The organism is Variovorax sp. CCNWLW235, from assembly GCF_037204085.1.
Classification (GTDB): Bacteria; Pseudomonadota; Gammaproteobacteria; order Burkholderiales; family Burkholderiaceae_C; genus Variovorax.
Window position 1 is genome coordinate 110126 of record NZ_JBBCBW010000009.1, and the last position, 55536, is coordinate 165661.

Below are 55536 nucleotides of genomic sequence, written 5' to 3' on the forward strand. Positions count from 1 at the left end.
GAATTCCGCAATAAGACGGAATTTGATATGAATCTGCACCAATTCAAGTTTGTTCAGGAGGCCGTGCGGCGCAACCTGAACCTCACGGAGGCGGCCAAGGCGCTCCACACCTCGCAGCCCGGGGTGTCGAAAGCCATCATCGAGCTAGAAGAAGAACTCGGCGTCGAAATCTTCGCCCGTCACGGCAAGCGCCTCAAGCGGGTCACCGAGCCCGGCCAGCACGTCATTGCCAGCATCGAACTGATCATGCGGGAAGTTGGCAACCTCAAACGCATCGGCGAGCAGTTCAGCGCGCAAGACAGCGGCACCCTCTCCATTGCCACCACCCACACCCAGGCGCGCTACGTGCTGCCGGTGCCGGTAGCCAAGCTTCGCGAGGCTTACCCCAAGGTGAACGTGAGCCTGCACCAGGGCTCGCCTGACCAGGTGGCGCGCATGGTGATCGACGAAATCGCCGAGGTGGGCATTGCGACCGAATCGCTCGCGGACTACACCGAGCTCGTAACCCTGCCCTGCTACGAATGGCAGCACGTGCTGGTGCTCCCCAAAGACCATCCGCTGGCCGCCAAGGAGCGCATCTCGCTCGAAGACCTGGCGCACGAGCCCATCATTACCTACCACCCGTCGTTCACCGGCCGCACGCGTATCGACCACGCCTTTGCGCAGAAGAAACTCACGCCGCGCATCGCGCTCGAAGCCATCGATTCCGACGTGATCAAGACCTATGTGCGGCTTGGCCTGGGCGTTGGCATCGTGGCCGAGATGGCGGTGCGCGACGAGTCGAACGCCGACCTCGTGGTGCGCCCAATGGGCCATGTGTTTGGCCAGAACATTGCCCGCGTGGCGTTCAAGCGCAGCGCCTACCTTCGCAACTTCGTCTTCAAGTTTGCCGAGCTGCTGTCCGACCGGCTCGACCGCAACCTGATTGCCAAGGCCCTGAGCGGCCACCAGCAAGACTACGATCTTTGATATTCAGCAGCCCCAGCTTCCGACCACGACCATGAGCACTGTTCTTTCCGCCCCACGCACGCCGGAGATCACCACCAAGCTGCCCGCCGTCGGCACCACCATCTTCACCGTGATGTCCGCGCTGGCAACCGAGAAGAACGCGGTCAACCTCGGCCAGGGCTTCCCCGACTTCAACTGCGACCCGAAGCTGCTCGAAGACGTGACGGCCGCCATGGCTGCAGGCCACAACCAGTACCCACCGATGCCTGGCATTCCGGCGCTGCGCGAAGCCATTGCCGGCAAGATCGCCGCGCTCTACGGCCACAGCTACAACGCGGCCACCGAGATCACGGTAACCGCGGGCGCCACGCAGGCGATCATCACGGCCATTCTTGCCGTGGTGCGCGCGGGCGACGAAGTGGTTGTTCTGGAGCCCTGCTACGACAGCTACGTGCCCAACATCGAACTCGCAGGCGGCAGCGTGGTGCGCGTTCCGCTCACGCCAGGCACCTTCCGGCCCGACTTCGACAAGATTGCCGCGGCGCTCTCGCCGCGCACGCGCGCCATCATCGTCAACACGCCGCACAACCCGAGCGCCACCATCTGGACCGCGGCCGAAATGCGCAAGCTCGAAGAGCTGCTCGCGCCGACCGACGTGTTCGTGATTGCCGACGAGGTGTACGAGCACATGATCTACGACGGTGCGCAGCACGAAAGCGTGGCACGCTTCCCGGGCCTTGCGGCGCGCAGCTTCATCGTGAGCAGCTTCGGCAAGACCTATCACGTCACCGGCTGGAAGGTCGGCTACGTGGCAGCGCCGGCGCCGCTCATGGCGGAATTCCGCAAGGTGCACCAGTTCAACGTGTTCACGGTGAACACACCCATGCAGCATGCGCTCGCGCAGTACATGGCCGACCCGAAGCCCTACCTCGAGCTTCCGGCCTTCTACCAGCACAAGCGCGACCTTTTTGCCGCTGGGCTCGCCGAGAAGACCCGCTTCAAGCTGCTGCGCAGCGAAGGCAGCTATTTCCAGTGCGTCGACATCTCGGCGGTCAGCGACCTGTCCGAAGCCGACTTCTGCCTTTGGCTCACCGGCGAGATCGGCGTGGCGGCCATTCCGCTGTCGGCGTTCTACGGTAACGGCTTCGACCAGCGCGTGGTCCGTTTCTGCTTCGCCAAGAAGGACGAGACGCTGATCTCCGCGCTCGACCGTCTCGCCCGCCTTTGAGTGCGCAGAGGCGGCTCCCAGGCCGACGCCGACGGTAGGACAGTCCTGACCGCCGAAGGAGCGGCTTTCCGGCGTGTGTTGCGCCCCGGGACACCGAGCATCGATGCTCGTAACAACAACGTCCAGGAGAAAAGCATGTCCCTCTCGTTCATTCTGCTGATCATTCTGATCTTGCTGCTGATCGGCGCGCTGCCGAGCTGGGGTTACAGCCGGAGTTGGGGCTACGGGCCAAGCGGTGGCTTGGGCCTTGTCCTGGTGATCGTGATCATCCTGGTGCTCATGGGACGCATATAGCGCTCCCGCGTATTTCTCGCACCTGAAAGAAGCCCGCGCAAGCGGGCTTCTTTTTTGCCGCCCTACCGCTCAGGCCTGCAGCTGGGCCCAGGCCTTGTCCAGCCGCTTGATGCTCACTGGCTGCGGCGTGCGCAGTTCCTGTGCGAAAAAGCTCACTCGAAGCTCTTCGAGCAACCAGCGGAATTCGAGCATGCGATCGTCCACCACGCCCTTGCGCTCCGCCACCAGCCGCCAGTAGCGCTGCTCCTGCGGGCGCAGTTCGGCCAGCTTGGCAGCATCGCGCGCCGGGTCGGCACGCAGCTTGTCGAGCCGCAGCACGATCGCCTTGAGGTACCGCGCGAAATGCTGCAGCTGTGTCCACGGCGCATCGGCAATGAACCGCTTGCCCACCAGGCGCTGCAACTGCTGCGCGGCGTCCTGCACGGCCTCCGGTTGGATCTTGGTGTCCTTGATCTTGCGCGCGGCAGCCGCGTATTCGACCAGGATGGTCGATGCCAGCCGCGCCACCTCGTTCGCAATCAGCGTGAGCCGGCCCCGGCCCTCTTCGAGCCGCCGCTTGAAGGCAAACTCGTCGGTGGGCAGCGGCTCCTGCAGAAACGCGCGGTCGATCGCCACATCGATGATCTGCGTGCGCAGCTCTTCCGATGTGCCGAGCGGCATGTAAGCCACCGCCATCTTCTGCAGATCGGGGATGTTCTTCTCGAGGTACTTGAGCGCGTCTTTCAGCTGCAGCGCAAACAGCCTGCGCAGGCCGGCGCGGTGCTTTGCGGCGGCCACGGCGGGTTCGTCGAACACTTCGATGGTGACGGCGTCACCCTCGTCGCGCAGCGCCGGAAATCCGATGAGCGACTGCGATCCGCGGCGCACTTCCATCAGTTCGGGCAACTCGCCGAAGCTCCAGCTCGTGTAGCGCTGGCCCGCGGGCAAGCTCGGCGCGGTCGGTGCCGGCGCGGCGGCGTTGCCCTTGGCTTGCGCGCGCCCATCGCTGCCGTCCCCCGGCTTTCGCTCCGCGGAGGCCTTGACGTTGAGGCCCGCCAGCGCCTGGAAGGCGCCGCGAGCCTGCGCACCCAGTTCGGCCTTGAGTGCGCCCAGGTTGCGTCCCATGCCAAGCTGTCGCCCGTGCTCATCCACGATGCGCAGGTTCATGAACAGGTGCGGCGGCAGCATGTCGAGCTTGAAGTCGGCGCGCTTCACGTCGATGCTCGTGGCATCGCGCACGCGCTTGAGCAGCACGTCGGTCAGCGAGCCGTGGCCGAACACTTCGGGCGCCGAAAGTTCTTCCGCCAGCTTTGCCGCCGAATCGGGCAGCGGCACCAACCTGGAGCGCGGACGCTGCGGCAGGCTCTTGAGCAGCGCCTGGATCTTGTCCTTGAGCATGCCTGTCACCAGCCATTCGCAGCGCTCTTCGCTCACCTGGTTGAGCACGAAAAGCGGCACGCTCACCGTGAGGCCGTCCTTCGCGTCGCCCGGCTCGTGCAGATAGCTGGCGGCGCAATCGACGCCGCCGAGCCGCAGCGTGGGGGGAAACGACTGCGTGGTGATGCCTGCCGCCTGGTGGCGCATCAGCTCTTCGCGCGTCAGGTACAGCAGGCGCGGCTGCTCCTTCGAGGCATGGCGGTACCAGTTCTCGAAGGTGATGCCGCTCGCCACGTCGGCGGGCAGTTGCGCGTCGTAGAAGGCGAAGATCAGCTCTTCATCGACCAGCACGTCTTGCCGGCGCGCCTTGTGCTCGAGGCCCTCGACCTCGCGAACCAGCTTGCGGTTGGCCGCCAGGAATGGAAACTTGCTTTCCCACTGCCCGCCGACCAGCGCCTCGCGAATGAAGATCTCGCGCGCCGCCACAGGGTCAACCTTGGTGAAATCGACGCGGCGCCCGCTGTAGACCACCAACCCATAGAGCGTTGCGCGCTCGAGCGCCGAAACCTGTGCGCCCTTCTTCTCCCAGTGCGGATCGAGCAGCTGCTTCTTCAGCAGATGGCCGGCCACCTGTTCGAGCCACTGCGGCTCGATGTTGGCAATGCCTCGGCCGAAGAGCCGGGTGGTCTCGACCAGTTCGGCCGCAACGATCCAGCGGCCGGGCTTTTTCTTCAGGTGCGCGCCCGGATGGCGGTAGAACTTGATGCCGCGGGCACCAAGATATGCCTCGTCGTCCTCGAGCTTCCAGCCCACGTTGCCCAGCAGGCCCGCGAGCATCGACAGGTGCAGCGGTTCGTAGCCCGCGGGCTCCGCGTTGATGCGCCACTTGTGCTCGGTGACCACCGTGAGCAGCTGCGAGTGGATGTCGCGCCATTCGCGCACGCGGCGGATGTTGATGAAGTTCTGGCGCAGCAGCTGCTCGTACTGGCGGTTGCTCAGCTTGTGCGTATCGCCATGTCCGCCGCGCGCATCGGCGATCCATTTCCACAACCGCAGGTAGCCGCTGAACTCGCTCTTCTCGTCGTCGAATTTCGAATGCGCCTGGTCGGCCTGCTGCTGCGCATCCATCGGGCGGTCGCGCACGTCCTGCACGCTGAGGGCCGATGCGATGACCAGCACCTCTTCTAACGCGCCACGCGTGCGCGCCTCCAGGATCATCCGTCCTACGCGCGGATCGAGCGGCAGCTTGGCCAGCTCGGCGCCCGTGGCCGTGAGCTCGTTGGCATCGTCGACCGCGCCCAGTTCATTCAGCAGCTGATAGCCGTCGGCAATCGCACGCGGCGAAGGTGCTTCGAGAAACGGAAAACGCGCCACGTCGCCCAGGCGCAGCGACTTCATGCGCAAGATGACGCCGGCGAGCGAAGAACGCAGGATCTCGGGATCGGTAAAGCGCGGCCGGCCTTCGAAATCTTTTTCGTCGTACAGCCGGATGCAGATGCCGTTCGCCACGCGGCCACAACGACCCGCGCGCTGGTTGGCCGCGGCCTGGCTGATCGGCTCCACCAGCAATTGCTCGACCTTGCTGCGGAAGCTGTAGCGCTTGACGCGCGCCGTGCCGGTGTCGATCACGTAGCGGATGCCAGGCACGGTAAGCGAGGTTTCGGCCACGTTGGTGGCGAGCACAATGCGCCGCCCCGTGTGGCCGTCGAAGATGCGGTCCTGCTCGGGGCCCGAAAGCCGAGCGAACAGCGGCAGCACCTCGGCATTGCGCAGCAGCGGCTGGTGGCTCAAGTGCCGGCGCAGGTGGTCGGCCGCCTCCCGGATCTCACGCTCGCCGGGCAGAAAGACCAGGATGTCGCCCGCGTTGTGCGGATCGCGCCAGAGCTCGTCGACGCCATCGGCAATGGCGTCGTTCAGGTCATGCTCGCGCGACTCCTCGAACGGCCGATAACGCTGCTCGACTGGGAAAGTACGGCCCGACACGTAGATGATCGGCGCAGGTCCCTTGCCTGACGCAAAGTGCTGCGCAAAGCGATCGGCGTCGATGGTGGCCGAGGTCACGATCACCTTCAGGTCGGGCCGGCGCGGAAGAATCTCGCGCAAGTAACCAAGCAGAAAGTCGATGTTCAGCGAGCGCTCGTGCGCCTCATCGATGATCAACGTGTCGTAGGCTTTCAGCAGCGGATCGGTCTGCGTCTCGGCCAGCAAGATGCCGTCCGTCATGAGCTTGACCGAGGCGTCGCGGCTCAGCCGGTCCTGAAAGCGCACCTTGAAACCGACCACGTCGCCCAGCGGCGTTTTCAGCTCTTCGGCAATGCGCTTGGCCACCGAGCTCGCTGCGATGCGGCGCGGCTGCGTGTGGCCGATGAGCCGGCCCTTGCCCGGCGGCGCATTGAGCTTGCCGCGGCCGAGCGCCAGCGCGATCTTCGGAAGCTGGGTGGTCTTGCCCGAGCCCGTTTCGCCGCAGACGATCACCACCTGGTGCGCCTCGATGGCGGCCATGATTTCATCGCGCCGGCCGGAGACCGGGAGCGATTCGGGAAAGTCGATGCGCAAGGGAGCGGAAGGTGTCGTGGTCGTCAAGGGAAAAGCTGTTCGCGAGGCGCGCCGGGCAAACCGTCGATTATCGGCGCGCACCGCCGCTGTTGCACGGCTTCCACAATGCGCGGCCATTGCGCAACATGCAAAAGTAAATAGTCTTTACTCCATCGCGGCTCGCCGCTACGATCGCGCCCATGACCTCCTTCCTCGTACCCCCCACTTTGCGCAGCCGCCGCGCAAGCCATGCCTCGGTGCATGGCGGGGTCGAGCTGCCGCGTCCGGCCTGAAGAAGAAGCCCGCGCGTCCGTTGTACCGGACGCCCTGCGCGCTTCCACGGCCGAAGCGCAGCAACCGACCCCTTTCACAGCGTCTGCATTGCCGCCTCCTCGCCCGCGAGGGAGCGGCGGCTTCTTCATTTCCGTTTTATTTTCAAGAATTCCATGTCCAACGACATTCATCCAGACCTGCATGCGGTGCTCTACGAGCGAACGCGCCATCTGCAGGCAGTTGCCCAGGCGCTCAAGACCGAGCTCTTCGGCATCGACGACATCATCGACCGCGTGATCGATTCACTGCGGGCGTGGTACGTGTTTCCGCAACTCATCAGCCGCCCGGTCATCGTGTGCCTGTGGGGCCTCACGGGCACCGGCAAGACGCAGCTGGTGCGCAGGCTCGCGCAGCACCTGGGCTTTTACGACCGCTTCATCGAAGTGCAGATGGACGGCTTCAGCCATGGCTCGGGCTACAGCAACCGGGGTTCGATTTCGGCCATGCTGGCCGAATCGGGCATCGACGAAGGCACGCCGGGCATCCTGGTGCTGGATGAGTTCCAGCGCTTTCGCACGCTCGAGAGCAACGGCAACGACGCCAAGGTCGAGCGCTACCAGGACGTGTGGGCGCTGCTGTCCGACGGCCGGCTGCCGCCGGCGCTCTCGATGCTCGGCGAAATCGAGGCCTCGCTCGCCCAGGCCGAATATGAGCAAGACCGCGACGGTCCGCCCGACAAGAAGAAGGCGAAAAAGCGAAAGCTCCACCTAGCGCCCTGGGAAGCGCAAGAGATCAAGCGCTGCCTGAAGCTCCCCGAAACGCTGCTGCAGATCATGGCCTGGACGCCTTCCGAGGTGCATGCGCGGCTGCGCGCTTTCCGCGACACGCAGCAAAGCTGGGAAACCGACTACAGCAAGCTGCTGGTGTTCGTCTCGGGCAACCTCGACGAGATGTATGCCGAAACGGCGCGGCGCGTGGAAGACTGCGACACCGACGCCGACATCTTCCATGCGCTGACCAGGAAGCTCTCTCTCATCGACGTGAAGAAGGCGCTGTCCGAACGCTTCAAGCCCGAGCAGGTGGCACGGCTGGGCAACAACCACGTCATCTATCCGTCGTTCAGCCGGGCCACCTATGTGCAGCTGATTCTTTCGATCTGCGACCGCTATGTGGAAGAGATCCGCGAAAGCTCGGGCGTGCGCTTCATGCTCGAGTCGAGCGTGTACGAGCAGATTTACGCCAACGCCGTTTTCCCGGCACAGGGCACGCGCCCGCTGTTCTCCTCGATCCACGCAATCCTGAGCGCGACGCTGGTCAACGCGGCACTTTGGGCGCTGGAGCAAGGCGCGGGCGGTGCAGAGCCGGTGTGGCTGTCGCTGGAAACCACGGGAGACAAGGCCTGCATCGTGGCGCGGTATAGAGAAGGCAAGCGCGAGGCACGCCGCAGCTTTGCGGTCACGCTCGAGCTCAACCGGCTCAAGCAGCGCTCGAACGAAGACTTTCGAGCCCTGCTGGCCGTGCACGAAGCGGGCCACGGCGTGGCCTACGGCCTGCTGTTCGGCCGCGCGCCGCAGGAAATCAAAATCAACGTCGCGTCTTTCGAGGGCGGCTACAACAGCTACGAAGACCGCAAGGCATGGTCGCGGCAGAACCTGCGCGACCGCATCTGCGTCGGTCTGGCGGGCCGGGCCGCGGAGCAACTGGTGTTCGGCGAACAGGCCTGCACCTCGGGTGCGTCGCAAGACTTCCGCCAGGCCACCGCTTTCGCCGCGCAGTACGTGCGCCACTACGCCTTCGGCACGCGGCTGAGCCGCACCGACGTTGCCAACGACGCAGAGGACAACCTCAACACCGACCTGAAGGCCACCAACCCGGAGATCGAAGCGCTGCTGGCGCAGGAGCACGCACGCGCGCTGGCACTGCTCGAGGCGCACACGCCGGCCTTCATGGCCGTGGTCGATGCGCTGATGCGCGAAGGCTCCGTGGCGCCGTCGCAACTGGCCGAAATGCTCGACCTGCCCGCCGACGCGGGCGAATCGACCGACGCCTATGCCGCGCTGCTGGCCACCTTCAGGGCGCGCAAGCTGCCCGGCTCGGAGCCGGCCGAGGCGCCGGGCGGCCCCGGTGCCGCCCGGCTGCTGCGCGCGTTGGCCTGAGCTGCGCGAACCTTCGTTCAAGAATGCACAATCACGCTCCATGTCCACCGTTTTCAACTTCACCTTCGTGCCCTGGTTCCGCTCGGTCGCGCCCTACATCCACACGCACCGCGGTAAGACTTTCGTGGTCGCCCTGGCGGGTGAGGCAATTGCGGCGGGCAAGCTGCAGAACATTGCGCAAGACCTGGCGCTGATCCAGAGCATGGGCGTCAAGATCGTGCTGGTGCACGGCTTTCGCCCGCAGGTCAACGAGCAGCTCGCCGCCAAGGGGCACGAGGCGCGCTATTCGCACGGCATCCGCATTACCGACGAGGTGGCGCTCGATTCCGCGCAGGAAGCCGCCGGGCAGTTGCGCTACGAGATCGAAGCTGCATTCAGCCAGGGGCTGCCGAACACGCCGATGGCCGGCTCTACGGTGCGCGTGATCTCAGGCAACTTCATCACCGCCCGGCCCATCGGCGTGGTCGACGGCGTGGACTTCAAGCATTCGGGCCTGGTGCGCAAGGTCGATGCGGTCGGCATCCGCCGCACGCTCGATTTCGGCGCCATGGTGCTGATGTCGCCCTTCGGCTTCTCGCCCACGGGCGAGGCCTTCAACCTGACGATGGAAGAAGTCGCCACCAGCGTGGCCATTTCGATCCAGGCGGACAAGCTGATCTTCCTGACCGAAATTCCGGGCATCCGCATCGACAGCGAACTGCCCGAGAGCGAAGGCAACCCCATCGACACCGAGCTGCCGCTCGCCGCGGCCGAGAAGCTGCTGGCGTCGCTGCCGCCGCCGCAAAAACCCACCGACACCGCGTTTTACCTGCAGCACTGCGTGAAGGCCTGCAAGGCCGGCGTGGAGCGCAACCACATCCTGCCGTTTGCGCTCGACGGTTCGCTGCTGCTCGAGGTGTATGTGCACGACGGCGTCGGCACCATGGTCATCGACGAGAAGCTCGAAAGCCTGCGCGAAGCCACGGTGGACGACATCGGCGGCATCCTGCAGCTGATCGAGCCCTTCGAGCGCGACGGCACCCTGGTGAAGCGCGACCGCACCGAAATCGAGCGCGACGTGGGCCACTACACCGTCATCGAGCACGACGGCGTGATCTTCGGCTGCGCGGCGCTTTACCCCTACCCCGAGGCGCGCACGGCCGAGATGGCGGCGCTGACCGTTTCTCCCCAGTCGCAATCGCAAGGCGACGGCGAGCGCATCCTCAAGCGCATCGAGCACCGCGCCAAGGCCATGGGCCTGGAAAGCATCTTCGTGCTCACCACGCGCACCATGCACTGGTTTTTGAAGCGCGGCTTCCAGCAGGTCAACCCCGACTGGCTGCCCGAAGCCCGCAAGCGGAAGTACAACTGGGACCGCAAGAGCCAGGTGCTGGTCAAGAAAATCTGAACCCATAAAGGAAGCCCGCCGCCATGACGCTCGCCACCGCCCTGCTGTTCTCCATCGTGGCGCTGGCCGCCATTGCCACGCCCGGCCCGACCGTGCTGCTGGCGCTGAGCAATGGCTCCAGGCGCGGCGTGCGCGGCGCGCTGCCGGGCATTCTGGGCGCCGTGCTGTCCGACTTCGTCCTGGTCGGCGCCGTGGCGCTGGGCCTGGGCGCGCTGCTGGCAGCCTCGGAGTTCTGGTTCTCCATGCTCAAGTGGGTGGGGGCCGTGTACCTTGCCTGGCTGGGCATTCGCATGCTGCGCTCCAAGGGTGGCAGCTTCGACGCGCCTCGGGCCACTGCGGGCGAGTCGGCAACGGGCGTGCCCAAAGAAGGCCGCAAGGTCTTTCTCAAGTCGTTCCTGGTGGCAGTCACCAACCCGAAGGGCTACCTGTTCTGCTCGGCGCTGATGCCGCAGTTCATCGACCCGGCGGCTGCGCAGGGCATGCAGTACGCCATCATCGCCGTGCTGTTCGCCTCGCTCGATGCCGCGGTCATGCTGGTCTACGCGTTCGTGGGCGCGCGGGCGATGCGGCTGCTCACGGCCGCAGCGGCCCGCTGGATCGATCGCACCTGCGGCGCGATGCTGCTGGCGCTGGCCGGCTCGCTGGCGTTCTACCGGCGCAGCGGCACCTGAGGGGGCCGGAGCGGCCGGCGACCCGTCGCCGATAATCGCTCTCCATGAATCCCCTGCTTTCCAAGCTCCAGCCCTACCCCTTCGAGCGGCTGCGGCTGCTGTTCGAGGGCGTCAAGCCCAACGCCGATTACGCGCCTGTGAGTCTGGGCATCGGCGAGCCCAAGCACGCCACGCCCGAGTTCATCAAGGAAGCGCTGGCCGCCAGCATGTCGACACTGGCGGCCTATCCCGCCACTGCCGGCAACCTGAAGCTGCGCACCGCTTTTACCGACTGGCTGAAGCGCCGCTACGCCCTGCAACTCGACCCGGCCGCACAGGTGCTGCCGGTGAACGGTTCGCGCGAGGCGCTGTTTTCGCTGGCGCAAACGGTGGTCGACGCCGGCAAATCCCCCACGCCAGTGGTGGTTTCGCCTAATCCGTTCTATCAAATCTATGAAGGCGCCGCCCTGCTCGCCGGCGCCGAGCCGTACTACGTTCCGAGCGTGCCGTTGCGCAATTTCGCGGTCGACTGGGACAGCGTTCCCGAGGCGATCTGGGAGCGCACCCAGTTGGTGTTCGTCTGCTCGCCCGGCAACCCCACCGGCGCCGTGATGCCGCTGGACGAATGGAAGAAGCTTTTCGCGCTTTCCGATCGCTTCGGTTTCGTGATTGCCGCCGACGAGTGCTACAGCGAAATCTACTTTCGCGACGAGCCCCCGCTCAGTGGCCTTGAAGCCGCCGCCAAGCTCGGACGGAGCGACTTCAAAAACCTGATTGCGCTGACCTCGCTGTCCAAGCGCAGCAACGTGCCGGGCCTTCGCAGCGGCTTTGTGGCCGGCGATGCCGCCATCATCAAGAGCTTCTTGCTCTACCGCACCTACCACGGCAGCGCCATGAGCGGCACCGTGGCAGCGGCCAGCATTGCGGCCTGGGGCGACGAAGCCCACGTGGTCGAAAACCGCGCCAAATACCGCGCCAAGTTTGCCGCCGTCACGCCCCTGCTCGAGCCGGTGCTCGATGTGCGCTTGCCCGATGCCAGCTTCTACCTCTGGGCGGGGGTGCCCGAAGTGTGGGCTGGCGACGACGAATCCTTCGCCCGCGCGCTCTACGCTCAATACAATGTTACGGTTCTGCCGGGGAGCTATCTGGCGCGCGACACGGCGCACGGCCCCAACCCCGGCCGCGGCCGCATCCGCATGGCTCTGGTCGCCGAAACCGCCGAATGCGTGGAAGCCGCCGAGCGCATCGTCCGCTTCGTCCAGTCCGGGGCGCAAGGCCAGCGCTGAACCGCTGCTTTCCCGGTCCCCATTTTTTACCTGAGACTCTCTCATGACCCAGCAACTGCAACAAATCATCGACGCCGCGTGGGAAGACCGCGCCAATGTCTCGCCCACCGCCGCCTCCGCTGAAGTGCGCGACGCCGTCGAGCACGTGATCTCCGAACTCAACAACGGCAAGCTGCGCGTTGCCACGCGCGAAGGCGTGGGCAAGTGGACGGTGCACCAGTGGATCAAGAAGGCCGTGCTGCTGTCGTTCCGCCTGAAGGACAACGAGCAGATGCAGGCCGGCTCGCTCGGCTTTTATGACAAGGTGCCGACCAAGTTCTCGCACCTGTCGGCCGGCGAGCTGAAGGAATCGGGCGTTCGCATCGTGCCGCCGGCTGTCGCTCGCCGCGGCAGCTACATCGCCAAGGGCGCGATCCTGATGCCTTCTTACGTGAACATCGGCGCCTACGTGGGCGAAGGCACCATGGTCGACACCTGGGCCACCGTGGGCTCGTGCGCGCAGATCGGTGCCAACGTGCACCTGTCGGGCGGCGTCGGCATCGGCGGCGTGCTCGAGCCGCTGCAGGCCGGCCCGACCATCATCGAAGACAACTGCTTCATCGGCGCCCGCTCCGAAGTGGTCGAAGGCGTGGTCATCGAAGAGAACTCCGTGCTCGGCATGGGCGTGTACATCGGCCAGAGCACCCCCATCTTCAACCGCGACACCGGAGAAACCTTCTTCGGCCGCGTGCCGTCCGGCAGCGTGGTCATCAGCGGCAACCTGCCCAAGAAGACCAAGTCGGGCCAGGACTACAGCACCTACGCGGCAATCATCGTCAAGACGGTCGATGCGCAAACGCGCTCCAAGACCAGCCTGAACGACCTGCTGCGCGACTGATCGACAGGCTCCCGCCTTTGTCCCGCTAGAAAACAACAGCACCCGAGGAGAAAGACCGATGAACATGATGGAGCGAATTCTTCGTTTGATGGCCGAGCGCAAGGCCTCCGACATCTACCTCTCGGCCCACTCCCCGGTGCTGATTCGCATGAACGGCACCTGCGTGCCGATCAATGCGCAGGTGCTGCCCGCCACCGCGCCGCTCGCGCTGCTGGCCGAAGTGGTGCCCGAAGCCCGCATCCAGGAGCTCGAAAGAACCGGCGAGCTCAACATGGCCGTAATGCTCGAGGGCGCCGGCAACTACCGCATCAGCGCCATGCGCCAGCGCGGCAGCTATGCAGTGGTGGTGCGGCACATTGCCTCGACCATTCCCAGCTTTGCCGACCTGAACCTGCCCGACATTCTCAAGACGCTGATCATGGAGAAGCGCGGGCTGATCCTGATGGTCGGCGCCACCGGCGCGGGCAAGACCACCACGCTGGCCTCCATGCTCGACTACCGCAACGAGCACGCCACGGGCCACATCCTCACGGTGGAAGAACCCATCGAGTTCACCTACACCAACAAGAAGTCGCTGGTGAACCAGCGCGACGTGGGCAGCGACACCGAGTCGCTGCAGGTGGCGCTCAAGAACGCATTGCGCCAGGCACCCGACGTGATCCAGATCGGCGAAATCCGCGACCGCGAAACCATGACGGCGGCCATTGCCTACGCGCAGTCGGGCCACCTGTGCGTGGCCACGCTGCATGCCAACAACAGCTACCGTGCGCTCAACCGCATCCTGAGCTTCTTCCCGGTCGAGGTGCGGCCCACGCTGCTGGGCGACCTGGGCTCGGCCCTGCGCGCCATCGTGTCGCAGCGGCTGCTGCGCACGCCCACCGGCGGCCGCGTGCCGGCGCTGGAGGTCATGCTCAACACGGCCCTGGTGGCCGAGCTGATCGAAAAAGGCGACTTCTCGGCCGTCAAGGAGGCCATGGAACAGTCGATGGCCGAAGGCTCGCAAACCTTCGAGGAAGACATTGCCCGCCTCATTACCGAAGAGCGCGTAACGCGCGAAGAAGGCCTGGCCCAGTCCGACTCGCCCACCAACCTGATGTGGCGCCTGCAGAACCGCGCCGCGCCCAAGCCGAAGACCGAAGACCGCCACCTGACGGACCAGGTCGACGAACCCACCTTTACCGACATCACGCTGGACGTGAAGTTCTGACCGACCCAGCCCCCTGGTTTTTTTCCGATGTCCCGTACGCTCCAGCTCGCCGAACAGCTCATCTCGCGCCCCTCCGTCACCCCCGAGGATGCGGGCTGCCAACAGATCATCGGCGAACGGCTGGCGCCTCTGGGCTTCACGCTTGAAACCATCGAGAGCGGCCCGGCCGACTTTCGCGTGACCAACCTGTGGGCGGTGCGCCGCCCCGCCGGCGCTGCGGCGACGAAGACGCTGGTGTTCGCCGGCCATACCGACGTGGTGCCCACCGGCCCGCTCGAGCAATGGACCAGCCACCCCTTCACGCCCACCCATCGCGGCGGCAAGCTCTACGGCCGCGGCGCCTGCGACATGAAGACCTCGGTCGCCGCCTTCGTGGTGTCGATCGAAGAGTTCCTTAAAGCCACGCCTGACCCGAAGCTCACGCTCGCGCTGCTGCTCACCAGCGATGAAGAAGGCCCCGGCGTCGACGGCACCGTCGTCGTGTGCAACGCCCTGGCCGCGCGCGGCGAAACCATCGACTACTGCATCGTCGGCGAGCCCACCGCCGTCCAGCGCTGCGGCGACATGATCAAGAACGGCCGCCGCGGCACCATGAGCGGCAAGCTCACGGTGAACGGAGTGCAGGGGCACATCGCGTATCCGCACCTGGCAAAAAACCCGGTGCACGCCCTGGCGCCTGCGCTCGCCGAACTGGTGGCCATCAACGCGGCCGGCGGTTGGGACGCCGGCAATGCCTGGTTCCAGCCCACCAGCTGGCAGATCAGCAATTTCCACTCGGGCACCGGCGCGAGCAACGTGATTCCGGGCAGCGCAGTCATCGACTTCAACTTTCGCTTTTCGACCGAGTCGACACCCGAATCGCTGCAGAAGCGCGTGCACGCGGTGCTCGATGCCCACGGCGTCGACTACACGCTCGCGTGGACCGTGGGCGGCCTGCCGTTTCTCACCACGCCGGGCGAACTGGTGGCGTCGGTGCAAGCGGCAATCGCCGATGAAACCGGCATCCAGACCGAGCTCTCGACCAGCGGCGGCACCAGCGATGCCCGCTTCATCGCCAAGATCTGCAAGCAGGTGGTCGAGCTGGGCCCGGTCAACGCCAGCATCCACAAGATCGACGAGCACATCGACGTGGCCGAGATCGAGACGCTGAAGAACATCTACAAGCGCACGCTGGAGCGGCTCGAAGCGTCGTTGGCTCAATGATCACCGTCATCGAGCTGATCGAAGCCGGCGCCAAGCAGCTGGAAGAGGCCGGCGTCGCCTTCGGCCACGGCACCGCCAACGCCTTCGACGAAGCCGCCTGGCTTGTGCTGTGGCGCCTGAAGCTGCCGCTGGACGACTTGGACGCGGTGGCCGACACACCCGTGTCCCCCGCCGATGCCGGCAAGGTGCAGGCGCTCATCGAAGAGCGCATTGCCACGCGCAAGCCCGCCGCCTATCTCACGAAGGAAGCCTGGTTGCAGGGCGTGCCCTTCTATGTGGACGAGCGCGCCATCGTGCCGCGCAGCTTCATTGCGGAATTGATTGCAGACGGCAGCATCGACTACTGGCTGGGCGAGCACACACAGCGCGTGCTCGACCTGTGCACCGGCAACGGCAGCCTGGCCGTGCTCGCGGCGCTGACCTATCCGGACGTGACGGTGGATGCCGCCGACCTGTCGGTGGAGGCGCTCGAAGTGGCCGCCATCAACGTGACCCGGCACCAACTCGATGCGCGCGTGACCCTGATCGAATCAGACGGCCTGAAGAAGCTGGCCGGCCCCTACGACCTGGTGCTGTGCAACCCGCCCTACGTGAACAGCGCGAGCATGGCCGCCCTGCCCGCCGAATACCGTGCCGAGCCTGAATTGGCTCTTGCCGGCGGCACCGACGGCATGGACTTTGTGCGCCAGCTGTTCGCCGACGCGCCTTCGCGCATGAGCGAGCAGGCGGTGCTGGTGCTTGAAATCGGCAACGAGCGCGACTACTTCGAGGCAGCGTTTCCGCAACTCGAGGTGGTGTGGCTCGAAACGTCGGCGGGCGAGGACCAGGTCTTGCTGGTTACCCGCGCCGCTTTGCTGGCCGGCGCCGGCGCGCGTTAGCTGCGCCAGGCCAAGCCCTCCACCGCTTTCCGCAGCCTGCGCTGCGGCCCCTTGATCGGGCGCTGTTCGCCCCTATGCCCCTTTGCGCCAAGCCGCCCGGGGCTGGGCGGGATAATCGCCCCTACGGTTCCTATTTCATGATTACTCTCAAAAACGTCATTCTTCGCCGCAGCGCCAAGGTTCTGCTCGACGGCGCCACCGTCACCCTCAACCCCGGTGAAAAGGTCGGCCTGGTGGGCCGCAACGGCGCGGGCAAGTCGACGCTGTTTGCGCTGCTCAACGGCACGCTGCACGAAGACGGCGGCGACTTTTCGGTGCCCAAGCACTGGCGCATGGCACAGGTGGCGCAAAACATGCCCGAAACCGACGAATCGGCCACCGAATTCGTCGTGGGCGGCGACACCCGCCTGACCGAACTGCGTGAAAAACTGGCCGCCATCGAGGCCGCATACGAAGCCAACCCCGACGACGGCGACATCGGCATGGAGCTGGCCCACGCCTACACCGACCTGGCCGACGCCGGCGAGCACGACGCGGTGCCGCGCGCACAGGCGCTGATTCTTGGCCTGGGCTTCAAGTCGCACGAGCTCGACGAGCCGGTGAACAGCTTTTCAGGCGGCTGGCGCATGCGCCTGCAGCTGGCCCGCGCGCTCATGTGCCCAAGCGACCTGCTTCTGCTCGACGAACCCACCAACCACCTGGACCTGGACGCCCTCGTCTGGCTCGAAGCCTGGCTGCAGAAGTACGCCGGCACCATGATCGTCATCAGCCACGACCGCGAGTTTCTCGATGCCGTGACCGACGTGACCCTGCACATTGCCAACGCCCAGCTCACGCGCTACGGCGGCAACTACAGCAAGTTCGAGGACATGCGCGCGCTGCAGATGGAGCAGCAGCAAGTCGCCTTCAGCAAGCAGCAGGACAAGATCGCCCACCTGCAGAAGTTCATCGACCGCTTCAAGGCCAAGGCCAGCAAGGCCAAGCAGGCGCAAAGCCGCGTCAAGGCACTGGAGCGCATGGAAAGGGTTGCACCGCTGCTGGCCGAAGCCGACTTCACCTTCGAGTTCAAGGAGCCGGGCAACATTCCGAACCCGATGCTCTCCATCAGCAATGCGAGCTTCGGCTATGAAATTGAAGGCGAAGAGCCCAAGACCATTCTGCGCGGCGTCAGCCGCTCGGTGCTGGCGGGCCAGCGTATCGGCATTCTGGGCGCCAACGGCCAGGGCAAGTCGACCCTGGTGAAGACCATTGCGCGCGAAATGGGCGCGCTGGCCGGCCAGGTGACCGAAGGCAAGGGCCTGAACATCGGCTACTTTGCGCAGCAGGAACTCGACGTGCTGCGCCCGCAGGACACGCCGCTGGAACACATGGTGCGCATGGCGCGCGAGCTCGGCAGCAGCGTGAAAGAAGCCACCGGCGAGCAGGCCCTGCGCGGCTTCCTGGGCAGCTTCAATTTCAGCGGCGACATGGTGAAGCAGCCTGTCGGCACCATGAGCGGCGGCGAAAAAGCGCGCCTGGTGCTCGCGATGATGGTGTGGCAGCGCCCCAACCTGCTGCTGCTGGACGAACCCACCAACCACCTGGACCTTGCCACCCGCGAGGCCCTGGCCGTGGCCCTGAACGAGTTCGAAGGCACGCTGATGCTCGTGAGCCACGACCGTGCGCTGCTGCGCTCGGTATGCGACGAATTCTGGCTCGTGGGCCGCGGCGTGGTCACCGATTTCGACGGCGACCTCGACGACTACCAGCGCTACCTGCTCGACGAAGCCAAGCGGCTGCGCGAAGAGGCCAAGGTGGCCGTGCGCGAGGCTGCAAGCGCCGCTGCCCCCGCCGTGGCCGCGCCCGTGCCGGTTGCCGCAGAGAGCGAATCCGCGGTCGCCGCCAAGAACCCGCAGCAGCGCAAGCAAGACGCCCAGGGCCGCCAGCAACGCAGCGACCAGGCCAAGCCGATCAAGCGCGAAATTGCGCAGATCGACGAGCGCCTGGCCGCGGCGGGCACCGAACGCACCGCGCTCGAGGCCCGCCTGGCGCAGCCGCTGCCGTCAGCCGAAATTGCCGAAGCAGGCAAGCGGCTGAAAGCCCTCAACGAAGAAATTGGCCGCCTCGAAGAGCGCTGGCTGGCCCTGTCGGACCAGCTCGAGGCGCTGGCGGCCTGACCTGAACCTGCAAAGGAGACATACGCCATGCCGTCCGCCATCGAACTGGCCCGGGGTGACGAAAAGCTCATTGCCGCGGTCCACCGCAGCCGCCGGCTGATCGGCCGCAAGGCCCTGATGGCAGCTGCCGCCAGCGCCATTCCGGTGCCCGGCGTCGACTGGGCGGCCGATGCCGCCCTGCTCTCGCGGCTCGTGCCGCAAATCAGCGCCGAGTTCGGCCTTTCGGTCACCCAGGTCGAAAAGCTCGCGCCGCACCAGCGCGAGCGCATCCAGAAGGCGGCGACCACCGTCGGGGCCTTGCTGGTGGGCCGGCTGGTTACGCGCGACCTGCTGATCAAGCTGGCCCGGCATGCCGGCGTGAAGCTCACGGCCAAGCAGGCCGCCAAGTACGTGCCGATTGCCGGGCAGATCGTCTCGGCCGCGCTCGGCTATGCCGCCCTGAGGGCCCTGGGCGAGCAGCACATCAAGGACTGCGTGCGCGTCAGCTCGACCCTCGCCTTATCGCCTCCCGAACCGCACGCGCCCGCCTGAAGGCGCAGTCGTCGAAAAGCGCAGGGCCGACGCACACCGCGGCGACCAGGCCCGAAATGGCCAGCCCGCCCATGCCGTAGTCGCGCAGGCGAAATCCATAGAACAGCGCTATGGCAGACAGCAACGCCAATAGCGCGCAAAGCGCGCGGTCGAGCCGAAGGCCCGGTGTCGATGGCCTTTGCATGGCTCAGCCCGCGCGGTGAGCCCAGCGGCGACGCGGCCTTGCGCCGCCCGTCGGTTTTTCGATCTGCTTTTGCGTTGGCCTTGCAGCCTTCAGCGCCAGCACCAACTTGCGTGGTTTCATGGCAAATACTCCCTTTCAACTATTCTAGAGTCCAAGTTGAATATTCGCCTGCGCTTAAATCTGCGCCCATGGAGACTATTGCAGCGCGTGCACTGGCAGCACGCAAATTTGCGAAGATGACCCAGAAGCAGGCTGAAGCCGCTTCGGGCGTCAAGCAGTCGAACATTTCGAAAATCGAGCGCGGCGATACCGGCCGCTCGATGGGCCTGCTCGCCTTGGCACGGGCTTATCGGGTCGACCCCAACTGGCTCGACACGGGCGACGGTCCGGCTCCATGGGACACAGTGCAGCAGCGTCCGGCCCGCGACAACGCCAACGAACCCCCTGGGCCCTACCGGGTTACGCGCACTCCGCCTCCCATCCCTTCGTTCAGCCCAGGCACCCCTGGCACGGTGCCGCTCATTGCATGGGCGGATGCCACCTCCTGGAGCAAGGGCGGGCGGGCTCCGCTGGAGGCCGAGCGGTGGATTCCCTGCGTTGCGCATCACAGCGCCGGCAACACCTATGCGCTGCGCGTGCGCGGCGACAGCATGACCGCCCCGAGCGGCAGCATGAAGAGCTACCCCGCGGAGTCGATCATCTTCGTCGACACATTGCGAACAGCGCCCCAAGACGGCGAGCGCATCATTGCCAAGCTCGAGTCGAGCAACGAAATCACCTTCAAGGTCTTCAAGGAAGAAGACGGTCGCCGCTGGCTCTTGCCGCTCAACCCCAAGCACGAGCCCATTCGCATGGAATTCACCGTGCTCGGCACCGTCATCGGCAAGTGGGAAGACGAGGACTGACGCACGCGTGCGGTCAGGTTGCGTGCAGGTTCGGCGGGCACAGTAGGGGCTCTTTCTCCCCGTGGCCTGCATCCTCTCTGATCCTCCCTCCTCCAGCAGGTCACCTTCCAGCCCGCCCTCGTGCGGGCTGTTTTTTTTTGGCAAACAAAAAAGCCTGCTATCTCTCGACAGCAGGCTTCAATATTCACGCGATTCGGGTGGTAGGACGTACTGGATTCGAACCAGTGACCAACGGATTAAAAGTCCGCTGCTCTACCAACTGAGCTAACGTCCCGGAACCATTTTCTTTTTCGCTTCTTTGCCAGAGTTGAATCCGGCAAAGCCAAAGATTATAGCGCGACGTTGCTCGCGATTTTGTCGAGAACCCAACCTGCCGCACATTGGCCGAAAGTGGCCGTCACGCTCACCACCGAACCATAGCCATGGCAGTTGAGCGAACCGTCGCCTTCGATGGCGCAGGAGGCATCGGGCGGCGCAACGCTTTCGCGGCTGAAAACGCAGGCCACGCCGATCTTGCGGCCTTCGCGCGGTGCGCCGTGTTCCTTGCGCAGGCGCTGGCGCAGCTGGGCAAGCAGCGGGTCGTGCGTGACGAGCGAAAGGTCGTCGATGTCGACCTTGTGCGCCTGCCGCTTGCCGCCGGCCGCACCCACGGTGACGAAGGCGGCGCGCGATGCGCGTGCCCATGCCGCCATCGCGAGCTTGGCCTTCACCTGGTCGCATGCATCGATGACGGCGGTTGCGGGCCCGTTCTCGGCCTGCGCCGCATCGAGCAGCGCCGTCCAGTTGCCGGGTTCGACGAATTCGTCGATGGCGAACACCTTGCACTCGGGGTTGATCTGCGCAATGCGATCGCGCATGGCCTCGACCTTGGCTTGCCCCACGGTCGAATCGAGCGCGTGGATCTGGCGGTTGATGTTCGACTCCGAGACATGGTCGAGGTCGATCAGCGTCAGCCGCCCCACTCCGCTGCGCGCCAGAGCTTCGACGGCCCAGGAGCCGACGCCGCCGATGCCGACGACGAGCACATGCGCGTTGCGGATGCGCGCGGCACCCGCCACGCCATAGAGGCGCTCGAGGCCGCCGAAGCGGCGCGCAAAGTCAGGCGCCGCGGTGTCGGTGACGACAGCCGCGGCGGCGATCAATGCTTCCGGAAGGGTTGCATTCAAGCGGAGTGCTCCGCCGGCGTCAACGCAGGCGCGAGAGACGCTCGCGGCCGGCCTGAGCGGCTTCGGATTGCGGATAGGCCTTGGTCAGGTCTTCCAGCGTGCGACGCGCGGCGCGCGTGTCCTTCAGCTCGATCTGGCAGTTGGCGATCGACAGCACGGCCTCGGGAGCCTTGGCGTGGTCGGGCGCGAGCGACAGCATGGAGCGGAAGTTCGCAATGGCCTCGTTGTAGTTGCGCGTGGCGTACTGCGCATTTCCGAGCCAGAACAACGCAGAGGCGTTGTAGCCGCTTTGCGGGTAGCGCTTGACGAACTCCGCGAAGGCGGTTTGCGCCTGCGCGAACTGGCCCGCACGGAAGATGCCGAGCGCTGCGTCGAAATCGGCTTTTTCCTTGGGGTCGGCGGTGAACTCGCGTCCGTCCACCGAAACCTTTGTGGGTTCGTTCTGCTTCAGCCGGTCGTCGATGGTGCTCTGGCGGGACTGCATTTCGCTCAGCGTGCGCTGCAGCTGCTCGTTCTGGCCTGTCATGCGCGCAAGATCGCCCCGCATCTGCTCGATCTGGTTCTGCAGGTCGAGCAGGCTGCGGCGCAGCTGGCCGTTTTCGTCGGTCAGCCGCTGGTCGGCCTGCTGGCGCATGGCTTCGACCCGCTGCCGCAGGTCGAGGATGGCGCGGCGCGCCTCGTCATCCTCGAACAACGCGGCTTGCGAGCCTGCCGAAACGCAGAGCAAGGCGGCAGCCAGTGCCGCGCCTCGCAATAGAGCGTGTTGCATCACCGGGTGTAGCGGAGTTCTGCGCGGCGGTTCTGAGCCCAGACGTCTTCGCTCGAGCCTTGAGCCGCCGGCTTTTCCTTGCCGAAGCTCACGGCTTCGATCTGGGCGTCGTTCACACCCAGCAGCGTCAGCGCGCGGCGGACGGCTTCGGAACGCTTCTGGCCCAGCGCAAGGTTGTACTCGCGGCCGCCACGTTCGTCGGTGTGGCCTTCGATGGAAACACGGCGCTGCGGGTTGGCCTTGAGGAAACGGGCATGGCCGTCGATCAGGGACTGGAACTCGGGCTTGACCGTGTAGCTGTCGTAGTCGAAATAGACGATCCGTTCGATACCGACCGGCCCTTGCGCGGTGCCGGCATTGGGGTCGATGGTGACGGGCGCGACCCCGCTGGCGCTGCCCTGCTGGCCGCCGGCGGTTCCGGAGCGGTCGGTCACCGGGGTGTCGTTGAGCTTGGTGCCCGACGAGCAGCCAGCAATCAGAGCCACGATGGCCAGCGAATAAATCGTACGTTTCAACATTGGGTACTCCTCAAATAAACCTTGGTCATTGCTTTTGAAACGGACCCCAGTCCGGTTCTCTAATGTCTCCCGCCTGCCCCGCCAGCCGTGCCTTGATTTTTCCGTCCAGCGTGGTCGTCATGAGCGCTTCGCGGCCTTGCAGGTGCGTTGCGTAGACGATCAGCTTGCTATTGGGGGCAAAACTTGGGCTCTCGTCTGCCGAGGTGTCGGTGATGGCCGAGACATTGCCGGTTGCCAACTCCATCACATGGAGTTTGAACGCACCGCCAACGCGGGAGATGTAGGCCAACCACCGGCCATCGCCGCTGACAGAAGGAGAAATGTTGTAGGTGCCACTGAACGTGACACGGGTCGGCGCGCCGCCGCCGGCGCTCATCTTGTAGATCTGGGGAGCACCGCCGCGGTCGCTCACGAAATAGATCGTGCTGCCGTCGGCCGAGTAGACCGGCTCGGTGTCGATGCTGGCGCTCTGGGTCAGGCGGCGCGGCTCACCGCCGCTGGCCGCGATGGTGTAGAGCTGCGAGCCGCCGTCACGGCTGAGCGTCACGGCCAGTGAGTTGCCGTCGGGTGCCCACGCCGGCGCGCTGTTGGAGCCGCGGAAGTTCGCAAGCAGGCGGCGCTGGCCGCTGGCCACGTTGTGCACGTACACCACGGGCTTGCGCGACTCGAAGGACACATACGCGAGTTGCTGGCCGTTGGACGACCACACGGGCGAAATGATGGGTTCCGGGCTCGCGAGCGCGGCCTGCGCGTTTTCGCCATCGGCATCAGCCACCCACAGCGAGTAGCGGCTCCCGCCCTTGGTCACGTAGGCGATGCGGGTCGAGAAGATGCCCTTGTCGCCGGTCAGCTTTTCATAGACATAGTCTGCAATGCGGTGCGACGCGAGCCGCAGGTCGCCCTGCGGAACGGTGTAACTCTGGCCGCCGAGATCTTGTCCGCGCACCACGTCCCACAGGCGAAAGCGCACGTCGAAGCGGCCGTCGCCCAACCGCGTGACGCTACCGACCACCAGCGAATCTGCGGTGCGCTGGCGCCACAGCGCGAGGTCGGGGCGCGAGGCCTCGTCGAGCGCCTGGCCGGAAGCATCGACGCCGCGGAACTGGCCGCTGCGCTCGAGGTCGGCCTGCACGATCTCGGAAATTTTCTGGGGCGAGGCGTCCTGGCCCTTGAACGGAACCAGCGCGATGGGCAACTGCGTCAGCCCGACGCCCGACACCTCGACCCGGAACTGGGCGAGCGCAGGCACCATGGGAGTTGCAGCAAGAGCCGCGACGAGGCTGCGGCGTGCAAAAAACGATGAAGAAGGAGTTGGAATGGAAACTGGCAACGGCTTGTTCATGCGGTTCGGAGATGTTTCGGGGAAAAAAGTTCTACCCGATGCGACGGGCCACATGTTACACACTGGTTTGGTGGTGCCGTCACAAAACGTGTATTGGGCGGCGCGGTCCTACATGACACCTCGCTGAAGGCCTGTTTGGGCGCCCCGTAGAATTCGCCGCCATGCAAGCATCCCCCGGCAGTGAGACCGCACGCCCTCCCCTGATTCGCCGGCTGGCGCGCCTCATGACCTGGTTCGGTGGCTCACGCCATTGGTGGGCCGTGGGGATCGTCGGCGCCCTGATGGCGGCCATTACCGAGCCCTTGATGGCGGCCCTGCTCAAGCCGCTGCTCGACCGCGGATTCAACCGCGGCCAACTGGCGCTGTGGATCGTGCCCGCTGCCGTGCTGCTGCTGTTCGCGGTGCGCGGCATTGCGCAGTTCATTTCTCAATATGCGCTTTCGCGCATTGCCAACGAAGGCATGCAGCGGCTGCGGCGCGTGCTGTTCCAGCGGCTGCTCGGGGCCGAGCTGGCCTTGTTTTCGCGGCAGTCGGCCAGCGCACTTTCCAACACGGTGGTGTATGAGGTGCAGACCGGCTCCATGTTGCTGGTGCAGGCGCTCCTCGGGCTTTCGCGGGACGGCTTCACGCTGGTTGCGCTGCTCGCCTACCTGGTCTACCTGAACTGGAAGCTCACGCTCATCGTCGCCTTCCTGGTGCCGAGCATCTCCTGGATCATGAAGGTGTTCTCCAAGCGCCTCTATCGCCTGACGCAGCAAGGCCAGCAAGCCACCGACGAGTTGGCTTACGTGGTGGAAGAAAACGTGCTCGCGCACCGCATGGTGCGGCTGCACGGCGCCGAAGAAGCCCAAGGCGAACGCTTCGAGCAACTGAGCCAGCGCCTGAACCGGCTGGCCGTGAAGTCGACCATTGCGCAGGCAGCCACCACGCCACTCACGCAGATGATGGCGTCGCTTGCGCTGTCGGTGGTGGTGATGATCGCGCTGTGGCAAAGCGGCGAGCAAGGTCTCACGGTGGGCGGTTTTGTCGCCTACATCACCGCCATGCTGATGCTGATTGCGCCCATTCGCCGCCTGGCGGACATGGCCGCGCCCATCACCCGCGGCCTGGCCGCGCTCGAGCGCGGCCTGGTGCTGATCGACGACGTGTCCCCCGAGCCGCAAGGCAGCTTCGGCATCGAACGAGCGCAAGGCCGCATCGAGCTGCGTAATGCGGTGGTCAGCTACCGGGGCGAAGACGAAGCCCGTGCGCTCGACGGCGTGAGTCTTGCCATCGAGCCGGGCCAGGTGGTGGCTTTCGTCGGTCCCTCGGGCTCGGGCAAGACCACGCTGGTCAACCTGTTGCCGCGCTTCGTGCTGCCGAGCGGCGGCCAGGTGCTGCTCGACGGGCACGACACCGCGGAATGGGAACTGAAGAGCCTGCGCGCGCAGTTCGCCATGGTGAGCCAGGACGTGGTGATGCTCAACGACACGCTGGCCGCCAACGTGGCGCTGGGTTCCGAAATCGATCGCGACCGGGTGCAGCAGTGCATAGAGGCGGCGAACCTGGCCAGCCATGTGGAGAGTCTGCCGCAGGGCATCGACACCGTGCTCGGCCACAACGCCACGCAGCTGTCGGGCGGCCAGCGGCAGCGCCTGGCCATTGCGCGCGCGCTCTACAAGAACGCGCCCATCCTGCTGCTCGACGAAGCCACCTCCGCGCTCGACACCGAGTCGGAGCGGCTGGTGCAAGACGCCTTGCAGCGGCTGATGCAGAACCGCACCACGCTGATCGTGGCGCACCGGCTCTCCACCATCCAGCACGCCGACCGCATCATCGTCATGGAAAAAGGCCGCATCGCCGAGCAAGGCAGCCATGAACAGCTGATGGCGCTCGACGGGCTCTATGCGCGCCTGCAGACGCTTGCCGTGCGCAGCGCAACGCCGGGACAAGACCCGACGCTCTGAACCCGGCCCTTGGGGTCAGAGCAATACGATGTCGTATTGCCCTTGCCCGATGGCGGGCTCGGCCTGCAATGAAATGGGCTTGCCGATGAAGTCGCTCAGGCCCGCCAGGTGCTGGCTTTCTTCGTCGAGAAAGAGTTCGATCACCTGTGGCGACGAGACGATGCGGAATTCGCGCGGCGTGAACTGCCGCGCCTCGCGCAATATCTCGCGCATCACGTCGTAGGCCACGCTGCGCGCCGTCTTCACGATGCCCTGCCCGCCGCATGCCGCGCAGGGCTCGCACAGCATGTGCGCCAGCGACTCGCGCGTGCGCTTTCGCGTCATCTCGACCAGCCCGAGCTGCGAAAAGCCACCCGCAGTGGTCTTGACGCGGTCGCGCGCAAGCTGCTTGCGAAACTCCGCCAGCACCTGCTCGCGATGGTCGTCGCGCCCCATGTCGATGAAGTCGACGATGATGATTCCGCCGAGGTTGCGCAGCCGCAGTTGCCGCGCAATCGCCTGCGCCGCCTCGAGGTTGGTCTTGAAAATGGTGTCGTCGAAATTGCGTGCGCCCACAAAGCCGCCCGTGTTCACGTCCACCGTGGTGAGCGCTTCGGTCTGGTCGACCACCAGGTAGCCGCCCGACTTGAGATCGACCCGCCGCCCCAGCGCCTTGGCAATTTCCTCGTCGACCGAATACAGGTCGAAGATCGGCCGCTCGCCCTTGTAGTGCTGAAGCTTGCCGGCCGCCTGCGGCATGTATTCGAGCCCGAACTTCAGCAGCACCTCGAACTGCTCGCGCGAATCGATGCGGATGGTCTGCGTGTCTTCGCTGGTCATGTCGCGCAGCACGCGCTGCAGCAGGCTCAGGTCCTGGTGCAGCAGCGACATGGCCGGCACCTTGCCCGACGCTTCGCGAATGCGCGACCAGGTCTTGCGAAGGTAGGCAATGTCTTCGGCCAGTTCGGCGTCGGACGAGTCTTCGCCGTTGGTGCGCAGGATGAAGCCACCTGTGTTGGCCGGCACCACGCCACCGCTGTCGGCCGCCGCGGCGGCCTCGATCAGCGCCAGCATGCGGGTGCGCAACGATTCGCGCTGGTCTGCAGGGATCTTCTGCGAAACGCCGATGTGGTTGTCTTGCGGCAAGAACACCAGCAGCCGGCCCGCAATGCTGATCTGCGTCGACAGCCGCGCGCCCTTGGTGCCGATCGGGTCCTTGATCACCTGCACCAGGAGCGACTGGCCCTCGAACACCTGCTTCTCGATGGGCACCATCGGTCCGCCGTTGCGGTGGTCACGGTCGGGCGCGGGTGCGCTCGGCCTCGAGCCCGGCGTGAACGGTGCCACGATATCGGCCACGTGCAGGAAGGCCGTGCGCTCAAGGCCGATGTCGATGAAGGCCGACTGCATGCCCGGCAGCACGCGCGAGACCTTGCCCAGGTAGATGTTGCCGACCAGCCCGCGCTCCAGCGTGCGCTCGACGTGCAGCTCTTGCACCGCGCCGTGCTCGACCAGCGCCACACGGGTCTCTTGCGGGGACCAGTTGATCAGGATGTCTTGCATGGAGTTCTCAGGTATTGAAACCGGCGCTGCGAAGAAGCTGCGCGGTCTCGAACATCGGGAGTCCCATGATGCCCGAATAGGACCCGCTGATGTGCTCGATGAACGCAGCCGCCGCGCCCTGGATTGCATAGGCCCCGGCCTTGCCGAGCGGCTCGCCGCTTGCGGCATAGCGCGCGATCTGCTTCTTGCTGATTGCCGCGAAGCGCACACGCGACACACTGAGCGCGGCGTGGCGACGGCGGCCATGCTGCAGCGCGACGGCCGTCAGCACGCGGTGCGTGGCACCCGAAAGCAGCGCGAGCATGCGCTCGGCATCGCGCGCGTCTTCGGGCTTGCCGAGGATCGTGCGGCCCAGCGCGACCGTGGTGTCGGCGCAGAGCACCGGCGCATCGGCCAAGCCGAGGCGCTTGCGCCGCGCAACGGCGGCATCGAGCTTGAGCGCCGTGACGCGCTGCACATAGGCAGTGGGCGATTCGTTGGGCAACGCCGCTTCGAGCGATTCGGCGTCTTCTTCAGGGCCGGCAAGCAGCAGTTCGTGGCGAACGCCAAGCTGGCCCAGCAGTTGGGCCCGGCGCGGGCTCTGCGACGCGAGGTAGATGAAGTCTGGAGTCATTCCCGGTGGTACGGATGGCCCGCGTTGACGGACCAGGCCCGGTAGAGCTGCTCGACCAGCAGCACGCGCGCCATGGCGTGCGGCAGGGTCAGGTCGGACAAGCGAATGCGTTCATGCGCCGCAGCCTTGAAAGCCGGGTCGAGCCCGTCCGGTCCGCCAATGACGAGCGCGACATCATCGCCCTCGCCTTGCCAGCTCTGCAGGCGCGCGGCCAGTGCCTTGGTAGTAAGCGCGGTGCCGCGCTCGTCGAGCACCACGATGCGCATGCCCCTGGCAATGGCGCCTTCGATGCGCTCGCGTTCGGCCGCGTAAAGCGTTTCGAGCGACTTGGAGCCGCGGGGTTCGGTCTTGACCGCGCGCAGCTCGAGCTTGAGTTCCGGCGGGAAGCGCTTGGCGTAGTCGTCCCAGGCAGTCTGAGCCCAGTCGGGCATGCGCTGCCCGACGGCGACCACCAGGAGCTTCATGCGCGGCGCGCTGGCGCCTTCTTGGCAGGCGCCTTCTTTGCCGCGGGCTTCTTCGCGGCGGGCTTGCCGACAACCTTGACCGGCACGCGCGCGGTCGTGGTCTTCTTGGCAGGCGCCTTCTTGGCGGCGGTTTTCTTCGCCGGGCTCCGGCTGGCCTTCTCGGCCTTGGCTTCCTGCTCGGCCGCGCGGATGGCGGTCTTGGCCGCGCTTGTGCGGCGCAGGTTGGGCATCTTGGCGGCGACGGGCTTCTTCTCCTCGATCACCTTGGCGGCGGTTGCAAGGGCCGGCTTGGTGCCGCCGAGCTTGGCGCGCACGGGCTTGTCGCCCCAGATCTCTTCGAGGTGGTAGTACTGGCGGATGGCGGGCTGCATGATGTGCGCCACGGCCGCGCCGCAGTCCACGATGATCCACTCGCCGTTGTCCTCGCCCTCGATGCGCGGCTTGCCGAAGCCGGCTTCGCGCACCGCGTCGCGAACACTCGCGGCCAGCGCCTTGGTCTGGCGGTTGGAGGTGCCCGAGGCAACGATCACGCGCTCGAACAGCGGCGAAAGATGCTCTGTGTCGAAAACCTGAATGTCCTGCGCCTTGACGTCTTCGAGTCCATCGATGATGGCTCGCTGGAGTTTCTGGGTGTCTTTCTTGGCGGCGGCTTCAGTGGTCATCAGGCAGGGCGGTAAAGGTGGTGTTGGTCAATATAGCGTGCAACGGCGGACGGAACCAGCGAGGAAATGTCCTCGCCAAGCGCCGCGCGCCGCCGGATTTCGGTGGCGCTGGTGTCCATGGCCGGTAATTCGAGCGCTTCGAAATGTGCGCCAGCCGGAAGGCCGGGCAGCATTTTCGGATCAAAACGAGCAATGCCGCCCGTCGATAGTGCGCGATACGCTACAGAAACAATAGCAATGCCGAGTATAGCCTGCCAGCCATGCCATGTGGGCAAGGCGGTGGCCTGGTCGGCGCCCATGATCAAGACCAGCTGCGCACCGGGTTGTTCATTCCGCAACTCATGCAGGGTATCGAGGGTGTAGGTGGGGCCGTCGCGCAACACTTCGCGGCTGTCGACCACCACCCTGCCCGCAAGCCCCGAGAAAGCCAGCCGCGCCATCGCAAGGCGGTCTTGCGCCTGCGTAAGAGTACGGCTCTTGTGCCAGGCCTGGCCGGTGGGAATGACGTGCAGCTCGGCCAGGCCGAGCTGTGAAAGCGCTGCTTCGGCCAACGCCACGTGGGCGTTGTGAGGCGGATCGAATGCCCCGCCGAAAACGCCGATGCGCGGAGCGCCGGAGGAACTCACAACCAGTCGCGCCGCACGATGAAGTCGCTGTACAGCGCGGCTTCGGGGCTGCCCGGTTCGGGTTGCTGGCGATAGGCCCAGCTTGCGAGCGGCGGCATCGACAGAAGAATCGATTCGGTGCGCCCGCCCGATTGAAGCCCGAAATGCGTACCGCGGTCCCACACCAGGTTGAACTCGACGTACCGCCCGCGCCGGTACAGCTGAAACGCCCGTTCGCGCTCGCCCCACGGCATGCCGCGGCGGCGCTCTACGATGGGCATGTAGGCGGGCAGAAAAGCGTCACCCACGGAACGCAGCATCGCAAAGCCGTTGTCGAAGCCGCCCTCGGCAAAGTCATCGAAAAAGATGCCGCCGATGCCGCGCTGCTCATTGCGGTGCTTCAGAAAGAAATACTCGTCGCACCACGTCTTGAAGCGCGGGTATTTGTCGTCGCCGAAGGCAGCGAGCGAATCTCGGCACGCGGTGTGAAAGTGCACCGCGTCTTCCTCGAAGCCGTAGCAAGGCGTCAGGTCCATGCCGCCGCCGAACCAGCACACCGGGTCCTTGCCCTCAGGCAACGCGGCCAGCATGCGCACGTTCATGTGAACGATGGGCACGTAAGGATTGCGGGGGTGGAACACCAGCGAAACGCCCATGGCTTCGAAAGGCGCGCCAGCGAGTTCAGGCCGGTTCTGCGTGGCCGAAGGCGGCAGCCTGGGCCCGCGCACCTGCGAAAAACCGCAGCCCGCGCGCTCGAACAGCTCTCCGCCTTCGAGGATGCAGGTAAGGCCGTGGCCCTGCAGGCTTTCTCCGGGTTCTTTTTGCCAGGCATCGCGCGTGCAAGCGCCGCCGTCCGCCGCTTCTACTGCCTCGACGATCTGCTGCTGGAGCCTCTGCAGGTAGTCGCCGACCGCCGCCGGATTGGTCTGCTGCATCAAGCCTGCGGGTTGTTGCGCGCGTGAACCGCGCGGTACCCGATGTCCTTGCGGTACTGCGCGCCATCGAAGTTGATGCGCGCCGCCACTTCATAAGCCCGCTGCTGCGCGAGCTTCACGCTGTCCGCCAATACGGTCACGCAAAGCACGCGGCCACCGCTGGTCTTCAGTTCGCCGTCTTGCTGCGTGGTGCCGGCATGGAACACCACGGCATCGGGCGCCTCGGCCGGAATGCCCGTGATGCGGTCGCCCTTGCGCGGCGACAGCGGGTAGCCGTGCGCCGCCATCACCACACCCAGCGCCACGCGCCGGTCCCATTGCAGCTCGACTTGGTCGAGCGTGCCGTCGGTCGCGTGCCAGAACACTTCGAACAGGTCAGACTTGAGCCGCATCATGATCGGCTGCGTCTCGGGGTCGCCCATGCGGCAGTTGAACTCGAGTGTCTTGGGGTGGCCCGACGGATCGATCATGAGACCGGCATAGAGAAAACCGGTGTACGGAATGCCGTCTTTTTCCATGCCGCGAATCGTCGGCAGGATGATTTCGCGCATGGCACGCGCGTGCACCTCGGCCGTGACCACCGGCGCGGGCGAATAGGCGCCCATGCCGCCGGTGTTGGGGCCTTCATCGTTGTCGAGCAGGCGCTTGTGGTCCTGGCTGGTGGCCAGCGCGGTCACGTTCTTGCCGTCGCACAGCACGATGAAGCTGGCTTCCTCGCCCTGCAAGAATTCTTCGATGACGACACGCGCGCCGCCGTCGTTGTGCGACACGCCGAATTTGTTGTCGACCAGCATGAAGTCAACCGCCTCGTGGGCTTCCTGCGCGGTCATGGCCACCACCACGCCCTTGCCGGCCGCCAGGCCGTCGGCCTTGACGACGATGGGCGCGCCCTTGGCATCGATGTACGCGTGGGCCGCGGCCGCATCGGTAAAGGCCTCGTACTCGGCCGTCGGGATCTTGTGGCGCTTCATGAACGCCTTCGAAAACGCCTTGGAGCTTTCGAGTTGCGCGGCGGCCTGCGTGGGGCCGAAGATGCGCAGGCCGTGCGCGCGGAATTCATCGACGACGCCAGCGGCCAGCGGCGCCTCGGGGCCGACCACGGTGAGCGCGATCTTTTCCTTCATGGCCCATTCGCGCAGTGCGGCGGGCTCGGTGATGTCGATGCAGTCGTAGCGCTCGTCGCTCACGGTGCCGCCATTGCCCGGCGCCACGTACACGCGGCTGACCCGGTTGGCCTGCGCCAGGCGCCACGCCAAGGCGTGTTCGCGGCCCCCTCCTCCAATTACCAGTACCTTCATTCGCAGGCCTTCATTCGCTGTATGTCGTTCATTCGGAAAGCGCCGCGTTGTGATAGACCTCCTGGACATCGTCCAGGTCTTCGAGCACATCGAGCAGCTTTTGCATCTTGGCCGCGTCTTCGCCGGTTATTTCGACGGTGTTTTCAGGCCGCATGGTGACCTCGGCCACCTCCGGCTTCAGGCCGGCGGCCTCCAGCGCGTTCTTCACGGCTTCAAAGTCGCCGACGGCGGTGAGCACCTCGATGGCGCCGTCATCGTCGGTCACCACGTCTTCGGCGCCGGCTTCGAGCGCGAGCTCCATCACCTTGTCTTCATCGGTGCCGGGCGCAAAGATGATCTGGCCGCAGTGCTTGAATTGAAAGGCCACCGAGCCTTCGGTGCCCATGTTGCCGCCGTGCTTGGAAAACGCGTGGCGCACTTCGGCCACGGTGCGCACGCGGTTGTCGGTCATGGTGTCGACGATGATCGCCGCGCCGCCAATTCCGTACCCCTCGTAACGAATTTCTTCGTAATTCACGCCTTCGAGGTTGCCGGTCGCCTTGTCGATGTTGCGCTTGACGGTGTCGATCGGCAGGTTGACGGCCTTTGCTTTTTCAACCGCCAGCCGCAACCGAGGGTTAGCACTGAGGTCGCCGCCGCCAGTGCGGGCCGCCACTGTGATTTCGCGAATGGCGCGCGTCCAGAGCTTGCCGCGCTTCTCGTCCTGGCGGCCCTTCCGGTGCTGAATGTTTGCCCATTTGCTGTGTCCGGCCATGACTTCTCTTTCTCGCAATCCTGTGTTTTCAAAGCAGGCTCCGAGTTTACTGTCCGGCGCACGCAACGGCGGGGCGTCCAAGCCGAAGCGGCCGGGTCTTTTGGTGATAATCCGTCGATGACGCCATCGCCTTCTGTCGTTCCCGGGAATCCGGCCATCCTGCCGCCGCATACCCCCTTGCCGCTGTATTACAAGAACGAGGCGGAGCACCAGGCGTTTCTGCGCCGCATCTTCGACACCACAGCCGCCGACTACGACCGCATCGAGAGCGTGCTCGCCTTCGGCACCGGCCCGGCCTACCGGCGTGCCGCGTTGACGCAGGCCGGCCTCGTTGCCGGCGCACAGGTGCTCGACGTCGGCATCGGCACCGGGCTGGTCGCGCGCGAGGCGCTCAAGATCATCGGCCCGACGGGCAAGCTGGTGGGCGTCGATCCCAGCGTGGGCATGATGGAACAAATCGACCTGCCGGGCGTAGAGCTGGTTCCGGGTGTGGCGGAATCGCTGCCCCGGCCTGATGCCAGCTGCGACTTCGTGAGCATGGGCTACGCCATGCGCCACATCAGCGATGTGGCAGCCGCGTTCGGCGAGTTCCACCGCGTGCTGCGCCCCGGTGGACGCTTGGTGGTGCTCGAAATCACCAAGCCGCAGGGCCGCATTGCCACCGCCCTGCTCAAGGGCTACATGCGCGCGGTGGTGCCGCTGATCGCCCGCGTGGTTGGCCGCCGCAGCAACACCTCGGAGCTGTGGCGCTATTACTGGGACACCATCGAAGCCTGCATTCCGCCCGAGCGCGTGCTGGAGGCATTGCGCGCCGCCGGCTTCACCGAAGTGCGCCGGCATGCGAGCCTGGGCGTTTTTTCCGAATACATGGCCCGCAAGCCAGAAAACACCGTCGAGGCCGGCTGACCGTGCGAGTACAGGGCGAAATTTCTCATCTGCGCGTCGAGCGCCTTTCACTGTCCGACAGCCTTGCGCTGGCCGCCAACGGCACCGCGCCTTTTGCGGCGCTCGGCTACGGCACGCCTCACGGGCTGGCATGGATGCCGACCGTCAACGCGCGCGTGCTTTCCGCGCAAGGCGCGATGGCCGACGTGTGGCACGTGGACGGCGGCCAGGTCCAGTCGGGCACCACCGGCATCGCCCGCTGGCGCAGCAATGGCCACTGGCTGCTCGGCGCCATCGACATCGATGAATCCGCGGAAAAACAGAACCTCGCCGAAATTGCGCACAGCGCCTACCGCGACCTATTCAAAACGCTCGACCACGCGGCCACGCCGCACCTGCTGCGCATCTGGAACTACCTGCCGCAGATCAATGCCGACGGCGGCGGGCTGGAGCGCTACCGCCAGTTCAACCTCGGGCGGCAAGAAGCGTTTTTCGAGGCCGGCCGCGCTGCCTTCGAAGGCGCCCCTGCGGCGTGTGCGCTGGGCATTCACCAAGGCGCACTGTCGATCCGGTTCCTGGCCGGACAAACGGCGCCCGTGCCGGTCGAGAATCCGCGCCAGGTCTCGGCTTATCGCTATCCCGAAACCTACGGCCCGCGCTCGCCTACCTTTTCTCGCGCTGCACTGGCGGATGTCGGCAACGGCGACGTGGCGCTTTTCATCTCGGGCACCGCGAGCATCGTGGGGCATGAAACCGTTCACCAGGGAGACGTGCTGGAGCAAACGCGCGAGACGCTGCGCAACCTCGAGGCGGTGATCGCGGCGGCCAACAGCCAGGTCACGGCCACGTTTTCGCTCGCAATGCTCGACTGCGTGGTTTATGTGCGCCATCCGGCCGACACCGATGCGGTGCGCAGCGTGCTCGAAAACGCGCTGGGCGCCGATGCGCCGATGATCCGCCATGCGGTCTACCTGGAGGCGGACATCTGCCGCAGCGACCTGCTGGTGGAGATCGAAGCCCATGCTGTCGCCCCGGGTCGCCTGCGGGCCTGACCCGTTGTTGCGATTCGACCGGACCGACGAGATGTCGATGACCCGTGTGCTGCGCATTCTCACGACCATTCCGCTCGCGTTGATGCTCTACGCGCTGCTGCTGTTCCTGGGCCTGATTTCGCTGGTCTGGAACTTCGTCGCCATGCTGCTGTATCCGGTCATGCCGGAGGCGCCCGCGCGCAAGCTGGGCCGCCTGACTATCGCCTTTGCCTATCGCATGTTCTGGGGCCTGGCCTCCGTGACGGGAATGATGCGCATCGACGCGAGCTGCCTCGACCCGATGCGCAGCGAGCCCGGCGTGATCTTCGTTGCCAACCATCCCACGATGCTCGATGCGCTGCTGCTGGTGGCGCGGCTGCCGCGCAGTGCCTGCATCATGAAGGCCGACCTGCTGCGCAACATCTTCCTTGGTGCGGGTGCGCGCCTTGCGCGCTACATCAGCAACGAATCGGCGCGCACCATGGTGCGGCTGGCGGTGGCAGACCTTCGCAACGGCGGGCAGCTGGTCATTTTTCCGGAAGGCACGCGCACGGTTACGCCGCCGCTCAATCCCTTCGGCCACGGCGTGACGCTGATCGCCAAGCTCGCGCAGACACCCATCCAGACCGTATTCATCGAGACCGACTCGCCCTATCTCAGCAAGGGCTGGCCGCTGTGGCGCGTGCCGCCGCTGCCCATCGTCTTCAAGCTGCGGCTGGGCGAGCGGTTCGCGCCCTTGCAGGACAGCCACGTGCTGCAATCGGAGCTGGAACAATACTTTCGCCAAAACATGGAACAGCGCGCCACCGACGCGTCCCCCGCATGCCAGACGCCTCGCGCACACACCTTGTCCTGATTCCCAGCTACAACACGGGCGAACGCCTGTTTTCGACCGTCGAAGCGGCGCGCGCCCAATGGAACCCCGTGTGGGTGGTGGTGGATGGCAGCACCGACGGCACCGGCGAACGCCTGCAGCAAATGGCTGCGCGCGACCCAGGCCTGCGCGTTTGGCTGCTGCCGCAAAACCAGGGCAAGGGCGCGGCCGTGCTGCACGGCCTGCGCGCGGCGCGTGAGGCCGGCTTCACGCACGCGCTGACCATGGATTCCGACGGCCAGCATCCGGCCGACCTGATTCCTTCGTTCATGGCCGCTTCGCAGGCGCGCCCCGAAACCATGGTGCTCGGCCGGCCGGTGTTCGACGCCTCCGCCCCGCTGCTGCGCGTGCGCGGAAGGCGCGTGTCCAACGGCTGGACCCAGCTCGAAACCCTGTTCGCCGGCGTCGGCGATTCGCTCTACGGATTTCGCGTGTACCCGGTGGCCGACCTGATCGCCGTGATGGCGCGGCAACCGTGGATGCGCCGCTTCGACTTCGACACCGAAGCCGTCGTGCGGCTGGCCTGGCGTGGCGTCAAGCCCGTGAACATCGATGCGCCGGTGAAGTACCTGACGGCCGAGGAAGGCGGGGTTTCGCACTTTCGCTATGGACGCGACAACGTGCTGCTGACGTGGATGCACACGCGGCTGATGGTCGAATTCGTGCTGCGGCTGCCTGGGCTTGTGTTTCGCAAGCTTCGGGAGGCGCCGCCTTTTCAGAGATAGCGCTTCTTTGTTGGGGCGCCCGGCAGCAAGCTCAGATCATTCCGCCGTTGATCGAAATCACCTGCCCCGTGATGTAGGCCGCCTCGTCGCTGGCCAGGAAAGAAGCCAGCGCCGCCACTTCCTGCGGCGTTCCGGCGCGCTTCATCGGGACCATCTGATTCACCATGGCGGGGTCGAAGGCGGCGTCGGCCATAGGCGAGGCGATGATGCCCGGCGCAATGGCGTTGACCGTGACACCGCGCGACGCCACTTCGAGCGAAAGCGCCTTGGTCGCGCTGTTGAGCGCACCCTTGGCGGCGGCATAGTTGACCTGTCCGCGGTTGCCGGTCAGCGCCGAGACCGACGAGATATTGAGCACGCGGCCCCAACGTGTGCGCATCATCGGCAGCAGCAGCGGCTGGGTCACGCGGAAGAAGCCGTTGAGCGAGACATCGATCACCTTGTGCCACTGTTCGGCACGCATGCCGGGCAGCACGGCATCGTCGTGCACGCCGGCGTTGTTGACGACGATCTGGATCGGCCCATCTTCGAGCATGCGTTCGCATGCCGTGCGACAGGCTTCATCGCTGCGCAAATCGAACACATGGCACTCGGCCTTGCCGCCAGCAGCCGCAATGGTGGCCGCCAACTGCTCCACCGCTTCGGGACGCGAGTTGGCGTGCAGCAGCACCGTGGCGCCGTCGCGTGCCAGGCGCTCGGCCATGGCGGCGCCCAGTGCGCCGCTGGCACCGGTGATCAGTGCACGTTTTCCTTCAAGGCTCATGAGGCAGTGGCTCCGGTTGCAAGCGGCGTGTTCAGCACCACCACGGCGCGGCCTTCGGCCAGCATGAGGCCGTCGCTGTCCGTCACCGCGAATTCATAAAGTATCTGGTTCGTATCGCCCGAAAGGCGCCGCGCCTGCACCTGCAATGCGCCTGCAACGTCGTCGAGGCGAGCAACCGAGAAGCGCACGCTGCGCGCACTCGCCAGAAAGCCGGCCGATGGCGCGCTTCCTTCGGCGGCCAACAGGCCGCCGTGCAGCGCCATCGCCTGCGCGGCGTATTCGATGGCGTTGGGCGCGAGCAGGCCGCCTGCCGTTCGCAGAGGGTTGTCGGGCTGTGTGTGCGTGCGGGTGCTGCAATGAATCGACTCGGTGTCCCAGCGCTCGAGCCGGTCGAGCAGGCACATGCTGCCGCTGTGCGGAATGCGCTGCGCAATGCCCGCACGGTCGAGCGTTTGCGGGGCCGTTGTCACGCAGAGGGCCCCAAGTCGGCCACCAGCAGCACGTTGGCGAAGGGCGTGCCTTCGCTCATGGGAATGCTCTGCACGCTGAAACCCAGCCGCTGCAGCACCGCGATCCAGTCGGCCAGCGGACGGCCCCAGGTCGGCGAAACCTTGTGGCCTCGGATGCGCGTCACCGTGCGGTCGACCCACTGACTGATGGCGAAGCCGCGCTTGCTCGATGCATCGCCCACGCGCAGCAGCAGCCGCGCGTTCGAGTTGCCGCCGCGCTGCAACGCATCGCGCACGCGCTGCAGAACGCCGTCCTGCGCTTCGATGCTCACGTAGTGCAGCACGTCGAGAATCACGACCAGGTCGCAATCCGGCAGCGCCGCCGAGCACATGTCGGCGCAGACCAGCTTCGGCGCCGGTTGCAGATGGCCGATAGAGGCCTCGGCACGTGCCACGTCCTTGGGCATCAGTTCGATGCCGGTGTAGTCGGCCGCGGCCGGCGTCGGCTTCCACGACGACGGCCAGCGGCCCTTCGCCTGCATCTGGCTCATCGACGCGAGCAGGCTCGCAAAAAGCCCCTGCCCGCAGCCGATGTCGACCACGCGCCGATGCTCCGCACCGATCAAGCCGCGCTCGAGCAGCCCACGAAACACTGGGTCGCGTCCCAGCTTGCCGCGCGCAAAGTGCCAGGCAAAGCTGCCACCCTTCTTGTAGGGAATGGTGGCGGCCTCGTGCAGTTCGCGCCATGCGCTGTCGGTCGTTCCGGTTGAAGAAGGCAGCACAGCGCTCATGGCTTCAGCCCCTCGGGCAAAGTGACGGCGCCAAGGCCTTCGGCGCGCAGACGTTCGAGCAACAAGGGCAATACCTCCAACAACACGGGATTTCCTTCAGGGGTGCGCGCGGCGTTGCCGTCGTGCAGAAGCAGGATGTCGCGCGCCTGCAGGTTGCGGGCGAGGCGCGCCATGACCTTGGCGGGATCGCCTTCGCGCGTGTCGAAGCCGCGGCGCGTCCAGCTCACGAGCGAAAGACCGAGCCGGTGCAGCACCGGCTCCAGGAACGGATTGCGCAAGCCGGCCGGCGCACGGAAACAGGTCGGGCGCTGGCCGGTGGTTTCCGCAAGGATTTCCTGCGCCCGGGCAATCTCGCTCGCAAAGCCGCGCGGGCCAAGAAAAGAAAAATTGTGCCGATGCCGCGCGGTGTGGTTCTGGATGCTGTGGCCACGCGCCACGATTTCGCGCGCGAGCGCCGGGTTCGCAAGCACGCGCTCGGCAATGCAGAAAAAGGTGGCACGCTGGCCATGCGCGTCCAGCAGATCGAGCACGCGGGGCGTCACCTCGGGCTCGGGGCCGTCGTCGATGGTGATGGCCACTTCGCGCCGGGCGCCGGCCGCCTCGGGCAGGCGCGTAACGTTGGGCCCCAGAAGACTGCTGCGCGGCGTGAGCCCCGCACCGGTGATGAGCGCATGGTTCAGCACGACGGCACCGATGGCCCAGGGCATCGCCCCCGGCACCAGCGCGCCCGCGCCGATGGCGGCCACGTGCAAGGCCGCGCTCGCGCGAATGGCCGGCGGCCAGGGCCACGATTCAGACGGTGCGGCGGATGCGGATGACATGGCTCGGGATTTTCCCATCAGCCGCGTGCGGGCGGCGGCGCCATCCGGCTCGCGAACGCAGCCGAGAGCAGCAGCGCCAGCAAGGCACCCGGCGCGACCACGCGGCCGATCGACGACAGCGCCGGAATGTCCGAAATCGCGATCAGCCCGAAAGACACCACGGTGGTCAGGTTGGCCAGCATCAGCGAGGCCAGCGTGTCCTCGTCGGCCCGGCCCGCCACGCGCAGCTGGTCGAAGAACAGCGCGTAGTTGGAGCCGACCGCAACGATCAGCAGCAGCCCGACCAGGTGAAGGATGCCCAGCGGCACCTGGAGCACGGCCATGCCGCCGAGCGTGAGCACCACCGCAACCACCAGCGGCTGGCACACCGCAAGCAGGCGCTTGCCCGAACGCAGGTAGATGCCGAGCAACACCACCACGGCCAATGCGCCGAGCAGCACCTGGACGAAGGCCTCATGCAGGTAGCGTTGATAGAGCCCGGCAAGTTCGCGGCCCACATCGACCACTTGCACTTCAGGCGCGCCCGCAAGCGCCGCTTCGAGCCGCCCCGCATCGAACTTCGGGCCCGGGTGCAGAACCACCAGCGTCGACCAGCCGCCGCCGGGGCGCTGGTACATGAGCGTGTTGACGACCGAACCGAGCGGGCCGTCCTTCAGGTCGGCGCGCCGCACGGGCGCCAGCTTGCGCGCGGCTTCGACTTCGGCCAGGAAGGGGCCGAGGCGCGTGGCGGGCAACGGCGACCCTTGGGTGGCCTCGGCAAGGCGGTTTCGCAGGGTTTCGCCGTCCGGCAGGCTGGCGAGGCGCGCCGCCTGGGCTGCCACGCTCGGGAGCACGCGCGTCACGGTTTCGAAGCCGCCGAGCTCCCCCTTGTCGACCAGCGCCTCGAGCCGCGCGGCGGCCGCCTCGGTATTGCGCAACGCGGCCTCTTCGTCGGCACCGTAGACCACGACCAGCGTGCTGCCGTCGCCGGTGCCGATGTCGGCGCGCAGCATTTCGTCGAGCTGCTGGGCCGACTTGGGCACCGGGCTCATCGCGCCGAGGTCGGCGCGCCAAAGATGCCCGCCCTGCCAGATGACCAGCGCCAGCGCGGCCACACCGAGGCCGGCCAGCACCCAGCGCAGTCGCGGCAGGCCGCGAACCAGCAGGCCGGCGCCGCGCGCCATGTACTTGCGCATGCCCATGCCCGTGGCGCCGTCGGGCGCGAGCATGGGCAACGCGTAGCGCGTGGCGAGCGCGGCGGCCACGAGCCCCGCAATCGAGAAAACGCCCAGCTGCGCGAGGCCTGGAAAGCCCGAGAACACCAGCGCCGCAAACCCGCACACCGAGGTGAGCAGCCCGAGCCGCACAGTGGGCCAGTGCACGTCGCGCCACCTGGCCCACCCGGTGCCGGCCGCGGCGGCGCCGCGCGCCTGAATGAGGTAATAGATGGCGTAGTCGACCGTCTCGCCGATCAGCGTGCTGCCAAAGCCCAGCGTCATGCCGTGCACGGAGCCGAACACCACGCCCACCGCGGCAGTGCCGATGACCACGCCCGTGGCCACGGGCAGGAACGCGATAACCAGCGCGCGCGGCGACGCGAATGCCAGCAGCAGCAACCCGCCCATCACGATGCCGCCCACGATCGCAAGGTGGATCGCTTCGGTCTTGATCTTGTCGCGGCTCAGCACCGAGAACACCGGCGGGCCGCTGAGCAGCAGCTTGGGTCCGGCCTCGCCCATGGCGCGCGTTGCGGCATCGAAGGCCGCATGCACGCGCGCAATGGCCGCGGCCTGTGCGTCGAGGTCGCTGCCCGCGGCGCGCGTGGTGGCGATCATGAGGGCGCGCGGCGCTGTGCGCGACATCCACACGCCGCCCTCGGTACGCGGCGCGCTGGCCGGCGCCAGGTCCACGGCAATGCGCTGCGTCTCACCGGTCGGGTCGCGGTCGAGCAACGGCTTGATCACGTTGCCGGCGGGCGTGCCCAGCATCGACAGCGTTTCGTTGATTGCGTCGCGCAATCCGTCGACGGTGAACTGCTCGGGCCTGACGCCCGGCGAGAGCTGGTAGCGGTGATCGAAGACCCAGGTGCCGGCTTCGGTCCAGTCGCCGGTGTCGCCGTTCTGGATCAGGTCGAACAGCTGGCTTTCGCGCATGGCCTTGGCTACCGCACGGGACACCGCGGCGCGCTGCTCCACGTTGGCGCCGCCCTCGATGCCGAGCAGCAGCGTGCGCGACGCCACGCCGCTTTGCAGTTGCTCGATGAGCACCTGCTGCCGCACGTCGGGGCTCTTGGGCAGGAAAGCCGAAAGGTCCGCGCTGAATTGCGTGCGCGCGATCTGCAGCGCACCGCCGAGCAGGATGACAACCCACACCAACAGCACCAACGCGCGGCGCTGCCAGCTCGGCGGCCCTCCCCCGGTCTCGCGCGCGATCACGGCGTGGTGCGCCCGGCAGCGCCCGCTGGCGCAGAGGGAGCGGCGCCAGTCCGCTCGGGCGTGATGTTCATCACCGAGCGGTCGCCGCCGACGAACTCCATCTCAAGGCCCAGCACTTCGCCCGCGCGGCCGGTGATGCGGATGCTGCGCATCTGCGCCGCCAGGCGGCTGTCGATCGGTGCGAGGTCGAGCGTCCAGTTGCTGGCCGAACCGCCCACCGTGCTGCGGAAATAGCGCTGCAACGTGGTGCCGTCGCCGGTCAGCGTGCCGCGCATGGCTTCGACCAGGCCGAGCAGCTCGGGCATGCTGTCGAGCGTGAGCGTGCGGTTGCGGCCGCCGCGCGAGAGCGTGAGCGTGTTGCCTTCGACCGCCATGGTTTCGACGCGCGGCGACAAGGTGCGCCGCACCAGTTTGTCGGGTGCCTCGAAGCTCAGCGTGCCGCGCGCATCGAGCGGGCCTTCCAGGCCGTGGACGAAGCGCTGCTCGGTGAAGCGCGCCTCGCCGCTCTTCTGCTTGGAAAGCAAACCCATCAACTCGGACAGGTCGAAAGCCCACGCCGGCGCGGCGCAGCAGGCCAGTGCCAGCAGCAGGCTCCTGCAAAGCCAGTCAAACCGAATCTTCGAGCCAGAAATCATGAAAATTGAACCAGTTGTAGGGGTAGGCGCGGCACAGCGCTTCAAGGTGCGCCACGTAGGCTTCGACTGCCGCGCGGATGCGGCGTTCCCGCTCGGCGGGGTCGGATGCGCGTTCGCTGAAGTCGGCCAGCAAATCGAACTGGACATCGTAGCGCGCACCGCCGCCGTAGAGGCCGGCCATGAAGAACACCTTGCGCCGCAGCAGCGCCGCGAGACGGAACGGGCCGTCGTTGAAACTGGCCGGCTGGCCCAAAAAAGGCAGCACGATGTTGTTGCCGCGCTGCTGCGCGGGCTGGTCCTCGCTGCCCGGCAGCGTGCGGTCGGCCAGCATGCCGCCAAGGCCGCCATGGTCGAGCCAGTCGCGCAAGGCGAGCATCGAATGCGGCCGGCCCAGCGCGATCACGTGGGGCCGCGCCTCGGGCAGGCTGATGGCGTTCAGAATGGCCGTGATGCGCTGCGCGTTGTCGGGGTACATCAGCATCGCGAGCCGCAACTCCTGCTTGTGCTGGCTGTGGTGCTTGCAGGCGCCCAGCGCCTCGAAGCTGCCGACGTGCGCGCCCAGCAGAAAGGCGCCCCGCCCCTGCAGCGCCTCGGTCTCCAGCGGCAGGTTGCCCTTGACCTTCACCTCGAACAGATCCATGCGCCCGCGCAGGAAGTACACGCGGTCGAGCACCGTCGAGGCAAAGGCGTGCAGCAGGCGATAGCCGTCGATCCACCCCGCATGCGGGCCGATGGCCCTGAACAGGTAGCGCTTGATGTGGCGGCGCGGCGTGGGCGCGAACAAGAGAAAGTACAGGCTGATCGGGGGCAGCAGCAGCCGCGTGACGTGGCGCCCGAAAACCAGCGCCATCATGCAGATGAAGCGCAGGGCCAGCATGTTGCTGCGCTCCGGGGCGCGCGCCCAGTCGCCGCGCTGCCCCGTTTGCGACGCCTCTTTCACGGCGTGCGTCTCGGCTTCGGTGTGCTTCATCACGCGGAGCCTGGCGCCGCGGTCCAGCGGCCGGTGACAGCCACCACGCCGTCACAGCGCACGTCGAAACGCACGCCGCGCGCGGCGCCGGCCTCGGGTTGCAGTTCGATGGAGAGCATGCTCCCCGGGCGCACCGGCGCCAAAAATTTGGCCGCCGCGAGCGTGGGGTGGGCGCCCAGGCGAGCAACCAGGGCCGGCACTCGCTGCACGGCTTCCATGACCTCGGCCAGTATCAGCGCCCCCGGCAGCAGCGGCTGACCGGGAAAGTGGCCCGCAAACGCCGGGTGATCAACGGGCACCGCATGGGCAAACTCCACCGGAGTGTCGTCTCCCGCAAGCTGCGCAAGCGCGAATTCGCGCAGCGCACGCACGGTGAGCTTGCCGGTGCCTTCGCGCGGAAAAGCCTTGACCTGCACCACGCGCCTCGGAACGAACACTGGCTCGAGCCGCTGCCGCAGCGCCGCGATGATTTCGCCGGCCGAGAGCGTGGGCGCCACCACGAACGCCACGGGGCGCACCACGCCGTCGGCCACTTCGTCGGGGAGCCAGAACGCGCCGTCTTCAACACCGGCGATGCTGTTGAGGTGGTAATTCAGATGCGCGAGCGAACTGCGCCGCCCCGCCACGTGAATCAGGTCGTTGGCCCGGCCGAACAGGCGGAAGCGGCGTGCATCGAGCAGCTCGAGCACGTCGGCCATGGGCGTGGGCTCGGGCAGGAAGTCGCCGCTGAAAATGAAGCGCTCGGGTCCGTCGCCCTCGCCCGGTTCGGCATGCACGCGAATGTTGCCGAAGTTCTCCCAGACCTCGCTTTGCGTGGTGCGGCGGGTGGCGACCTGGCCGGACTCGGTGCTGCCGTAGATTTCAATCAGCACGCCGCCGAGCGCCTGCTCGGCCTGGGCCGCCAGCTGCGGCGAGAGCGGCGCGGTAGCCGAAAGAATCAGGTCGACAGGCGGCAGCTCGATGCCCGAGAGCAGCAGCGTCTTCAGGTGGAAAGGCGTGGTGACCAGCGCACGCGGGCGCGGCACTGAGGCCAGCGTTTTCACCACGTCGGCCGGAAAGAACGGCCGTCCGCTTTCGAATGCGGCGCCGCCCAGCATGGCCAGCAGCACCGACGATTCGAGTCCGTAGCTGTGCTGAACCGGCACGGTCGCAACCAGCGTCAGGCCGGCAAGCGATGGCCGCCCGAGCAGGCTGGCGAGCCGCTCCACCGCCACGGCCACATCGCCCACCAGTGTTTCCCACCGCTTGGCGTGCGGCTGGGGCACGCCGGTCGAGCCGGAGGTCAGCAGGCTCACGGCGTGCATGCCGCCGTCGACGGCCGGCACCTCGAGCCCGGCGCCGCCTTCGGGGCTGGACCGGTCTTCGATCAGCACGCGCGGCATGCCGGGGGTGGCCAGCCCGACGTCGTCGGTCAGCGCAAAAAGATTCGATCCGCCGGATTCGAGCAGCCGCGCGAGCGTGTCGGGCCGGGCGTCGGGCGGCAAGAGGCTTGCATGGCCGCGCACCAGCGCAGCCGCCAGGCTGACGGCAAAGGCATAGCGGTCGACACACAGGTTGACGGCCTTGCCCTCCGCGGGGAGCACCGGCGCGAAGCGGGCCACGTCGGCCAGGAACTGGCGCGTGCTCACCGGCACGCCGGCACGCCACGCCAGGGGCGCGTCGAGGTCCCGGTTGGTGATGAGCGGCAGCAGGCGGGTTTCGGCGGTCACGCGGGCCCCTGCTCTACCGGCTGCCGGTGCCGTTGTCGATGGGCGATGTTCCCTGGAAGGCGCGCACCGCGTCGATGAGCCGCGTGCGCTCGAATTCGGGATGCAGGCGGTAGCGCACCAGGTGTTCGCCCACGAAAAGAAGCGTCACCGAAAGCGGGGTCAGCACATTGGCCAGCAGCGACCAGGCGGAGAAAGGCAGGCTCAGGTACACCACGATCGACGACACGACCACGAGCGCGAAATACGCGGTCCAGATGCGGGTGAGCTGCGTGGTGTAGGCCAGCATGTGGCCCTTGAGCGGATGCACCCGCTGGGCAAACTGGGTGATCAGCGGCAGGCCGGGCCCGCGCAGCGAAGCGCCGAACCAGCCGCACAAGAGGCCGTTGATGGCCACATGCTGGAACACATAGAGCCGGTTGGTATCGCCCGCCTCACCCAGGAACACGAGCGCAAAGCCTGCAATGCCGAGCAGCATGGCGGCAATGAAGCCCCAGCGGCCTAGCTTGCTGGCGGCAAAACCCATGGCGGCCAGCCAGAGCGGGCCGAGCAAGACCACCACTGCCCACGGCTCGGTGGGGTGGAACAGCATCATCCAGTGAGAGAGGCCGGCATAGGCCACTCCCACCAGCAGCAGGAGCGCCAGTCGCCATCGAGACATGGATCAGGAGGCGCTGCGGTGCTGGGCGACGTGGGTCGCGAGCGTGCGCAGCGACTGGAAGATCTGCTGGTTGCGCTCGTCGTCCGAGCGCAGCTGGAAGCCGTAGCGCCGGGACACCTCGAGCGCAACCTCGAGGATGTCGATGGAATCGAGGCCCAAGCCTTCGCCGTACAGCGGATCGGTCGGCACGATGTCTTCGGGGGCGACTTCCAGATTGAGCGCGTTCACCAGCAAGACGGCCAACTCTTTTTCAATCGGCGACTGTTCAGGTGAATCGCCAACGGCGGGAATGGGGGGCTGAGCAGTCGATGACAAAAAAACCTCCTGAAACTTTTTCCGTAACTACCTCGGGGGCCGTGGATTATAGGAGCGCCGCTTGATTAGACTGCCCGCTTCGATACGACCCGGAGCCCTCAATGGCCGACCCCCTCCTGATAGCACGCCACGACGCCACCGAGTGCGCCCTGCTCCCCAGCCTGGCCAACCGCCACGGCCTGATCACCGGCGCCACCGGCACCGGCAAGACGGTCACCCTGCAGACCATCGCTGAAAAACTCTCGAGCATCGGCGTTCCGGTGTTCATGGCCGACGTCAAGGGCGACCTCACCGGCATGAGCCAGAAAGGCAGCATCGGCGAAAAGATGGCCGCCACGCTGAAGGAACGCGGCATCGAGCTGCCCGAACCGGCCGCCTGCCCCGTCACCCTGTGGGACGTGTTCGGCGAACAGGGCCATCCGGTACGGGCCACGGTGTCCGACATGGGCCCGCTGCTCCTGGGCCGCATGCTCGACGTGAACGAAACCCAGGCCGGCGTGCTGAACCTGGTGTTCAAGATCGCGGACGACAACGGCCTGCTGCTGCTCGACCTGAAGGACCTGCGCGCCATGCTGCAGTACGTGGGCGAGAACGGGAGCCAGTTCACCACCGAATACGGCAACATCAGCGCCGCCAGCGTGGGCGCCATCCAGCGTGGCCTGCTGCAGATCGAGACCCAGGGTGGCGACAAGTTCTTCGGCGAGCCGATGCTCAACATTGCCGACTTCATGCAAACCGTGGGCGGCAAGGGCGTGGTCAACATCCTGGCCGCCGACAAGCTCATGAACTCGCCGCGGCTCTACGCCACGTTCCTGCTCTGGATGCTGTCTGAATTGTTCGAGCAGTTGCCCGAAATCGGCGACCCCGACCAGCCCAAGCTGGCGTTCTTCTTCGATGAGGCCCACCTGCTGTTCAACGAAGCTCCCAAGGCGCTGATCGAACGCATCGAGCTCGTGGTGCGGCTGGTGCGTTCCAAGGGCGTAGGCGTCTATTTCGTGACGCAGAACCCGCTCGACATCCCGGATTCGGTGCTGGCCCAACTGGGCAACCGCGTTCAGCATGCGCTGCGCGCCTTCACACCGCGCGACCAGAAGGCCGTGAAAGCCACGGCCACCACCATGCGCCAGAAGCCGGGCCTGGACATCGAAACTGCGATCACGGAGCTTGCCGTCGGCGAGGCGCTGGTGAGCTTTCTCGACGCCAAGGGCCGCCCGAGCGTGACGGAGCGGGTGTTCGTGGTGCCGCCGGGCAGCCAGATCGGCCCCGTCACAGCCGCGCAGCGCCAGGCCGTGATTGCCAATTCGCTTGTCGCCGGGGTGTACGAGAAGACTGTGGACCGTGAATCGGCCTACGAAAAGCTCAAAGGCCGTGCCGAGACCGCGCCCGATGCACCACCGGCCGCCAAGCCGGGTGCCAAGGGAGCGGCCGAATCCTCCGAGGGCGGCAGCAGCATGCTGAACGACCTGCTCTTCGGCAGCACCGGCCCGCGCGGCGGCAAGCGCGACGGCTTGGTGCAGACGATGGCCAAGTCGGCCGTGCGCACCATGGGCACTTCGGTTGGCAAGGAAATCTTGCGCGGCGTGCTGGGCGGCATCTTCGGGGCCAAGAAGCGCTGAAGCCGGACCGGCCCTCGCCCGGCCGGTGCGGTTTACCAGCGCAGCAGGCGCGGCCCCAGCATTGCGCCCAGCACCACTGGCACCGCAATGCCGCTGATGTACCAGACCGCAAGGAACGGTGCCGTCAGTTCCATGCAGTGCAGCGCGTACACGGCGGCACCCACCCCGCCCGCCAGCCCTCCGGCGGCCGCGCCAGCCAAGGCCGGCCGCGTGGGCGCCAACCCCTTCAACGCGACCAGCGCCGCCGCAAAGACGGGCAGCGCCATGAGTCCGATGCTGACCGCGCAGGTGCGCCACGACTCGCCCATGAGCAGCGGCATGCGTTCTTCGGGCGGCGCGTTGAACCACGACATGGCCGCCAGCACCCACACCACGAGCACCGGCACGGCAATGCCGATCCAGGCGCGCCGCACCGGAACGCCCGGGCGTGCGAGACGCTGGACCGTCACGAAGGCCGCCGCCGCAATGCACAGCGGAAACAGCACCTTGACCCAGAACATCGGCCAGAACATGGCCTGCACCAGATCGCGGCGAACACCGTATTCGGCAAGCAGGATGGCAAACGACAGCGGCACGCCGGCCAGCACAGCAATTGCCAGGCGCCGCCCGGCGGCGCGGCGCGGCGCGGGCGCGGCACCGGTGGCCAGCATGGCCACGAGATCGTCGGTTTTCATGGCGTCTTGCTCCTGAGTCTGGCCGCGAGTGCCTTGAGGCCGCGGTGAATGCCTACCTTCACGGCCGATTCCGACATACCGGTCAGGCTCGCCGTCTCGGCCACCGAGAGGCCTTCGAGCTTCACATGCACGATCGGCAGGCGCTGGCGCTCCGGCAGGGTCTCCAGCAGGCCGCCGATGTCGCGGCGCGCATCGCTGGCGTCGATGGCCGACTCGGCGAATACAGCCAGGTCATCGTCCAGCGGGTCATGCAACGCCTCGCGCGCCGACTTGGCACGCAGCAGGTCGATCATCTTGTAGCGCGCAATCGCATGCACCCAGGCCGTCAGCGGCTGGTCGCTCTGGTAGGTATGGCGCTGGTTGTGCATGGCGAGCAGGCATTCCTGTACAAGGTCTTCCACTTCGTCGGGCCAGCCGAAAAGGCGCTTGCCCAGAAAAGCGCGCAAGTGCGCGCTGAGTTTTTGCAGGAATTCGCGGTAAGCCGCTGCGTCGCCGGCAAGGCCGCGCAGGAACAGGCTCCGCAGCGCCGCCTCGGCGTCACTCATTCGCGTCCTGCTGTCCATAGTGTTTCGTGCCATCGGACCGGCTGGTTACAGCCCGTTCAAGAAAAAGGTTCCGCCGGATTGTGCCGTTACCGCGCGACACCGGGTCGCGTCCTCGGCTAAGCTCGCCCGAACTCACTGAAGGAGCGCCCGTGCCACCTGCTGCCGCATGCTTCTTGGCCCCTGAACCGGCTTCGGCCCGCACCTGAGGCGCGCGGATGCTGGCCGGCCTCGCTTCGCACCCCTGGGCCTATCCGGCGCTGGAGGTGGTGCATATCGTGGGCATTGCGATGTTGTTCGGCGGCCTGCTCGTCTTCGAGTTGCGCGTGCTCGGGGTGGGCAAGGAACTGTCGCAAAGCCAACTGGCCCGGCTCACGCTGCTGCCGGCGCTGGCGGGTTTTGGCCTGTGCGCCGCTACCGGCCTCACGATGTTTGCAAGCCAGCCCGGCGAACTGCTCGCCAACTCCGCATTCCGCGTCAAGCTGCTGCTGATCTGCCTGGCAGGCGCCAACGCCGCCTGGTTTCACGCGCGCGGCGGGCTTGCCGCGAGCGGCGCCATACCCAAGCTGCAATGCCTGTTGTCGTTGGGGTTTTGGCTCGCTGTCATCATCTGCGGGCGTTGGATCGCTTACATCTGAACTGAACAAGGAGTCCGAGATGATGCAAAGGCGCATGTTCGTTGCCGGTTCGCTGAGCCTGGCCCTTCCGGCGTGGGCTCACCACGGCTGGAGCAGTTTCGACCAGGACCGCCCGCTCTACCTGGAGGGGCGTGCGACCAAGGTCATGTGGCGCAACCCGCATGGCGAACTGGAACTGGAACTGCCCGAGAACCCGACCTTGCCCGCCGACCTGAAGCAGCGCCCGCTGCCCAAGCAGAGCACGGCGGTCGACGGCCCCGCACTGCTGGCCAAGGCCCAGTTGCCGACCCGGCGCGACCGCAAGTGGCTCGTCGAGCTGGCACCCCTCACGCGCCTGCAGGCCTGGGGTGTCGAAGAGATCAAACCCGGCACGCCCGTCGCAGTGCTTGGCTTCACCTTCACCGGCGAAAAAGGCGATCCGGTGCTGCGCGCCGAATACCTCTTCGTCGGCGGCAAGGCCTACGGACTGCGCTCCTCGCCCGCCTGAAGCAGACCCCTCCCCGGGCGTGCTCCGCGCGTGTTCGCGAGTGCGATGGCCATGGCCGCGCCCTGCTTGCCAGCGGCGCGGCTCATCGGTACATTGCATTTTTTGAGGGCCTCCAATGTCCGCAGATAGCACAGCGACCCGTTCCTCCATCTCGGCGCCTCCCGCGACCCCTGGCATTTCCGCGGATCCGGCGATCTCCGTCTCTCCCCTTCCCCCGCTCCACGCGTCCTCGTCGACCGGCCATATCCGGCTGACCTCCCATGCCGGCGGCTTTGGTGCGCTGCCCATCCGATGGGGCGCCGCCACCGCCGTCGAGCGCGGACCGGTGGTGGGCACCACCACCAAGCGGGCGCACCGCAACGTCATCGGCACGCACAGCGGCTCCTACAGCGTCTACCGCGCGCTTGCGGTGGCGGCAGGCGCGCTCAAGCGCGAGCACAAGGCCGACCTCACCAACACCGCGCCCACCGACGTGATCGGCCCCTATCCGCAATGGAGCGAGCCGGGCCGCATCGTTTCGCTCGACCCCTGGGGCGCGCTGGTGGCCGATGTGTTTTCCGCAGAGCTTGCCGCGGGCTACGACATCCGCCCGACCATCGCCATCACCAAGGCGCACGTGATCCTGCCCGAGGTGATCGAGGCGCTGCAAAGCGGCCGGCTCAAGGCCGACGGCCACTTTCTTACCACCGGCGGCGCCGCCATGGTCACCAAGGCCGCCATCGAACCGGTGTGGTACCTGCCCGAAGTGGCGCGGCGATTCGGCTGCTCCGAGACCGACTTGCGCCGAACGCTGTTCGAGGAAACCGGCGGCATGTACCCCGAGCTCGTCACGCGCTCCGACCTCGAAGTGTTCCTGCCGCCCATCGGCGGGCAGACGCTCTACATCTTCGGCAACCCGCGCGACCTGGCCAACCCGGAGGTGGAGCTCACCGCGCGCATCCACGACGAGTGCAACGGCTCCGACGTGTTCGGCTCCGACATCTGCACCTGCCGCCCGTACCTCACGCACGCCATCGAAGAATGCATCCAGGGCGCGCAGCGCGGCGGCGTGGGCCTCATTGCCTATTCGCGCAAAGAAGGCCGAGCCCTCGGCGAGGTAACCAAGTTCCTGGTCTACAACGCGCGCAAGCGCCAGGTGGGCGGCGACACGGCCGACCAGTATTTCGCGCGCACAGAGTGCGTGGCCGGGGTGCAGGACATGCGCTTCCAGGAACTGATGCCCGATGTCTTCCACTGGCTCGGCATCAAGAAGATCCATCGGCTCGTGTCGATGAGCAACATGAAGTTCGACGCGATCACCGGCTCGGGCATCGAGATCGGCGAGCGCGTGAACATTCCGGACGAACTGATTCCGGCCGACGCCCGAGTTGAGATGGACGCGAAGATGGCCGCCGGCTACTTCACGCCCGGCCCGGTGCCGACCGCCGAAGAACTCAAGAAGGCCAAAGGCCGGGGATTGAGCGAATGAGCGACAACAAGGAACACAGCAACAAATACCTGCCCGTGGACGGATCGGGCAACCTGCCGGCCGGCAGCGCGGGCGACATCGATCCGGCGATCGAATTTGCGCCCGACACCAGCCGCCCCGCGGGCGCCGCCACCCTCTTGCGCACCACCGGCGCCATTCGCGAACGCGCGGCCGCGCTGCTCGCTCGCGCACGCAGCGGCGAGTCGCGATGGTTTCGCATCGGCGGCGACGATGCGGTGGACGACGCGGCGCGCGCCGTGGCCGAGGTCACGCGCGAGCGCTACCCATGGGACACCATTCCGTATCACAGCCGCTGGCGCCACTTCGAGGCCGGCGGCGTCGACCGGCTGAAGCAACTCGACGCGCTGCTCGGCGACCGCATCGACGCCCGGCAGCGTGCCCGTGCGCACATCGACCTGGTGCTGGTAAGCGTGCTGCTCGATGCGGGCGCCGGCCCCAACTGGCATTACACCGAGCCGGCCACGGGCCAGCGTTTCACGCGCTCCGAAGGCCTGGGCGTGGCGAGCTTTCATGCCTTCACGAGCGGGCTTTTCTCGTCCGACCCCGACCATCCGCTGCAAGCCGATGCGGCCGGACTGCGCGGCCTGGTCACCGACCGGCTCGGCGATGCTTTTCAGGTGAGCGACGTCAATCCGCTGGTGGGCCTTGCCGGCCGCACCGTGCTGCTGCGTCGGCTGGGCGAAGCGATGAGCGAACAGCCCGAAACCTTCGGCGACGACGGCCGGCCGGCCGGCATGTTCGACGCGCTGGTTGCACCTTTTGGCGCTGCCGCGCCGCCCACCGCCGAAATTACTGCGCACCAGATACTCTCGCTGCTGCTCGAAACGCTCTCGCGCATCTGGCCCTCGGCCAACTCCATCGACAGCATTGCCGTCGACGGCAGCGACACCGCGGGCGGCATCGGTTCAAGCGACCCGGCGCTCGCGCTTGGCGACTGCTGGCGCCACAGCGCGGTGCGCGGGCCCGGCCTCACCAACGGGTGGATGCCGTTCCACAAGCTTTCGCAGTGGCTTACCTATTCGCTGCTCGAACCCTTCGAGTGGGCCGGCGTGAAGGTGCGCCAGCTCGACGCACTCACCGCCCTGCCCGAATACCGCAACGGCGGCCTGCTGATCGACAGCGGCGTGATCGTGCCGAAAGACCCGGCTTCTCTTTCGCGCACCTGGAAAGCCGGGGACGAGTTCATCGTCGAATGGCGCGCACTCACCGTGGCCCTGCTCGACGAGCTGGCGCCCCGCGTGCGCAAGATGCTCGACCGCACCGAAGAAGAATTGCCGCTGGCCTGCGTGCTCGAGGGCGGCACCTGGGCGGCAGGCCGTGTGCTGGCACAACGCTTGCGTGACGGAGCGCCACCGCTCCTGATCGAAAGCGACGGCACCGTCTTTTAGACTTGCGGGTTCAGCAACGGCAGAAAAATCAAATGAGCAACGTCCATCTCGTCGACCACCCCCTCGTCCAGCACAAGCTCACGCTGATGCGCCGCAAGGACGCTTCCACCAACAGCTTTCGGCGGCTGCTGAACGAAATCAGCATGCTCATGGCCTACGAGGTCACGCGCGACATGCCGATGCAGGACATCGAAGTGGAAACCCCGCTCGAGACCATGCAGGCCAAGGTCATCGACGGCAAGAAGCTGGTGCTGGTGTCCATCCTGCGCGCGGGCACCGGCATTCTGGACGGCATGCTTACCGTGGTGCCGGGCGCACGCGTCGGCCACATCGGCCTGTACCGCGATCCCAAGACGCTCACGGCCGTCGAGTACTACTTCAAGATGCCCGGCGAAATGGAGAACCGCGACGTGATCGTGGTCGACCCGATGCTGGCCACCGGCAACTCGGCCGTGGCTGCGGTGGAACGCCTGAAAGAACTCAACCCGAAATCGATCAAGTTCGTCTGCCTGCTGACCTGCCCTGAAGGCGTGGCCACCATGCAGAAGGCCCACCCCGACGTGCCGATCTACACCGCCGCAATCGACCGCGAGCTGAACAGCCACGGCTACATCCTGCCGGGCCTTGGCGACGCCGGCGACCGCATATTCGGCACCAAGTAGAGCCGACGCCTCAGGCGGCGGCGCGCGACCACGGTTCGGTCGGCAACAAGAAGATTTTCATACCTCGAGGAGAAGCATCGTGACAGCACGCCGTCAGTTGATCATTCGTTCCGCCGCCATTGCCGCGGCCCTTGCGGCGGGCGCGCCCGGCCTGGCGCTGGCGCAGGCCAAGCTGAAGGTGGCGGCGGTGTACACCGTGCCCTTCGAGCAGCAATGGGTAGGCCGCATCCACAAGGCGCTCAAGGCCGCCGAGGCACGCGGTGAGATCGAATACAAGGCGACCGAGAACGTCAGCAACGCCGACTACGAGCGCGTGATGCGCGAGTACGCCACGGGCGGCAACCAGCTGATCCTGGGTGAAGTGTTCGGCGTGGAAGCGGCGGCGCGCAAGGTGGCCAAAGACTTTCCCAAGGTCGCCTTCCTGATGGGCTCGTCGCTCAAGCCGCAGGCGCCCAACTTCAGCGTGTTCGACAACTACATCCAGGAGCCGGCGTACCTGAGCGGCATGGTGGCCGGCGGCATGACCAAGACCAACCGCATCGGCATGGTCGGCGGCTTTCCGATTCCCGAAGTGAACCGGCTCATGAACGCGTTCATGGCCGGCGCAAAGGAAACCAACCCCAAGGTCGAGTTCAGCGTGAGCTTCATCAACAGCTGGTTCGATCCGCCGAAGGCCAAGGAAGCGGCTTTCGCGATGATCGACAAGGGTGCGGACGTGATGTACGCCGAGCGCTTCGGCGTCTCTGATGCGGCCAAGGAAAAAGGCAAGCTCGCCATCGGCAACGTGATCGACACGCAGGCACAGTACCCGGACACGGTGGTTGCGTCGGCCCTGTGGAACTTCGAGCCGTCGGCCGACCGCGCGATCAAGCTCGTGAAGGAAGGCAAGTTTGCCGCCGAGGACTACGGCCCCTATTCGATGATGAAGCACAAGGGCTCGGAACTCGCGCCGCTCGGCACTTTCGAGAAGAAGGTCCCAGCCGATATCGTCGCCAAGGTCAAGGCAAAGCAGGCTGACATCCTGGCGGGCAAGGTCACCATCAAGGTCGACGACTCCCAGCCCAAATCGACCGCCAAGTGAGAGGACCGTTGAAGATGCGCTGGCGTTCTCTTCTTGCGGCCGGCGTGCTGGCCTTCGGTCTCGCGGGCTGCGCCGGCGTCTACAAGACTGGTGGCAGCAGCACCGGCGGCGTCCGGCTGGACGACACGCCGCGCATTGCGGTGATCTCGGCCTTCGAGCCCGAGCTCAAGCTGTTGCTGAACCGACTGCAGGGGCCAGCCAAGCACAGCGTCAACGGGGTCGAGTTCACTACCGGCACGCTCGAAGGCAAGCCGGTGGTGCTGTTCCTCTCGGGCATCAGCATGACCAACGCGACGATGAACACGCAACTGGTGCTCGACCGCTTTCGCGTGACCAGCATCGTGTTCAGCGGCATTGCAGGTGGGGTGAACCCATCGCTGCACGTGGGCGACGTCACGGTGCCCGCTCAATGGGGCCAGTACCTTGAGGTATTGATGGCCCGCGAAACCGCGCCGGGCAAGTTCACCGCGCCGCCGTTCATCACCGATGCCACGCTGCCCAACTTCGGCATGATGCATCCGCGCCCGGTGGAGGTGCGCTCGGCCGCAAAGCCGGGCATCGAACGCAAGTTCTGGTTCGAAGCCGATCCGAAGATGCTCGAGGTGGCGCGCAGCATCCGCAACGTCGACCTGGCGAACTGCAGTGCCGGCAAGTGCCTGGCGCGCAAGCCCCAGCTCGTCGTGGGCGGCAATGGCGTTTCGGGCCAGGCCTTCATGGACAACAAGGCGTATCGCGAATACACCTTCAAGACCTTTCAGGCCAACGTGCTCGACATGGAAACCGCGGCCGTGGGCATGGTGGCCTACAGCAACGGCGTGCCCTACATCGCCTTCCGTTCGCTCAGCGATCTCGCGGGCGGCGGCGAAGGCGAGAACGAGATGGGCACCTTCATGGGCATAGCGGCCGACAACTCGGCCAAGGTCATGCTGGCGTTCCTGGCTGCATGGAAGTGACCGGCGCTTCTGTCCTCCGCCTCCAGGGCATCACCAAGCGCTTCGGCTCCCTCGTCGCCAACGACGACATTTCCCTCGACCTGCAAGCGGGCGAGGTGCTCGCGCTCCTGGGCGAGAACGGCGCGGGCAAGTCGACGCTGATGTCCATCCTGTTCGGCCACTACGTGGCCGACGAAGGCAGCATCGAGGCCTTCGGCGCGCCGCTGCCTCCGGGCAACCCCAAGGCGGCACTGGCGGCGGGCGTGGGCATGGTGCACCAGCACTTCACGCTGGCCGACAACCTGAGCGTGCTCGACAA

Annotated in this window: 53 protein-coding genes and 1 tRNA gene (1 of these 54 running past the window's edge); 28 read left to right on the forward strand and 26 right to left on the reverse strand. The window is 66.3% G+C overall.

Features of this window, described 5'->3' with window-relative positions:
• Positions 1 to 27: 27 nt before the first annotated feature.
• From V9L21_RS13040 to V9L21_RS13050, 3 genes are all read left to right on the forward strand, one after another.
• Positions 28 to 969, forward strand: a complete 942-nt coding sequence (locus V9L21_RS13040) for a CysB family HTH-type transcriptional regulator (RefSeq protein WP_126745944.1) — start codon at positions 28 to 30, stop codon at positions 967 to 969.
• Positions 970 to 1000: 31 nt separating this feature from the next.
• Positions 1001 to 2176: a pyridoxal phosphate-dependent aminotransferase gene (locus V9L21_RS13045; RefSeq protein ID WP_337312437.1), complete on the forward strand. Its 1176-nt coding sequence runs from the start codon at positions 1001 to 1003 to the stop codon at positions 2174 to 2176.
• Between the two features lie 135 nt (positions 2177 to 2311).
• Complete coding sequence (locus V9L21_RS13050; protein WP_157614004.1) at positions 2312 to 2470, forward strand: DUF3309 family protein; 159 nt, start codon at positions 2312 to 2314, stop codon at positions 2468 to 2470.
• A 69-nt stretch (positions 2471 to 2539) separates the two neighbouring features.
• On the opposite strand, the gene hrpA is transcribed toward V9L21_RS13050, so the two are convergent.
• A complete protein-coding gene (hrpA, locus tag V9L21_RS13055; RefSeq protein ID WP_443304797.1) occupies positions 2540 to 6499 on the reverse strand; it encodes an ATP-dependent RNA helicase HrpA in 3960 nt (1319 codons plus the stop codon).
• A gap of 308 nt (positions 6500 to 6807) precedes the next feature.
• Between hrpA and V9L21_RS13060 the strand changes: the two genes are divergently transcribed.
• The 11 genes from V9L21_RS13060 (at position 6808) to V9L21_RS13110 (ending at position 20054) form a co-directional block, all read left to right on the forward strand.
• Positions 6808 to 8790, forward strand: a complete 1983-nt coding sequence (locus V9L21_RS13060; RefSeq protein ID WP_337312441.1) for an AAA family ATPase — start codon at positions 6808 to 6810, stop codon at positions 8788 to 8790.
• A 40-nt stretch (positions 8791 to 8830) separates the two neighbouring features.
• Positions 8831 to 10177 carry an amino-acid N-acetyltransferase gene (gene argA / locus V9L21_RS13065; RefSeq protein ID WP_337312443.1) on the forward strand — a complete coding sequence of 449 codons (1347 nt, stop codon included), beginning with the start codon at positions 8831 to 8833 and terminating at the stop codon, positions 10175 to 10177.
• A gap of 23 nt (positions 10178 to 10200) precedes the next feature.
• Positions 10201 to 10848: a LysE family translocator gene (locus V9L21_RS13070; protein WP_337312445.1), complete on the forward strand. Its 648-nt coding sequence runs from the start codon at positions 10201 to 10203 to the stop codon at positions 10846 to 10848.
• Between the two features lie 44 nt (positions 10849 to 10892).
• A complete protein-coding gene (gene dapC, locus V9L21_RS13075; RefSeq protein ID WP_337312447.1) occupies positions 10893 to 12113 on the forward strand; it encodes a succinyldiaminopimelate transaminase in 1221 nt (406 codons plus the stop codon).
• 43 nt (positions 12114 to 12156) lie between these two features.
• A complete protein-coding gene (dapD, locus tag V9L21_RS13080) occupies positions 12157 to 12990 on the forward strand; it encodes a 2,3,4,5-tetrahydropyridine-2,6-dicarboxylate N-succinyltransferase (RefSeq protein WP_337312449.1) in 834 nt (277 codons plus the stop codon).
• Between the two features lie 58 nt (positions 12991 to 13048).
• Positions 13049 to 14197, forward strand: coding sequence for a PilT/PilU family type 4a pilus ATPase (locus V9L21_RS13085; protein ID WP_157614021.1), 1149 nt, complete (start codon positions 13049 to 13051; stop codon positions 14195 to 14197).
• A gap of 27 nt (positions 14198 to 14224) precedes the next feature.
• Positions 14225 to 15400, forward strand: a complete 1176-nt coding sequence (gene dapE / locus V9L21_RS13090) for a succinyl-diaminopimelate desuccinylase (protein ID WP_337312451.1) — start codon at positions 14225 to 14227, stop codon at positions 15398 to 15400.
• Positions 15397 to 16278 carry a 50S ribosomal protein L3 N(5)-glutamine methyltransferase gene (gene prmB, locus V9L21_RS13095; protein ID WP_337312453.1) on the forward strand — a complete coding sequence of 294 codons (882 nt, stop codon included), beginning with the start codon at positions 15397 to 15399 and terminating at the stop codon, positions 16276 to 16278. Before dapE ends, prmB begins: the two co-directional genes overlap by 4 nt.
• 137 nt (positions 16279 to 16415) lie before the next feature.
• Entirely contained in the window at positions 16416 to 18434 is a 2019-nt protein-coding gene (locus tag V9L21_RS13100) for an ABC-F family ATP-binding cassette domain-containing protein (protein WP_337312455.1), read from the forward strand.
• A 27-nt stretch (positions 18435 to 18461) separates the two neighbouring features.
• Complete coding sequence (locus tag V9L21_RS13105; protein WP_157614029.1) at positions 18462 to 18965, forward strand: hypothetical protein; 504 nt, start codon at positions 18462 to 18464, stop codon at positions 18963 to 18965.
• Positions 18966 to 19337: 372 nt separating this feature from the next.
• Positions 19338 to 20054 (forward strand): helix-turn-helix domain-containing protein, encoded by a 717-nt coding sequence (locus tag V9L21_RS13110; protein ID WP_337312457.1) that lies wholly within the window; start codon positions 19338 to 19340, stop codon positions 20052 to 20054.
• A 198-nt stretch (positions 20055 to 20252) separates the two neighbouring features.
• Here V9L21_RS13110 and V9L21_RS13115 read toward each other — a convergent pair.
• From V9L21_RS13115 to tolB, 5 genes are all read right to left on the reverse strand, one after another.
• Positions 20253 to 20328, reverse strand: a tRNA-Lys gene (locus V9L21_RS13115).
• Positions 20329 to 20383: 55 nt separating this feature from the next.
• Positions 20384 to 21220 carry a tRNA threonylcarbamoyladenosine dehydratase gene (locus V9L21_RS13120; protein ID WP_443304802.1) on the reverse strand — a complete coding sequence of 279 codons (837 nt, stop codon included), beginning with the start codon at positions 21218 to 21220 and terminating at the stop codon, positions 20384 to 20386.
• A 19-nt stretch (positions 21221 to 21239) separates the two neighbouring features.
• A complete protein-coding gene (gene ybgF, locus V9L21_RS13125) occupies positions 21240 to 21989 on the reverse strand; it encodes a tol-pal system protein YbgF (protein WP_337312459.1) in 750 nt (249 codons plus the stop codon).
• The gene (gene pal / locus V9L21_RS13130; protein WP_337312461.1) at positions 21989 to 22507 is read right to left on the reverse strand and encodes a peptidoglycan-associated lipoprotein Pal; all 519 of its coding nucleotides are present in this window, start codon (positions 22505 to 22507) and stop codon (positions 21989 to 21991) included. Before pal ends, ybgF begins: the two co-directional genes overlap by 1 nt.
• Before the next feature lie 25 nt (positions 22508 to 22532).
• Positions 22533 to 23759 carry a Tol-Pal system beta propeller repeat protein TolB gene (tolB, locus tag V9L21_RS13135; RefSeq protein WP_337312463.1) on the reverse strand — a complete coding sequence of 409 codons (1227 nt, stop codon included), beginning with the start codon at positions 23757 to 23759 and terminating at the stop codon, positions 22533 to 22535.
• A gap of 251 nt (positions 23760 to 24010) precedes the next feature.
• Between tolB and msbA the strand changes: the two genes are divergently transcribed.
• Positions 24011 to 25795, forward strand: coding sequence for a lipid A export permease/ATP-binding protein MsbA (gene msbA / locus V9L21_RS13140; protein ID WP_337312465.1), 1785 nt, complete (start codon positions 24011 to 24013; stop codon positions 25793 to 25795).
• 15 nt (positions 25796 to 25810) lie between these two features.
• Here msbA and rng read toward each other — a convergent pair whose 3' ends face one another.
• Genes rng through V9L21_RS13180 form a run of 8 tightly spaced genes read right to left on the reverse strand, consistent with a single transcriptional unit; the run spans position 25811 to position 32668 of the window.
• Positions 25811 to 27337, reverse strand: coding sequence for a ribonuclease G (gene rng, locus V9L21_RS13145; protein ID WP_157614057.1), 1527 nt, complete (start codon positions 27335 to 27337; stop codon positions 25811 to 25813).
• 7 nt (positions 27338 to 27344) lie between these two features.
• On the reverse strand, positions 27345 to 27950 hold the full coding sequence (locus V9L21_RS13150; RefSeq protein WP_337312467.1) for a Maf family protein: 606 nt from the start codon (positions 27948 to 27950) through the stop codon (positions 27345 to 27347).
• Positions 27947 to 28414, reverse strand: coding sequence for a 23S rRNA (pseudouridine(1915)-N(3))-methyltransferase RlmH (rlmH, locus tag V9L21_RS13155; RefSeq protein WP_081270496.1), 468 nt, complete (start codon positions 28412 to 28414; stop codon positions 27947 to 27949). Before rlmH ends, V9L21_RS13150 begins: the two co-directional genes overlap by 4 nt.
• On the reverse strand, positions 28411 to 29076 hold the full coding sequence (gene rsfS / locus V9L21_RS13160) for a ribosome silencing factor (protein WP_337312469.1): 666 nt from the start codon (positions 29074 to 29076) through the stop codon (positions 28411 to 28413). Before rsfS ends, rlmH begins: the two co-directional genes overlap by 4 nt.
• Positions 29076 to 29702: a nicotinate (nicotinamide) nucleotide adenylyltransferase gene (gene nadD / locus V9L21_RS13165; protein WP_337312472.1), complete on the reverse strand. Its 627-nt coding sequence runs from the start codon at positions 29700 to 29702 to the stop codon at positions 29076 to 29078. The genes rsfS and nadD overlap by 1 nt, the downstream gene beginning before the upstream one ends.
• Positions 29699 to 30616 (reverse strand): oxygen-dependent coproporphyrinogen oxidase, encoded by a 918-nt coding sequence (gene hemF / locus V9L21_RS13170; protein WP_337312474.1) that lies wholly within the window; start codon positions 30614 to 30616, stop codon positions 29699 to 29701. Before hemF ends, nadD begins: the two co-directional genes overlap by 4 nt.
• A complete protein-coding gene (gene purD / locus V9L21_RS13175) occupies positions 30616 to 31914 on the reverse strand; it encodes a phosphoribosylamine--glycine ligase (protein ID WP_126746024.1) in 1299 nt (432 codons plus the stop codon). The genes hemF and purD overlap by 1 nt, the downstream gene beginning before the upstream one ends.
• A gap of 28 nt (positions 31915 to 31942) precedes the next feature.
• Positions 31943 to 32668, reverse strand: coding sequence for a YebC/PmpR family DNA-binding transcriptional regulator (locus tag V9L21_RS13180; protein WP_126746025.1), 726 nt, complete (start codon positions 32666 to 32668; stop codon positions 31943 to 31945).
• A gap of 117 nt (positions 32669 to 32785) precedes the next feature.
• On the opposite strand from V9L21_RS13180, the gene V9L21_RS13185 reads away from it, so the two are divergent.
• The 4 genes from V9L21_RS13185 to V9L21_RS13200 are packed head-to-tail and all read left to right on the forward strand — an operon-like array spanning position 32786 to position 36183.
• On the forward strand, positions 32786 to 33574 hold the full coding sequence (locus V9L21_RS13185) for a class I SAM-dependent methyltransferase (protein WP_337312477.1): 789 nt from the start codon (positions 32786 to 32788) through the stop codon (positions 33572 to 33574).
• Positions 33575 to 33576: 2 nt separating this feature from the next.
• Positions 33577 to 34605 (forward strand): chorismate transformation enzyme, FkbO/Hyg5 family, encoded by a 1029-nt coding sequence (locus V9L21_RS13190; RefSeq protein WP_337312479.1) that lies wholly within the window; start codon positions 33577 to 33579, stop codon positions 34603 to 34605.
• A 31-nt stretch (positions 34606 to 34636) separates the two neighbouring features.
• Positions 34637 to 35440 (forward strand): lysophospholipid acyltransferase family protein, encoded by an 804-nt coding sequence (locus V9L21_RS13195; RefSeq protein ID WP_337312481.1) that lies wholly within the window; start codon positions 34637 to 34639, stop codon positions 35438 to 35440.
• The gene (locus tag V9L21_RS13200) at positions 35407 to 36183 is read left to right on the forward strand and encodes a glycosyltransferase family 2 protein (protein WP_337312483.1); all 777 of its coding nucleotides are present in this window, start codon (positions 35407 to 35409) and stop codon (positions 36181 to 36183) included. The genes V9L21_RS13195 and V9L21_RS13200 overlap by 34 nt, the downstream gene beginning before the upstream one ends.
• 31 nt (positions 36184 to 36214) lie before the next feature.
• On the opposite strand, the gene fabG is transcribed toward V9L21_RS13200, so the two are convergent.
• From fabG to V9L21_RS13250, 10 genes are read right to left on the reverse strand one after another with little or no spacing between them, the layout of a single operon-like run.
• On the reverse strand, positions 36215 to 36946 hold the full coding sequence (gene fabG / locus V9L21_RS13205; RefSeq protein WP_337312485.1) for a 3-oxoacyl-ACP reductase FabG: 732 nt from the start codon (positions 36944 to 36946) through the stop codon (positions 36215 to 36217).
• Positions 36943 to 37416, reverse strand: a complete 474-nt coding sequence (locus V9L21_RS13210) for a hydroxymyristoyl-ACP dehydratase (RefSeq protein WP_337312487.1) — start codon at positions 37414 to 37416, stop codon at positions 36943 to 36945. The genes fabG and V9L21_RS13210 overlap by 4 nt, the downstream gene beginning before the upstream one ends.
• Complete coding sequence (locus V9L21_RS13215; RefSeq protein ID WP_337312489.1) at positions 37413 to 38186, reverse strand: class I SAM-dependent methyltransferase; 774 nt, start codon at positions 38184 to 38186, stop codon at positions 37413 to 37415. Before V9L21_RS13215 ends, V9L21_RS13210 begins: the two co-directional genes overlap by 4 nt.
• Entirely contained in the window at positions 38183 to 39025 is an 843-nt protein-coding gene (locus V9L21_RS13220; RefSeq protein WP_337312491.1) for a polysaccharide deacetylase family protein, read from the reverse strand. The genes V9L21_RS13215 and V9L21_RS13220 overlap by 4 nt, the downstream gene beginning before the upstream one ends.
• On the reverse strand, positions 39025 to 41421 hold the full coding sequence (locus V9L21_RS13225; protein ID WP_337312493.1) for an MMPL family transporter: 2397 nt from the start codon (positions 41419 to 41421) through the stop codon (positions 39025 to 39027). The genes V9L21_RS13220 and V9L21_RS13225 overlap by 1 nt, the downstream gene beginning before the upstream one ends.
• Complete coding sequence (locus V9L21_RS13230) at positions 41418 to 42056, reverse strand: LolA-related protein (RefSeq protein WP_337312495.1); 639 nt, start codon at positions 42054 to 42056, stop codon at positions 41418 to 41420. The genes V9L21_RS13225 and V9L21_RS13230 overlap by 4 nt, the downstream gene beginning before the upstream one ends.
• Positions 42028 to 43026, reverse strand: coding sequence for an acyl-CoA synthetase (locus V9L21_RS13235; protein WP_337312497.1), 999 nt, complete (start codon positions 43024 to 43026; stop codon positions 42028 to 42030). The genes V9L21_RS13230 and V9L21_RS13235 overlap by 29 nt, the downstream gene beginning before the upstream one ends.
• Positions 43026 to 44735, reverse strand: coding sequence for an AMP-binding protein (locus V9L21_RS13240; RefSeq protein WP_337312499.1), 1710 nt, complete (start codon positions 44733 to 44735; stop codon positions 43026 to 43028). Before V9L21_RS13240 ends, V9L21_RS13235 begins: the two co-directional genes overlap by 1 nt.
• Before the next feature lie 13 nt (positions 44736 to 44748).
• Complete coding sequence (locus V9L21_RS13245; protein ID WP_126746037.1) at positions 44749 to 45393, reverse strand: hypothetical protein; 645 nt, start codon at positions 45391 to 45393, stop codon at positions 44749 to 44751.
• A 3-nt stretch (positions 45394 to 45396) separates the two neighbouring features.
• Positions 45397 to 45708: a phosphopantetheine-binding protein gene (locus tag V9L21_RS13250; RefSeq protein WP_055796895.1), complete on the reverse strand. Its 312-nt coding sequence runs from the start codon at positions 45706 to 45708 to the stop codon at positions 45397 to 45399.
• Between the two features lie 101 nt (positions 45709 to 45809).
• Here V9L21_RS13250 and V9L21_RS13255 point away from each other — a divergent pair, with 101 nt between their 5' ends.
• A complete protein-coding gene (locus V9L21_RS13255) occupies positions 45810 to 47324 on the forward strand; it encodes a helicase HerA-like domain-containing protein (RefSeq protein WP_337312501.1) in 1515 nt (504 codons plus the stop codon).
• A 32-nt stretch (positions 47325 to 47356) separates the two neighbouring features.
• Here the strand turns inward: V9L21_RS13255 and V9L21_RS13260 are convergent, their stop codons facing one another.
• Entirely contained in the window at positions 47357 to 47998 is a 642-nt protein-coding gene (locus tag V9L21_RS13260) for a DUF1109 domain-containing protein (protein WP_337312503.1), read from the reverse strand.
• Positions 47995 to 48576, reverse strand: a complete 582-nt coding sequence (locus V9L21_RS13265) for a sigma-70 family RNA polymerase sigma factor (RefSeq protein ID WP_443304813.1) — start codon at positions 48574 to 48576, stop codon at positions 47995 to 47997. Before V9L21_RS13265 ends, V9L21_RS13260 begins: the two co-directional genes overlap by 4 nt.
• 182 nt (positions 48577 to 48758) lie before the next feature.
• Between V9L21_RS13265 and V9L21_RS13270 the strand changes: the two genes are divergently transcribed.
• From V9L21_RS13270 to V9L21_RS13305, 8 genes are all read left to right on the forward strand, one after another.
• On the forward strand, positions 48759 to 49178 hold the full coding sequence (locus tag V9L21_RS13270; RefSeq protein ID WP_157614087.1) for a hypothetical protein: 420 nt from the start codon (positions 48759 to 48761) through the stop codon (positions 49176 to 49178).
• A 19-nt stretch (positions 49179 to 49197) separates the two neighbouring features.
• Positions 49198 to 49665 (forward strand): DUF6152 family protein, encoded by a 468-nt coding sequence (locus V9L21_RS13275; protein ID WP_337312506.1) that lies wholly within the window; start codon positions 49198 to 49200, stop codon positions 49663 to 49665.
• Positions 49666 to 49780: 115 nt separating this feature from the next.
• Complete coding sequence (locus V9L21_RS13280) at positions 49781 to 51133, forward strand: GTP cyclohydrolase II (RefSeq protein WP_337312508.1); 1353 nt, start codon at positions 49781 to 49783, stop codon at positions 51131 to 51133.
• On the forward strand, positions 51130 to 52542 hold the full coding sequence (locus V9L21_RS13285) for a URC4/urg3 family protein (RefSeq protein WP_337312510.1): 1413 nt from the start codon (positions 51130 to 51132) through the stop codon (positions 52540 to 52542). The genes V9L21_RS13280 and V9L21_RS13285 overlap by 4 nt, the downstream gene beginning before the upstream one ends.
• Positions 52543 to 52574: 32 nt before the next feature.
• Entirely contained in the window at positions 52575 to 53204 is a 630-nt protein-coding gene (gene upp, locus V9L21_RS13290) for a uracil phosphoribosyltransferase (RefSeq protein WP_013541661.1), read from the forward strand.
• A 79-nt stretch (positions 53205 to 53283) separates the two neighbouring features.
• Positions 53284 to 54285, forward strand: a complete 1002-nt coding sequence (locus tag V9L21_RS13295; protein ID WP_337312511.1) for a BMP family protein — start codon at positions 53284 to 53286, stop codon at positions 54283 to 54285.
• Positions 54286 to 54299: 14 nt separating this feature from the next.
• A complete protein-coding gene (locus V9L21_RS13300) occupies positions 54300 to 55238 on the forward strand; it encodes a 5'-methylthioadenosine/S-adenosylhomocysteine nucleosidase (protein WP_337312513.1) in 939 nt (312 codons plus the stop codon).
• On the forward strand, positions 55229 to 55536 hold the 5' portion of the coding sequence (locus V9L21_RS13305) for an ABC transporter ATP-binding protein (protein ID WP_337312515.1). Its footprint extends 1297 nt past the window's final position; 308 of the gene's 1605 nt are visible here — the first part of the coding sequence; the start codon lies at positions 55229 to 55231; its stop codon lies off the right edge, out of view. Before V9L21_RS13300 ends, V9L21_RS13305 begins: the two co-directional genes overlap by 10 nt.

What these genes read in the sequence shown, in the direction of transcription:
- V9L21_RS13040 (WP_126745944.1), top strand. Translation starts at nt 28, where the DNA reads ATGAATCTGCACCAATTCAAGTTTGTTCAGGAGGCCGTGCGGCGCAAC.
- V9L21_RS13045 (WP_337312437.1), top strand. Translation starts at nt 1,001, where the DNA reads ATGAGCACTGTTCTTTCCGCCCCACGCACGCCGGAGATCACCACCAAG.
- V9L21_RS13050 (WP_157614004.1), top strand. Translation starts at nt 2,312, where the DNA reads ATGTCCCTCTCGTTCATTCTGCTGATCATTCTGATCTTGCTGCTGATC.
- hrpA (WP_443304797.1), bottom strand. Translation starts at nt 6,499, where the DNA reads ATGGCCGCGCATTGTGGAAGCCGTGCAACAGCGGCGGTGCGCGCCGAT.
- V9L21_RS13060 (WP_337312441.1), top strand. Translation starts at nt 6,808, where the DNA reads ATGTCCAACGACATTCATCCAGACCTGCATGCGGTGCTCTACGAGCGA.
- argA (WP_337312443.1), top strand. Translation starts at nt 8,831, where the DNA reads ATGTCCACCGTTTTCAACTTCACCTTCGTGCCCTGGTTCCGCTCGGTC.
- V9L21_RS13070 (WP_337312445.1), top strand. Translation starts at nt 10,201, where the DNA reads ATGACGCTCGCCACCGCCCTGCTGTTCTCCATCGTGGCGCTGGCCGCC.
- dapC (WP_337312447.1), top strand. Translation starts at nt 10,893, where the DNA reads ATGAATCCCCTGCTTTCCAAGCTCCAGCCCTACCCCTTCGAGCGGCTG.
- dapD (WP_337312449.1), top strand. Translation starts at nt 12,157, where the DNA reads ATGACCCAGCAACTGCAACAAATCATCGACGCCGCGTGGGAAGACCGC.
- V9L21_RS13085 (WP_157614021.1), top strand. Translation starts at nt 13,049, where the DNA reads ATGAACATGATGGAGCGAATTCTTCGTTTGATGGCCGAGCGCAAGGCC.
- dapE (WP_337312451.1), top strand. Translation starts at nt 14,225, where the DNA reads ATGTCCCGTACGCTCCAGCTCGCCGAACAGCTCATCTCGCGCCCCTCC.
- prmB (WP_337312453.1), top strand. Translation starts at nt 15,397, where the DNA reads ATGATCACCGTCATCGAGCTGATCGAAGCCGGCGCCAAGCAGCTGGAA.
- V9L21_RS13100 (WP_337312455.1), top strand. Translation starts at nt 16,416, where the DNA reads ATGATTACTCTCAAAAACGTCATTCTTCGCCGCAGCGCCAAGGTTCTG.
- V9L21_RS13105 (WP_157614029.1), top strand. Translation starts at nt 18,462, where the DNA reads ATGCCGTCCGCCATCGAACTGGCCCGGGGTGACGAAAAGCTCATTGCC.
- V9L21_RS13110 (WP_337312457.1), top strand. Translation starts at nt 19,338, where the DNA reads ATGGAGACTATTGCAGCGCGTGCACTGGCAGCACGCAAATTTGCGAAG.
- ybgF (WP_337312459.1), bottom strand. Translation starts at nt 21,989, where the DNA reads ATGCAACACGCTCTATTGCGAGGCGCGGCACTGGCTGCCGCCTTGCTC.
- pal (WP_337312461.1), bottom strand. Translation starts at nt 22,507, where the DNA reads ATGTTGAAACGTACGATTTATTCGCTGGCCATCGTGGCTCTGATTGCT.
- tolB (WP_337312463.1), bottom strand. Translation starts at nt 23,759, where the DNA reads ATGGTGCCTGCGCTCGCCCAGTTCCGGGTCGAGGTGTCGGGCGTCGGG.
- msbA (WP_337312465.1), top strand. Translation starts at nt 24,011, where the DNA reads ATGCAAGCATCCCCCGGCAGTGAGACCGCACGCCCTCCCCTGATTCGC.
- rng (WP_157614057.1), bottom strand. Translation starts at nt 27,337, where the DNA reads ATGCAAGACATCCTGATCAACTGGTCCCCGCAAGAGACCCGTGTGGCG.
- V9L21_RS13150 (WP_337312467.1), bottom strand. Translation starts at nt 27,950, where the DNA reads ATGACTCCAGACTTCATCTACCTCGCGTCGCAGAGCCCGCGCCGGGCC.
- rlmH (WP_081270496.1), bottom strand. Translation starts at nt 28,414, where the DNA reads ATGAAGCTCCTGGTGGTCGCCGTCGGGCAGCGCATGCCCGACTGGGCT.
- rsfS (WP_337312469.1), bottom strand. Translation starts at nt 29,076, where the DNA reads ATGACCACTGAAGCCGCCGCCAAGAAAGACACCCAGAAACTCCAGCGA.
- hemF (WP_337312474.1), bottom strand. Translation starts at nt 30,616, where the DNA reads ATGCAGCAGACCAATCCGGCGGCGGTCGGCGACTACCTGCAGAGGCTC.
- purD (WP_126746024.1), bottom strand. Translation starts at nt 31,914, where the DNA reads ATGAAGGTACTGGTAATTGGAGGAGGGGGCCGCGAACACGCCTTGGCG.
- V9L21_RS13180 (WP_126746025.1), bottom strand. Translation starts at nt 32,668, where the DNA reads ATGGCCGGACACAGCAAATGGGCAAACATTCAGCACCGGAAGGGCCGC.
- V9L21_RS13185 (WP_337312477.1), top strand. Translation starts at nt 32,786, where the DNA reads ATGACGCCATCGCCTTCTGTCGTTCCCGGGAATCCGGCCATCCTGCCG.
- V9L21_RS13195 (WP_337312481.1), top strand. Translation starts at nt 34,637, where the DNA reads ATGTCGATGACCCGTGTGCTGCGCATTCTCACGACCATTCCGCTCGCG.
- V9L21_RS13200 (WP_337312483.1), top strand. Translation starts at nt 35,407, where the DNA reads ATGCCAGACGCCTCGCGCACACACCTTGTCCTGATTCCCAGCTACAAC.
- fabG (WP_337312485.1), bottom strand. Translation starts at nt 36,946, where the DNA reads ATGAGCCTTGAAGGAAAACGTGCACTGATCACCGGTGCCAGCGGCGCA.
- V9L21_RS13215 (WP_337312489.1), bottom strand. Translation starts at nt 38,186, where the DNA reads ATGAGCGCTGTGCTGCCTTCTTCAACCGGAACGACCGACAGCGCATGG.
- V9L21_RS13220 (WP_337312491.1), bottom strand. Translation starts at nt 39,025, where the DNA reads ATGGGAAAATCCCGAGCCATGTCATCCGCATCCGCCGCACCGTCTGAA.
- V9L21_RS13230 (WP_337312495.1), bottom strand. Translation starts at nt 42,056, where the DNA reads ATGATTTCTGGCTCGAAGATTCGGTTTGACTGGCTTTGCAGGAGCCTG.
- V9L21_RS13235 (WP_337312497.1), bottom strand. Translation starts at nt 43,026, where the DNA reads ATGAAGCACACCGAAGCCGAGACGCACGCCGTGAAAGAGGCGTCGCAA.
- V9L21_RS13245 (WP_126746037.1), bottom strand. Translation starts at nt 45,393, where the DNA reads ATGTCTCGATGGCGACTGGCGCTCCTGCTGCTGGTGGGAGTGGCCTAT.
- V9L21_RS13255 (WP_337312501.1), top strand. Translation starts at nt 45,810, where the DNA reads ATGGCCGACCCCCTCCTGATAGCACGCCACGACGCCACCGAGTGCGCC.
- V9L21_RS13260 (WP_337312503.1), bottom strand. Translation starts at nt 47,998, where the DNA reads ATGAAAACCGACGATCTCGTGGCCATGCTGGCCACCGGTGCCGCGCCC.
- V9L21_RS13265 (WP_443304813.1), bottom strand. Translation starts at nt 48,576, where the DNA reads ATGGCACGAAACACTATGGACAGCAGGACGCGAATGAGTGACGCCGAG.
- V9L21_RS13270 (WP_157614087.1), top strand. Translation starts at nt 48,759, where the DNA reads ATGCTGGCCGGCCTCGCTTCGCACCCCTGGGCCTATCCGGCGCTGGAG.
- V9L21_RS13275 (WP_337312506.1), top strand. Translation starts at nt 49,198, where the DNA reads ATGATGCAAAGGCGCATGTTCGTTGCCGGTTCGCTGAGCCTGGCCCTT.
- V9L21_RS13280 (WP_337312508.1), top strand. Translation starts at nt 49,781, where the DNA reads ATGTCCGCAGATAGCACAGCGACCCGTTCCTCCATCTCGGCGCCTCCC.
- V9L21_RS13285 (WP_337312510.1), top strand. Translation starts at nt 51,130, where the DNA reads ATGAGCGACAACAAGGAACACAGCAACAAATACCTGCCCGTGGACGGA.
- upp (WP_013541661.1), top strand. Translation starts at nt 52,575, where the DNA reads ATGAGCAACGTCCATCTCGTCGACCACCCCCTCGTCCAGCACAAGCTC.
- V9L21_RS13300 (WP_337312513.1), top strand. Translation starts at nt 54,300, where the DNA reads ATGCGCTGGCGTTCTCTTCTTGCGGCCGGCGTGCTGGCCTTCGGTCTC.